Source organism: Rossellomorea sp. YZS02, assembly GCF_033963925.1.
Taxonomy (GTDB): domain Bacteria; phylum Bacillota; class Bacilli; order Bacillales; family Bacillaceae_B; genus Rossellomorea.
The window spans coordinates 283,233-326,113 of record NZ_JAXBLY010000002.1 but is presented as its reverse complement, the minus strand read 5'-3'; the positions used below and the strand labels follow the sequence as shown (position 1 = coordinate 326,113).

Sequence of the window (42,881 nt, the reverse complement as noted above, 5' to 3'; positions counted from 1 at the left end):
TTTTACTTTTTGTAAAATTTCACCGGCTTTTTCATTTCAGAGGAGGGTTTTGTCCCAGCCTCTTTATTTATAGAATCATCAACTTAACGTCTTCCATTGATGTTTTTTCATTTTGAAGGTCTTTGATTGTTCTCAGTCCATATTCAATATATGCAATCATATATTGATGTAACTCTTCATCATTCAGTGATCTTTCAGCTTCATTAATGATAAGGTGTTTAAACAAGATGAACTCTTTTTCTTTAATGATATTATCAGGAATCGTCCATTTATTGCCACCAGTTATTGCTTCTAGTGAAGGATTCGTACACGCTGCAATCCCTTTAGCTAAGGCAATCTTTATAGCATGAGGACGGTCAACCTCTAAATGGTTTACCACGTCATCTAGTATTTCTTTTCCTTCTTGAGATAAGGACATTCTTTTATTAGACATTTATTCATCACACCCTAACGAAATCGAAATAGCCATCTCTAATGACTGTATATTTTTTGCGCTCGTCGTAATCCAACATGTATTGTTTATACGAAGATTGCTCCATTAAGTTTACATACTCACTTGTAATCTCTGTATCAGTAGATAAGATGATCACTTGTTCACTTAAGTTTTTATAGTAATGATTAATTAAATGGTTCCTGTGATAACTATCCAGTCGTCCAAGTGGAGTGTCTATGACCATTGGTAGAGATAAGTCTGAGACTTTGGTTAACGCCCAAATGAGTGCAGAGGATATCATTTGCATTTCACCTGCAGAACGTTCTTGTATACTAATCTCTTGCATCCGATCGCTAAATAGTCGGACAGAGTAAGTGTTAATATCGAACTCGATCTTGCCAAATTCGTCTTGTTTTCTAAAGAGAACTTTTAACATACTTGAGAACTCATCTCTAATATGTTCTGCTTTCAACTTCGTTACTTCTGTTACATATTCTTTCATAGCGGCAATGGTATTCGTAACATTTTGAAGTCGTTCTTGAAGTTCTTCAGTGTTAGAGTCTTGATTGTTTAGACGAGTAAATTTATTCTTTAGTACCGTTCTCTGATCTAATAGATCTCGAAGCTTTTTGTTGATTAGTCTATGTTTAGAATCTAATTCTCCTACAATTTTAGTTAACCGATCAATTGTATCATTTTCTTCTTCTAGGTTTACCGCTTCTGGGGCATTTCTTATTTCTACCTCAAGCCCATTGTATTCCTGGGTTAATCTTTCAATATTATTAATATAATTGGTAACCTGGTTTTTATCTTTCATTGGTAATGAACTTAAGTAACTGAAGTCTTTATTAGATATATCATGTATTTCCTCAAAATCATCAGATACATCAATTCTGATATCATTTTCTTGTATCCAAATTTCTTTCCCTAATTCTTTTATTTGTTCAAGCTGAACTGGAGAAAGTGGAGGGTTTATGGATTGATTCAATAGTTTGTCCATAAAGTTCCGATAAGGATTAAGGGATGCGTTTTGCAAAATTCTATTTTGACTTATTTCTTTTTCTTTTTTAATTCTATTTTTTAATTTGCTAATTTTATTCCCTAAAATGATATATACCACATTATCTGAGTAATACGTGTTCAATTCTTTTTTAGCCATTTCTAACTGCGTTGCTACTCTGGTTTGTTTTTTTACGATCGTTTCACGAGACTTTGAGTTCTTACTCATTTTTTCATTTCGATCATTTTTAGCATCATCAACTGCAGCTTGCTGACTTCTTAATTTAATCCGGATTTTTTCTTTCTTAGCTTCAAAATTTGCGATAGAATCATCCAATGCAATTAGTTCAGTTTCTGCATTTTTTACTGAGGAATGACTAACAGAACGTGCTAGCTGTCTTTCAATTGATTGCTTAAGAGTGTGTAAATCCTCTAATAGCTGCTTGTAAGATTCCATCCCTGTAATTTTGTGAATAGCATCCTTCATTTCTTGACTATTTTGGCGAAGAATAATATCTTTAATCTCTTCTCCATCAAATATGAAAAATGGAGCTGCATGGTAAGGAATAATTTTATCGATGAATTTATTAAAAATATCAATATTATCTATTTGAACTGTACGTTTAAACTTCGAACCGGCACTTTTAACATCAAGAGATCTTTGTTCATGAGATAGGGTTTTATCACGATTAAAATACCATTTTATTTTTAGATTCCACTCTTCACCTTTATCCGTTTCCAGAGACAGTGAGACCTGGCACTCACGTCCACCTTCATCAAAAAAAGTGTTGTTAATAACGTTGGAGAACAATCTCTTATACTCGGTTTCTGTCATTCCACGTTTACCGAACAATATGTATAGAATCGCTTTCAAAATAGTTGTTTTTCCCGCACCATTTAACCCACCGAGTAGAATAATATTTTTGCCGTTCTCTTTTCTTTCATCTTCAGGGATATAAAGATCCACTTCTTGATGACCGTAATAGGTCTTATAATTAACAAATTCTAGTTTTTTCAATAGCATCTTCGTTCACCTCCATTGGTTAAGTCATTATTGATTTTCTTTAAAGTGAAAATCAATTAGAGATTGATATTCTTTAATCCTGGTCTGTTGACTATTATTTTCATAAGCTTCTCTTTCAGAAAGCTTTACTAGTAATCTTCCTAATTTAGGAGGGACATTGTTTCGTGTGCATACCTTAGACATTAATTCTGTTTCTCGTCTTTTCATATCTTTCATGAATTACCACCCAATACTATAATAGGATTGAAAAAGGGAATAGGTCCCTCTAATAATATTACTATAACATTACTCTTAGTTACATGTTTGTAATATAACAAATTATTCCTTATTGTAACTTGATACCTTAATGTTTTTTTGTGAGGGTATGAATTTAAAATAAGAGTATTACAATTATTTGAAGGAGATAATGATATGAAAAGTGTAGTAAATGTAATAGTGAAAGTGAAAATAGTTTAATAGAAACGGATGAATTTGGTGAATTAAAGGAAAGTGTATATTACTGTGAGAGTTGTTTTATTGAAAAGGTTAACGAAAGAGTTGGGAACTTTAAACCTGAGAAATGCACTCAGTGTAATGCTGAATTGAGTCCAAATAAGAAGGCATTTCCTCCTCAAGCTCCCCCTAACATAGAAAATGTTACCGTTCAAGGGGCAGACACTAATTTTTACAAAAAGTGAAACATCCACATATAGAAGAAAAAGACCGTCATTGAAACATTCACGACGGTCTTTTGTACCATCACTATGCGGAATACGTCACTTGTAAACCCAGTTGAAGCGTAGATTCAAACAGCGTACATCCTTAAAAAAAATTAATATTCGGGAAATTCTCTCGTTTTGTATGGTAAGGTATTATTTAGATATGAAAGGTTTGATCGATAATGCAGGTGTATGATGAATAGAGGATTAATTATCAGTGACAATGAGAAAAGAGTGAGATAATGCCTATACTATTAATCATATTATTTCTATTCCTTGTATGTTTTATCATTAGCTCCTCCTTAAATATTTTCCTGAAACTGACAGGAAAAAAGCATTGGGCCCTTTCATTTTTAATAAGTTTATTTTTTGCATTACTGATTACTGCCTTTATTTTTGCTATTTAATAGCGTTCTATTCAATAGGCTAAAAAAATAGGATATATTCATTCCATAGATATCATTCCAAATAACTAGTTTCCTAATAAGTATAAGAAAGGACCTCCGTTATATGAGAGGTCCTTTTGTGTTATTGATTTCATCTATTGAAGCGCGAGAACCGTCCCGGTGCTTCCGGAGAACCGTCCCCCTGTTTCCTCTCGGTCCACCTATAAAGAAGGGTTATGCCACTTTTCCGTGGAATACTAGATAGTAGAAAGCCTGACGAGCTTTACCTATTCACATCAAAACCTCTACATACTGCCTGAAACTGGAGCCCCTCCATATTGAACCAAGACCCAACCACATTCAACGTTTTTTATTACAAGGAGTTAGGGTATAAGATAAGTGCGGAAGATACAGACTTGATGTATTGGGAAAAAGCGCTGGCTCAAGGCCAGGCATACATTGAACGTGTCTTAGATAAACATACATACCCCAAACAAGATTTCCGAACAGGAGGAACGGAACCATTGAAAAAGAAAACAGTACTGATCATTGGAGGCGGGCTCGGCGGGGTGTCGGCGGCGATTACACTGGCCCAGGCGGGATACGATGTCTCTTTATATGAAAAAAACAATCACATTGGAGGAAAGTTGAACCGGCTCGAGCAAGACGGCTTTGGGTTTGATCTCGGTCCGTCCATTTTGACGATGCCGCAGATCTTTGAGAAATTGTTTGCGGCGAGCGGGAAATCGATGAAGGATTATGTCCAGATTGAGAGGCTGGATCATCAATGGCGTTCCTTCTTCCCTGATGGAAATGTCATAGACTTGTATGAAGATATGAACGACATGTTGGAGAAGAACGCCTCTCTCAGTGAAAAGGACATTCGTGAATATCAACGTCTGCTGGAGCATTCGAAGACCCATTACGATATGACGGATAAAACCTTATTTAAAGGTGCGGATACGGCAAGAGGAATCGTCAAGAAGGCGGGACTGTTCAGTGTCATGAAGAACATTGACCTGATGTCCACGGTGCATAAATCCCTAGATAAGCGGATCAGCCATGAGCAGTTTCGCGATATGCTCTCTTATTTTATCAAGTATGTCGGTTCGTCCCCTTACGATGCGCCGGCTGTGATGAATATGATGATCTACATGCAGCATGACCAGGGAGCATGGTACGTTCCCGGCGGATTGCACAAGCTCGCTGACGCCCTTGTGAAGCTGGCGGAAGAAGTGGGGGTGACCTTCCACCTTGGACGGCAGATCGTCAAGCTGGACAAGAAGGATGGCGATATTACCGGAGCCGTGTTGGATGACGGAACACGGGTGACGGCCGATCATTATGTGTCCAATATGGAAGTCATACCGGTGTACGAGCGATTGCTAGAGGAAGACAGCGATTATATTGAAAAATTAAAAATGAAATTCGAACCGGCGAGTTCCGGTCTTGTCATGCATCTCGGTGTGAAGAAGAGTTATCCGCAGCTTCGCCATCATAATTTCTTTTTCGCGGAAAATATGAAGGCACAAATGGAATCGATCTTTCACCGCCATGAACTGCCGGAGGATCCGGTCATTTATCTCGTCAATGTGAATAAGACCGATCCGACACAGGCCCCTCCAGGACATGAAAATATCAAGGTGCTCCCTCATATTCCGTTTATCCGGGATGAGAATCCGTATTCGCAAGAGGACTATGAACAATTCGCTGAGCGGGTCCTGATCAAGCTGGAGAAGATGGGTCTTGATGGCTTGCGTGAGAACATTGTCACGAGGGACATGTGGACGCCGGAAGATATCAGGCGTACATATGGTTCCGACCGCGGGGCGATTTATGGGACGGTGTCCGATAGTAAGAAGAATAAAGGGTTGAAGCATCCGAAGCAGAGTGAACGCTACGGTAACCTCTACTTTGTCGGTGGGACGGTGAACCCGGGAGGCGGAATGCCGATGGTGACGTTAAGCGGCCAGCTTGTTGGTGAGAAGATTCTGGAGAGGGATTCTGGATAACAAAGGGGTGGTGTCATGATTGTCTCACTGCCTGACCATTGGATCATCATCCTTGATGTGATTGCCTGGACGTTCTTTCATCTCGCCATTTCTGCCGTTTGCTTGAAACTTCCTTTGACGTGGTTTTTGGAAGACCGTTTCTGGTTTCGGACGTTCCCTTTTGAACAATCCGGGGCATTGTGGCAGCGTTTATTCCGGGTGAAAGCGTGGAAGGGTTTGATTCTGGATGGCACGATTTTTCTTAAAAAGGGATACAGTAAAAAGGGCTTGCATGGGACGAAGTCGAGGGATTTGAAGGTATTTGCCGCAGAAACAAAACGTGCGGAATTAACTCATTGGCTCTCCATTCTCCCTGCTCCGCTGTTCTTCATATGGAATCCTGTATGGGCAGGATGGTGGATGGTCCTGTATGCCCTTGTCTTCAACCTTCCGATTATCGTGGTTCAGCGGTACAATCGTGGGCGGATATCGGCGATTACGTCAGGTGTTGGGAAGAAATCAAGCAGACTACTGTAAGGAAATGCAGTTACATAAAGCACGATGGTGAGTTTTAGAGGAAGGAGGAGGGGTGCATGGCAGCTTCAGAAGTGATCAATCTCATCCTGGGTGTCCTTGGGGTGATTATTGGCATGATCGTGTTTTGGTCTTTACCGGTTCCGAGATTTACCTCCAGAAGTACGGCGGAGTTGCCGTTTGTGTCCATCATTATCCCTGCCAGGAATGAAGAGGGCAGGATCTCCCCGTTATTGAAGTCGTTGCAGGAGCAGCGATACAAGGGATTTGAGGTTCTGTTGGTGGATGACGATTCATCGGATCGAACCGTTGAGGTCGCAGAAAGCTACGGTGTCACGGTCCTGCAGAATAACGGGGCAGGGAAATCCTCTGCCTGCTGGCGGGGTGCCAAGGAGGCAAAAGGAGATTGGCTGCTGTTCCTGGATGCCGATACCCGATTCATGAATGTGGATGGATTACGTAATCTTCTGCATGTCTATCAGGGGAAAGGAGCGAGGGGAATCCTCGCCTTGCAGCCCTATCACACGGTGAAGCGTGTGTATGAGCATCTTTCCATTGTTTTTAATATCATCGTCGTGGTGGGGATGAATCTATTTACCATCTGGGGATCCCGGTTCAAAGCCGCAGGATCGTTCGGTCCATGTATTCTAAGTAATCGAGAAGATTATTTTTTATCCGGCGGGCATGAAAAGATTGAGGGGGCCATCATGGATGATCTGGCACTGGGAGAGGCCTTTTTGGATCAGAACCTTCCCGTTCGCTGCCTGGGTGGCAGGGGGATCATTTCGTTCCGCATGTATCCGGAAGGGGTGGGAAGCCTGATCGAAGGCTGGTGCAAAAGTTTTGCCGTCGGTTCAAAGTCCACTCATCCTGTTGTCATGCTGATGGTTATCTTATGGATTACGGGGAGTTTAACGAGCGCGTCTTCATTGATCTCTTCGATGATAGAGGGAAGTACTACAGCTATCCTCGTCTATGTGGTGTTGTATATCCTGTATGGCGTTCAAACAACACGGTTTGCCCGAAGAGTTGGGAATTTCAGGTGGGGGTATTTCCCTTTTTATCCTTTGTTCTTTTTATTCTTTGTGATGATTTTCCTTTATTCGTTTGTTCGGGTGAATGTGTTTCATTCGGTGCAGTGGAAGGGGCGGAAGATCAAGGTGTGAGAAGACCTCTTTTCTAGAGCGATAGACCGGGGGACCTTTCCCGTGGCCTTCCAGATAGTTGAATGAGTCGTGAAAAGAAAGTTGCCTGACCCCAGTAGGTCAGACATCTTTTTTGGTTTAGGATGGAATTGTCTACGAAAAGGTAAATCGAAGAAATGGAGTGTGGGTCATGGTGAGAGGGAACGAAGAGTAAACTTTTTTAGATAAATGACGATTACCTTTCAGCTCGATTCTCAAGGTTGAAAACCCGTTTATCAATATTGGTGATTCTTGTGTTCAGATAATGGAAGTCTGTTTCAGAACGTTGGTTTCCTACTTTTAACATAGCAATGACATCTTCTGTCTGCGACGTTTCAATTCGATTGACTGTTTCCTTTACTTCTTTCAAATCATTACCGAATTCCTTCAGATTACGATCGAACTCTTTCATGTTCTGTTGAATATCGGATAACATGTTCAGAATTTGCTTGTCCATTTTTTTCACCTCCTTTCTCCTATTATAGTGGAAATGCAGTGATGATTCTAGCCTGTTAGTGTGCGAACTGGTATGCCAAAGGGTCAGGTCCCTTGTTACTACATAAATAATTTAAGGTTCCCTTAAGCTTCCTTTAAGTTTCTTATTAGGTTGGTCATGTATCTTTCTTTTATGGACCCAATAGCGGATATCTTTTCATTGTTATTGAGGGATCTTACAAAGAGAGGAGAAGGGCTTGTGAAACGGATATGTGGAAACACAACAAACCCACTAACGAGAGAAGGATGATCATGATGGAGAAGCAAAAAGAAACCCTGACCTTCCTGGGATACTTTCTCATGTTCCCAATCCTGTTTATCGCGAGCTTTATCGTATGGGGAGCTGTGATTCAAGGCAATCGACTATGGTCCGTGTTAACAGACGCGTTGTCTATTATAGGAATCTATTACATCCTCACCAGTATGATGTTTGGTTTTATGATGAGGAAAAGGCCAGAAATGGATAGTCATAAAGGGGAATGAGCTGGTATTTTGGAGAGTTTGAAGGTGAATGGGGTGTTGGTAGAAAGATTGGGTAGGCTAATGAATGCTTCTGATAGATAAAAAAGAAGCACGAGAACCGTCCCTGTGCCTCAAACTAACTGTTGTTCATTTAAAAATGCTTCAAATAGCTCGGCGCCTTGTTCCACAGGTAAATCTTCGCTTTCGGTGGGATAAATGCCGATCAATAAACCGAAATTTTTGATAGCAGGATATCCTTCTTGGATATTGAGTTTATAATAATCATTATCAAAGAACATACACCAAATGTTTTGATCTTTGACTTTATAAAAAATGGCTTCTATGTCATTTTGATTTTTATAATACCCTACATGTAAATGATAACGATCATCGAAAATCAATTTGAAGATCAACTCCTGATAAATGTATAGACGCTACTCTTTTCTTTTATGTATGTAATTCGCTATTTGTTCAGTAGAATAAAAGATGATTAACCCCGCAGATAACATAACAGAAGAGCTGCTGATGAGCGGTTTGTTCGTTGTCGTCTCAAAGAGTGCATTGATAAGAAGGGCTACTCCCCAAAAGATGAATGTATTCTGAATGGCTGCATCTACACTTTTCTGATTAATCGATTCATCCTTTTTAAAAAACATCATTCAGTCCTCCATTGTCTACTTCGTCACTTATTCCTGTTTTAAATGAACCTTAAATTGTAAGGATTGATTAAATAGAGATGGTACCTACTAGTAGGACCGTCCCTGTCACATCCTGGAGGCTTCAAAGTATTCTTCTGTTATCGAGGTCCGTCCCTCTAATTCTTCCATCTTATTGATTTCTTGAATTCATTCAATGCGTGCTTGGTGTAATCATCTCCATAGGTGATGGTGATTTCGTTTATGTTTTTTTGTTCTTGGAGGAGGATCGGATGCACTTCTGTTGTATTGGCTTTTGTATAGACGGCATGAAGAAAGTCTATCACTTCTCCAATTAAGAAGGCATTTTGCAACGTTGTAAACGCTTTAACGACGACTGGTATATAGTGAAAAGCCTCCTCAGAAGTCATGTTCTCGGTGATCTCTTCAAAAGATCGACTGAAATACCATTCATCCTGATCCAGATTCTCCTGCCAGTTGATCAATATTTCATGTAGTGAATTCATGGAATTTCTCCTTTACTTATCTTTAAACCATAGGAGGGAATCCTCACTCAGCCCCACCACATAGATAAAACAAATAGGGACCAAGTGGAAGTTAGCAGCATGGAAACCACCATCATGAACAAGTACAGATAGGCTTTCTCTTTATCAATCTTGTTCTTTATGATCAATGTAATGATGAATAATAGTGAAAATAAATATAGGATAATGCTGAAAATTGTAAGGAAGGTTAGGTAGTGTACTGGGAGAGTACAAGGAAAATGGTTATGTAAGAAATAGGCTATATCCTGAGCGAATATGCCTAATGCTGTTGCTATTAAGAACATGACACTGATAAAAACATGACTTTTCTTCATCCAGATTCTCCTTGTGCAAATGTGTTCAAGCTCTTCATTAATAGAATCGTTAAATCATCAAAGCGCATAAGCACTCGCCGGAGCATGAGGCAGTCACGCTTTTAGTCGGAAAAATTCCGCTTAATTCCTCCTTGTTACTAAAAAAGAGCTGAAATAGACGGAAGAATTCCGGCTATTGACTTACAAAATACGATAACGGATGCTTTTTCTTTGCATAAGCGGAAAAACTCCGCTTATGCAAAGAAAAACAAGCTCCATTCTGAATGTAACCGGAAAATCTCCGGTTATTTTACTTTTGCGGGTTCATCTATTAGATTATGATGAACCCGCAAAAGTATAGTGAAGCAAGATTGGAAGAAAGGACCTCCGGATATGAGGTCCTTTCTCAATTTTCATTACATCCATGAAGCACCGGAACCGTCCCCATGCTTCACTCTCTTATCCTATAAAATAAATATGCATCCACAAACCCAATGATCGCGACAAGTGCATAACCCAGTGCGCTCTCTACATCACTGCTTTTCATTGCGGCATAAGCAAAGATCAGTCCGATCACGACGAGAATGGAAGAAATGATTTTACTTCTCACACTCATCATCGTGGTTTGTACCTCCTATTCAACACTTCTTTTGCCGCTCGATGATCAGGGTCCAAAGACAGGATCCTTTTCGCTGTCTCGTATGCTTCCTTTTCTTCCACGACAGAATCCGGTATGGTATGTAAAAACAATAGATTCGAAAGATAGCCGACCTCTTTCCGGTCCGTCAATTCCACGCACCGCCTGGCATGATAGAGGGCGGCATAGTACGCACCGTCCAGGTAGCTTAGTGGATTCACCATTAAGCGAAACGCCATATCATGCAGCTCAACGGTCTCTTTCTCGACGAGTAAACTCATGATGAATGAGTAGTTCGCTATGCTTGAATCGCTGAAGGCGATATTCATTAGTTCTTCGTCCAGTTCTCTCTGGGAGAGTTCTTTCGCTCTTTGTTTGGCTTCTTCAAATTGTCCTTTTAATATGAATTCATCCAGTTGTTTGGTCATGTTTTTCTCACCTGCTCGACTCGTTTCGTTGAATTGGCCTATCTGACCACAATGTATTCATTGTACACAATTTTCTTCATCCCAATCTTAACGCAACCTTAAATGTCGTTTGATTCTCAAAAAACATCGGGGCTTTCATGGTAAAATAGGATGATATTTTATAAGACTGGGAGTAACGCTATGGCAGAGTTAATTTATATTGCAGAAGATGATGTGGAAATTAATGAATTGGTGACCCTTCATTTGCGGAATGAGGGGTATCGTGTGGAGCAGGCCTATGATGGGGAAGAGGTGATCCTGAAGTGCAGGGAGAAGCGCCCGACCCTTCTGATCCTGGACCTGATGATGCCGAAAGTGGACGGGTTTCAGGTGATCCAGGAAGTCCGGAAATGCTGTAAGGTGCCGATCATGCTCTTGACGGCGCGGGCGGATGATGCTGATAAAGTATTGGGATTCGGGCTCGGAGCTGATGATTATGTCGTGAAGCCCTTCAGTATGGTGGAGCTCGTGTCGAGGGTGAATGCCCAGATCCGGCGGTATACGGATTACAGTGTGGGGGAAGGAAACCGTTTGATTCGAAACGGATCCCTCGAATATGACCCCGTCAAACAAACAGTGACGAAGGACGGGGAGCGTCTACTGTTGACCCCGAAGGAGACAAAGATGCTGTCGATTTTCATGAAGAATGTGAACCGGTTGTATACGAAGGCCCAGCTGTATGAGCTTGTATGGAACACGGATTACATCGGTGACAGTAATACGATCATGGTCCATATCAGCCGGATCAGGGAGCAGATTGAAAGGGATCCGCGCTATCCTGCCTACATCACGACCGTGAAGGGCCTCGGCTACCGGATGGAGAACCATGAAGACTAATCCGATCCTCCTTAAAAAATCAATTTCTATCACGAAACAATTCTTTATCAATTATTCGCTACTGTTCATCATCCTCCTTGTAGTAGGGACGTTCACCCTCTTGGCGAACTACGTGTATGTGGAGACCGTCTATGAGGACCTGGATCAGGATTTCCTCCAGGGAGTGTATGAAGATGCGAAGAAAGACGGGATGAAAGAGGCTTTCACAAAGAATGAACTGCCGGATCATGCGTACCTGGAATTGGTCAGCACCGGGTATGAGGTGACCGACCAATTCAATAGTCCTCATAAAATCGGATTTGCTTATGGACTAGAGGAATTTCTGAAGCATACCGACACGTACGAAACAGATTTATTCATACCGGAAAAAGGGGACGAGTATCTATTACTATACTTCCCCGCAGATGACTACTTCCAATTGGATGACGTGTTCTTCTTCACCATCATCTTCTTCATGGTGTGTTTGATCTCGATTCTGTATTGGTATGTGAAGAGGACATCGGTCCAGCTCATTCAGCCGATTCAAAAGCTCCTGAAAGGAATAGATTCCATTTCTGCAGGAAACTACGGGGAGAAAATCGAGTTCGAGGCCAATCAGGAATTGAACGAGTTAAAGCAGAAGATCAACCAAATGGCCGAGACGATCGGGACGGAAATCAGTTTGAAGGAAAGGTCCGAACAACTGAGGAAGCAGCTCATCCTGGACATTTCCCATGATCTGAAGACTCCCTTGACCAATATCCAGGGCTATGCTGAAACGTTGAACAGCTTTACCCATCTGAGTCGAGAAGATCAGCAGAAATATACCGACATCATCATATCCAACAGCCAACGGGCGAACCGGTTGATTCATGATCTGTTCGACCTGTCTCACATGGATGTGGACTGCGGTTCCGTCTGCCGGAAGGAACAGGATATGGCTGAATGGCTCCGGACCCTGTTGTCTTCTTATGTGGAAGAGTTTGAAGAAAAGGGGATGGAGTACGAATTTGATATCACTGAGGCACCTATGATCGTGAAATTTGATCCCTCCAAACTAGAGAGGGCCATGACGAATATCCTTCAAAACGCTATGGCGTACAGTGATGGATATTTGTCGGTTTCCTTCTGGGAGAAGCAGAACGAGGCTGTCATGATCATCGAGGACCTGGGAACAGGGATCCCTCCCGACTACCATGAAAAGATATTCGAACCATTTGTGCGGATGGACGCCTCAAGAAATGGGGAAACCGGGGGAACGGGACTTGGACTCGCCATTGCAAAGAAAATCATCGAGCAAAATGGTGGGACGATAGAGTTGGATGGAGAATATGAAAAGGGATGCCGGTTTGTGGTGAGGTTTAGGAAGCATGAGGACGGTTCTGTTGCTTCTTTTTGACAGGATCCGTCCACGCATTTTTTTGAAAAGCCACGGGGGCAGTGAACCGTGGCTTTCTTTTTTAGTTAGAGCCTCTGCTAAATGTTAATCTCAAGTTTTGGAAAGTATTTATCATCAGCGAATTGGAGTCATAATGAACGGTATGATAATAAAAGGGAATTTAATTCCAAGTGTCAAACCTATGATACACTTAGGATAAACTAGCTTTGAGTTGTTATCTTGAATTAGCAGGAACTATACTATTATGTGTTCGGAGGAATCGCTTGAGAAAAATCACCTTATCAAATGGAGAAACAGTAGAAGTGGAATGTCTTAGTTGTGCATTAACAAGTGGAATGATTGAACCAGACGGCGGTGTGGTCATTGAAACAGAGCACTTTCATGCTCATCAAGATGTCGCATATCCTATTAGAGGATTAATAATTTTAGCTTCTAAAAGACACATCAAATGTTTGGATGAATTGACCGAACCAGAGAGGTTAGATTACATAAACATTCTATCAAAGATTAGAAAAGCGCAAAGAGAAGCTTTAGGTATTGAATATGTCTACTATTTCTACAATGAGGACACTACTCATCATTTTCATATTTGGATGGTTCCTAGATATGATTGGATGTATGAATTTGGACGTTCAGTTGAGTCGGTTCGACCAGTATTACTACACGCTAGAGATGAATTGAATGACAAAAAAAATGTTAAAGAAGTAATGGAAGCCATCAACATCCTTACCGAAGAGTTAAATAAATAATCTAAAGGAACTTCCTTAAAACGGAAGTTCCTTTTTTCTACTTATCAACATTTAACTTTAACAGAGCCTAGTTAGAAGAAGAACAAGCCAAGGGACCTGTCCCCATGGCCCTTCATAAATTCCGGTCCAACAAACTCCCCATCTGACTTGCCACAACCTCTGCGGGTTCAGAGAGCCCCCCGGTAATCCACGCTTCTACGATTTCAACGATGGCGGCTCCAAAGAACTTCAGCACGAGTTCTTTGCTCATTCCTTGATTGATTCCTTCGGTAACATCGACATCCGCCTCTAATTCTTCGATGACAAAGGCGAGGAAGCTGGTGCGGAATGTTGGTGCGCCTTTACTGGACAGGATGGTCGTGAAGAAGGCTTCATTCTGCTGGAAATAGTCGAACCAGATCATATTGCCTTCCTCGTAGCTCAGGTCGGCTGCATCTTGACACAGTTTCCGTAGCTCGTGGATGTGCTCTTCGATGAGGCGGTCCAGGATATCGAATTTGTCGAGATAGTGATCGTAGATGGTTCGGCGGCCGACGTTGGCCCGGTCGGAGATGTCCTGGATGGTGATATGGTCAAAGCCTTTCTCCGACATCAATTGGATGAATGCCCCTTTGATGGCTTCTAGTGTTTTCTGTACCCTGCGGTCGATCTTGGTCATGGGCAACTCCTTTATTGTTTTCGTACAATATGGTCTTCGTTGTGCGATAACGCACAAATCAAGGTGTTTTGATCATTGAAGATGTCTCTATGTCGTTTTATATTATACACAGATGTGCGGTATCGTATCAATATACGATTTCGTTTTTATAAAAGAAGGGAGACGATGATATGTTCAATGAAAAAAGCAAATTATCAAACGGAGTCGAGATTCCGATGCTTGGTCTCGGGACTTGGCTCTTGGATGACGAGCAAACATCGAAGGCTGTGCAGGAGGCGATTGCCATTGGGTATCGTCACATTGATACGGCCCAGGCGTATGGAAACGAAGCAGGAGTCGGCGAAGGAATCCGCTTGAGTGGCGTGGCGAGGGAAGAAATCTTCGTCACATCGAAGGTAGCGGGAGAGGCGAAAACGTATGAAGCGGTGGCGGAATCGATTGATGCGTCCTTAGAGAAGCTTGGAATGGACTATATCGATCTGATGATCGTCCATAGCCCGCAGCCGTGGGCGGAGTTCCGTGAAGAGAACCGTTATTTTGAAGAGAACAGAAATGTATGGAAGGCGCTGGAGGATGCGTATGAAGCCGGGAAGGTGAAGGCGATCGGCCTGTCCAACTTCCTTCAGGATGATGTCGAGAACATCCTCGAGCACTCGAAAGTCAAGCCGATGGTCAACCAGATCCTCGCTCACGTAAGCCATACGCCGACGGAGCTCATCGAATTCTGTCAGGAGAGCGGCATCCTCGTGGAAGCTTACTCTCCGATTGGCCACGGTGCCGTTCTAGAACATGAAGAAGTAAAGGCCATGGCAGAACAATACGGGGTGAGCGTGGCCCAGCTTTGCCTGCGCTATGACATCCAGCTTGGACTTGTGGTCATTCCAAAAACAGCGAATCCTGATCATATGAAGAATAATGCCGAGCTTGATTTCATCATCAGCGATTCAGACATGGAAGCATTGAAGCAGGTGAAAAGTCTTGAAAGCCACGGGGAGCACGACTTCTTCCCAGTCTTCAGCAAAAAATAATAGAAGGGGGATTGCCTTATGGCAAAGCATGAAGAATTGAAAGACGGGGGCTTGTTCCCTGTTGGAGATAAGAATGAAGCATTTGCCCAGTATTTTGTTGGGCAGAGTTATCTGAAGGGTCTGGTATTTGATCCCAAGGTGAGTGTCGTGGTCGGGAACGTCACGTTCGAACCCGGGTGCCGGAATAACTGGCACGTCCATCGCGATGGCTATCAGGTGCTGTTGGTCACCGGGGGAGAAGGATGGTATCAGGAAGAAGGAAAAGAAGCTCAGTTCTTGAAAGCCGGCGATGTCATTGTTACCCATGACGGCATCAAGCACTGGCACGGTGCGACGAAGGACAGCTGGTTCTCGCATGTCGCCATCACTGCGGGAAAGCCTGAGTGGCTGGAGCCGGTTTCGGATGAGTGGTATGAGGAACTGTAAGGATGAATAGAGCTTGTTCTGATGAAGGATAGGTTAAATAAGGGACGGATTTCCTGAATGTTATTTTGGATGCAGGAGAACCGTCCCTGCGTTTGAGCTTCACCCCATGTTTGGGAGTGGGGCTTTTTTGTATCTACTATTTTGACGTATGATAGAGGGGGGATTCTACTAAAAAAGGAAGCAAAAGAATCGGCCCCAGGCTTCATTCAAACGAAAAAGGGGAATTTACAACGGATGAAAAAGAAACTCATATTTATCGGAACAGTCATTGTCATCATTTTCTTATTATTATTCGGTACGTTTAAATTGATGAACGCCAGAACGTTTCAATTGTTTGGTGGGCTAACTGATAAGGTGGAAACCAATCACAAAGTGGTTGCTCTAACATTTGATGACGGTCCAACCAAGAATGTGGATGACATCATCGCATTGTTGAAAAAGTATAATATCAAAGCAACGTTCTTTCTGATCGGGAATGATATAGAAGAACATCCTGAAGAAGCGAAGAAGCTGATAGAAGAAGGTCATCAGATCGGAAATCATACGTATTCCCATCACCGGATGATTTTGAAATCACCTTCGTTCATTAAGGAAGAGATTGAAAAAACAGACGATCTGATTCGAGAAGCCGGCTATTCGGGGGAAATTGACTTTCGCCCGCCAAACGGGAAAAAAATCGTGGGATTGCCTTATTATTTATCCAAGCATGATCGAGACACGGTAATGTGGAATATTGAACCGGATACGTTTTATACGGTTTCTGCCGATAAAATAGAATACGTGAATGACAATGTCACACCGGGCTCGATTATTTTACTGCATGCGATGTATGACAGGACTGGTGAGGAATTGAAGACTCTTGAAGGGGTCATACAATCATTGGCAGAAGAAGGATATGAATTTGTAACGGTGAATGAGCTTCAGGGATTGGAGAGGGAATAGTGTTGGTGAATTGTACCACGGGAAGCAAGAGAACCGTCCCCCTGCTTCCCGTGGTACAATAGTGAAAAATGAGCCAAGGTACCTGTCCAGGTGGCTCTTTAAACCATAAAAGAGGTGGCCAATTTCATGAGCTGGAAAGTAAAGAGCTTTACAGATCTATCAACCCACGAGCTATACGAACTATTACAAGTAAGGACTGAGGTTTTCGTCGTGGAGCAGGAATGCGCCTACCTTGAAGTTGATGGGAAGGATCTGCATTCCTATCATCTTTATAAGGAAGAAAATGGTGAGGTTGTTGCCTATGCTAGGCTCTTGCCTGCAGGGGTATCGTATGAGCAACCGTCCATTGGGAGAGTCCTTGTAAAGGAAGGTTATCGCGGGAAAGGGTTGGCAAGCGAGTTAGTGAAAAGAGGGTTGGCATTCATTCATGAGGAGTGGGGGCAACAACCGGTGAAGATTCAGGCTCAGGAATATCTACGGGAGTTCTATGGATCATTTGGATTTAGGGCGATCACGGAAACCTATCTGGATGATGGGATTCCGCATATTGATATGATTTTGGAGTAGGCTTTAGTTTAATACCGTTGCAAGGAAAGCCATGGGGACAGGTCCCATGGCTTTCTGTTTTTTATTTGGAAAACAGGCCAAGGTCTGTCCCCCGGCTCCTTCTTGGGAAATCAAAATGAGTGTATAGACCTGGTCTATTTATACTGCGTATTCACTTTAAATGGAAATGTTGGAGAGGGTCGAAACGTGGGCCAAATGGTATATCTTGTGAATCAGCCCGGTTTCCGTTCCTGCCGTTACATCCTTCTGCCGTTTTTAAATCTTGAACCCGAATCTATATACCTACATGGATTTCCCAATAGGTTACAGGTGTGACCAATGCTATATTCAAAGTGTTAGAAAATTAAGACAAAGAGGATGGGATACGTAAATGAAGAAGAATAAAAAAATGCTAGTGTATGCATTAGGTACAGGCCTTTTGCTCGGTTCCGGGAATATTCCGGCAATCAATGTCCTGGCAGAAAAACCAACATCCATTGAATCCGTACTTTCAAACATGTCGCAACAGCAGCTGGAAAACTATAAGCAGCTACAGTCAGTGGAGAAGCAAGGACTATATTTAGATAAAACGGTTAACCTCAAGAGTGACAGTTCGGTGAAAGTCATCGTACAGCTCGACCACCCTCCTGAAAAAGTCGCTCGGTTGAAAGCGAAACTGGAAGGAAAGAGCATAGACGCTCGTGAAGCAAAGGCACATGTAGAAAAGGATCAAAAAGATTTCAAAAATGAATTAGCCAAAATGTTCAAGGGGAAAAGCAATAACGGTTACAAGGTAGGTCAGGTGTTTAAAAACGCCATGAACGGTGTTTCCTTGGAACTTCCAGCTAATAGAATTGAAGAATTAATCAATCTGGATGTGGTAAGAGCGGTCTACAGCGACGTCGATGTTAAAATTGATCCACCAGTTCCATCAGAGGATACGTCTAACACATCAGCGGAAGAATATATGATGGAAAGCCTTCCTTACTTAGGAGTCGATAAGCTACATAATGAAGGGTTTACCGGCAAAGGAATCAAAGTGGGGGTCCTTGATACAGGGATCGATTATCACCACCCTGACTTGGATGGTGTCTATAAAGGCGGTTATGACTTCGTGGACAATGACAATGATCCTATGGAAGCAACGTATCAAGAATGGAAAGAGTCCGGTTTACCGGAATTTTCGAATGGGAATTCCTATTATACTGAACATGGGACTCATGTGGCCGGTACGGTTGCCGGTGAAGGAGATAATGAAAGCGAGTACAGTATAAAAGGGGTTGCACCTGAAGCGGATCTATATAGCTACCGTGTCCTCGGACCTTATGGAAGAGGGTCGAGTGAAGGGGTCATTGCAGGGATTGATCGTGCCGTTGCGGACGGAATGGATGTCATCAACCTTTCTCTTGGGGCAGGTGTCAATGATCCCCTGTATCCGACTTCTGTAGCGGTGAATAACGCTGTCCTCAGCGGTGTGACGGCTGTCGTTTCGGCTGGTAATAGCGGAAGTGAATCCTTTACATTAGGCTCACCTGGAACCGCGGCCCTTGCCTTAACGGTTGGTGCAAGTGATGTCCCGATCGATATTGCAACATTCAAAGGTCAATATGGAGCAGAAAGCGTCAACCTTCAGCTGATGGCCAGAAATTATAGTGATCATCTCACAGATTTAGAGGATAGTAGTATGCAACTAGTAGATGTGGGTCTTGCTGCCAGTAACAATGATTTTATCGGTAAGCCGGTAGCCGGGAATATCGCATTGATCAGCCGTGGTGAGATTTCGTTTGTGGATAAGATTAAAGCGGCAGCCTCGCATGGAGCGAAAGCCGTCATGATTTACAACAATAACGATGAAGAAGGGCATATCCCTCATTACCTTGGAGAGGGAGTCGATTTCGTTCCTACATTCTCCCTGACAAAGGCAGAAGGAGAGGCGTTGAAGGCCGGCATCCAGAAAGGAGAAACCTTTACCTTTAGCGATATGCAAGCCATCACAACAGAGGGTGACCGCCTTGCCGATTTCAGCTCAAGGGGACCATCGAAAATGAATTATGATATCAAACCTGAAATTGTTGCCCCTGGTGTGGGAGTGTTATCAACGGTTCCATCCTATATCAACGATAAAGAAAACGGAACGTATGACTACGCCTATGCGAGATTATCGGGAACTTCCATGGCATCCCCACATGTAGCTGGTATGGCGGCACTATTATTACAATCCAATAATGACTTGGAACCGGCAGATGTGAAATCCATTTTCATGAACACCGCGGATTCTATGAACGGCGATTATAGTGTCTATGAAGTCGGCGCAGGCAGGGTGGACCCTTATGAAGCCATTCATTCAGATATGAATTTTCAGGTCATTGATGAAACAACCACTCTCATGAATGGAGAAGAAATGAACATTGATGAGCAGACCGGGGGGATGAGCTTCGGATTTCAATATATTGATAAAGCACTAAAAGATCAGCGTACCATTATGATTGAGAATTCCGGAGAAGAAACAAAATCGTTTCATGCTAGTGTGGAATTTACCAATCAGTCGCTTGACGCATCCAAAAACGGAATCAATCTAACCTTTGATGAAAACATTAAGGTGAAGGCCGGGAAGACAAAGAAAACGAACGTATCCTTAACGATCCCTAAAACAGCTGAAGAGGGTTACTATGAAGGGTATATCCGTTATGTGAATGAGGAAAATCCTTCTGAAGAATATCAAATCCCATTTGGTATCCGAATTTCCGAAGAAGGAATTGAATCAGTCAGAGCGTTCAACTTCTCGACGAAAGAGAATAATCAATTCGGAACCTTGTTCAATTATACCCCAATGGATTTCACGTTGAAGTCACCTATGGAACAGATCAGCGTCGTGTTGGTGGATGGGAAGACGAATAAAGAAATGGGACTGGTCGGGGTCATGAATACTTCAGGAATCAATGAGGGACAGATGATCATTATTAACTCGGCCTTTGCAGGTTACTATTATCCGTATGAAGGTAACCGTATATCAGTCAACCCTGCATTGGCACCGGAAGGCCATTACAAGCTAAGATTAGTGGGGACGAACAGTGAAGGTAAAACGTTTACGAAAGAAACGGATACATTCATTGATAATACAGCTCCAGAGTTTTCAAGTACATTGCCGACGGGTGTGTATGAGTATAAAGAAGGAGAAGAAACGGTTCCATTCTCCATGTCCCTTTTTGATAAGACCATTGAAGATATGAAGAAAGCGGGACTCGAAGCATCCCAATCCAATAATTACATTGTCTATCATTATGGATCACCATTCCCAACAGGGGCATTAAATACAGATGGTGAGGGGAACCTTTCGGATGAAATCTTGATGAACCCGATCCTCAGCCGGTATCCTGTTGGATTCTTCGCACACGATTCCGTCGGAAACTTCGCACAGGGTGGACCGATTATCAACAGCTTTGTAAAAGAAGGTACACAATATGCCACGGCTTCCATGGATAAAAAAGAAGTCATGGCTGGCGATAAGCTGAAGATGACACTGTCGTCCCATAATGTGAAGCAACTGAAAGAAGGATCTTTCTCAGTAGATTACGACAGCAATCAACTTGAGTTGACGGACGTGAAGGTCCATCCGAATTTCCTTGAGTATGGTGACTCTGACATTACGTATGAGGACAAGGAAAAAAGTAGTTCTACAAGACACCTTGATGTTCATCTGAATGTGGAGAATCCGGAAGTTGAAGTAAATGGAGATATTCCAATGGCAGAAGTGACGTTTGAAGCGAAGGATGCTAAATTCTACAGAATGAACTATGTGACGGCACCGACCTTCTCAAGCAAGTATACAGACGTAAATGGTCAAACGACTAGTTTAAAAGGATATTTTGAAGGACAATATCCGGAACTGCTGCGCAGCTATTCAGAGATAAGAGGGGACATTAAGGCCCAAGGATTCTTTGGTACCGACGGAGTATATGACAATAATATAGACTATTCAAACGCTCCCGTTTCCATCAAGGTCACCGATTGGGAAGGCAACGTACATGACGGGGAAATGGTCAGAAACAATGACTTCATAGCGAAGCTCCCAGTGACCGATAAGCCTTTCGAGATGGAAGTGACGATTCCAGGACACTTCCCGGTCAAATCCACGTTCACGATCTTTGATGAACGTGAAGATAAGATTGTCGGCACGTGGCATGGCTTACCTCTGCGTACGCAGGATGCCGGGGACATCAACCAGGACAGCGTGATTGATATCATGGATGCGGTCGAGTTGAAAAACAGCTGGGGAACGGATGATCAACATGCGGACCTGAATTTCGACGGAACGGTTGATGCAAAGGACTTCGAATTAGTCGAATACAACTTCCTTGAAGCAGATCCTGGCGTGGATTCTGCACCGAAACCAAAAGAAAAATATAAAGGTTCGTCCTTGGAAGATATCAAGAATGAATTAGGTATTGAATAGAAAGAGTTTGAGACAAAGGCATGCACTGCCTTTGTCTTTTTATTATAGAAGCACGAGAACCGTCCCCGTGCTCTTGGCCTGTTACTTAATAGGGCTACAAAGAAGGGGGTCTGTTCCCGTTCCACGTCCCCCATTTCATCCATACTTCAAATGACGTAATTGATACAAATCCAATAAGCTGAACCCAACTTTTGAAAAGATGGGCAAGATGACGAATAACAATGTATCCCCTGACTGTCCGGTGATTTCGAGCCCTGAAGGTCCAAGGAGCCATGCAATAGGATAGCTAATCCAGAAGAAGGTCAGATACCCACACATAATGAGGTACACTTTATAAACGCTTTGGTCCTGTTTCTTAGACATTTTTCTCAATGGTACCCAAATGATCCAAAGGATGACCAGGAATGCTGTCACACCTGCGAGATACCAGGTATACACCATGACACCCGATGAAAGGTCAGCGATAAATCCGGTGCTAATCATGATGACATCTGCTACGATCAAGCTTGCAATGATGATTGGATCCTTCTTCTTTACTTGATGCATACCGGTCAACGCGAGAGCAGTAAGCAATAAAGGTGTCGTCACGACCCAGTCTAGATAACGGGCGAAATAAACAAGTTGTCCTTCTACGAGAACAGCTCCCTGTCCCATGGCCATGGACATATAAGCTAGACCCGACCAAACCGGAATAAGGAAAGCAATGAAATACTCTACCCTGGGAACTCCTTTTCTTCTCATGCTCCATATGGCAAAGACGGCTGCTCCTGTAAACATAACTCCCACGTAAATCCATAAGAGTGTCACTTCAATATCACTCATAAACGCATACAAATGCTTCACGACCTCCGTAAATCCTTTTTTTATTAGGTATTAACCTATTGCTTCGGGAATATACCCTTGGTGTGTGACGCAAGGGAGTCTTGAAATTGCTGTCAGTTTCCTATAGTGGAAAAGAAGCACCGTTGCTTCTTCTGGAAGGCATTAGATGTTTATGAGGGGGAATAGTAAAGGAATCAGAAAAAGGAAGCATGAGAACCGTCCCTATGCAGCCAGGGGGACAGGTACCTTGGCTGGAGAAACGAAATGCATGGGAACCTTCCCAATTCATAATGTCCCATCACAAAAAAAGAGCACAGGAACAATCCCTGTGCTTCTTACAAAAATTTCTCCAACGCTATATGAAGACTCGAGGTCACAGGGATTCTGGAACTATCGATCCCAAGGTGAGTCATGGTCTGGGCAATTTCTGGTCTGATTCCGGATAGGATGGTTTTGATTCCAATCAGGGATAGGGCATCGACTACTTTGAAAATGCGGTCTGCCACCATCGTATCGATAATCGGAACGCCGGATAGATCGATCACTAAGTATTCCAGGGATAATTCATTCCCTTTGGAGAGGGCTTTATCCATCAGTTCTTGCGCTCTTTCGGTGTCAATGTCACCGATTAAAGGAAGTATGCCGACTTGATTGGTGATTTTGATCACCGGGATGGATAACTCGAGCGCTGTTGCTTCTGCCGCATTGATTCGTGTAAAGAATCTTCTTGTATACGACATGCTCAGCCAATGTACGGCTCTGTCCACCACTGCATCAAAGTCTGAGAGTAAGTCATAAAATTGATCAAATGACAAGTTGTAAGCGGACGCTTCCTCTTTGATGATGTGTCCGATTAAATTTCGGTAATCTCTTACTTCGTCCAAAGCAATCTCCAACGGCAAATTGAAATTCACCAGTGTATCGACGGCTTCTGAACCCCACTCCTGTAATTGCTGGAAGGCCGGTTCTAAGCCACTTTCAATTGATTTCGCATAAATGTCAATGATATTCTCACGCCAGCTCTGCAGCTGTGATTCTATGTTTCGATATTGGCTTAATCTCAGATTGTCTTTTTGAACGATAAGCTCTTGTTTTTGACTCATTATTTTTTCACAAATGGCTTTCGTGTATGTTTGTTTACCTTGATCGATCATGTGCGCACTAACTCTCCTTTACCGTAGTTTCCAAATATATTTTAACACACTGAAGAGTGAGAGGTGGAGAAGAAAAGCTTGACTGAGCCAAGGGAAAAGGTCCCGTGGCAGTACCTATGGTTGTTAAAATACATATTGACAAGTAAATTGGTAATATATAGAATGTTCTAAAAGATATAGGTAAACACATGGATTAGGATTAGTAAGGATACGTTATTGTGTAGAGAGCTGTCGTTAGGTGAAAGACAGTCAATGACCTCCCCAACTCGCCTAGGAGTGGATAGACTGACAGGTAGGTCTATACGGGTAACCTCCGTCATCGGGTCCTTGAGATGTTTTATTTCGATTGGAATGGAAACAAGAAGAGTGGTACCGCGATAGAGATCCTATCGTCTCTTTATGAGACGGTGGGATTTTTTGTTTTTACAATGGTAAAAGGGGGAAGGGCAATGGGGAAGGATTGCTTTATATGTGATAAGCACGCCGGGGATATTGAGACATCCGGGGTATGTATTTACGAAGATGACTATGTGTACGTGGGGCACATCGACCGAAACGGTAAACCCAATTATTTAGGTCATATCATGATTGATCTAAAGAGGCATGCTCCGTCCCTTGCGGATATGACGGAAGAGGAAGCGAAGAGGTTTGGGATCACGATGGCGAAAGTCAGTAAGGCTCTCAAGGAGTCGGAGCAGGCTGAGCATATCTATTCGCTTGTGTCGGGCAATTCCGTTCCACATCTTCATATGCATTTGGTCGCTCGATATCCGGGAACACCGGAGGAATTCTGGGGTCCCATGGAGGTGTACGACTGGGAAAGTGCTCCGATGGGGGGCAGCGAGGAAGTGGTACAGCTGTGCACCCGTTTGAAGGCCTATATGGAGAAAAACGCCCTATGACACGTTCCGTTTGTGAGTTCAGCTGGGTCGGAAGTCAAGACGGTTATGTCGATCAGATCATCATTGATCACATTAGCCACCTAACTCTGGGACGATTTGGCGGGAATTCAACGGCAGGACAATATAAAAATGAGGATGGATGCTTAATATGGGCGGATGAGACAGGGAGCTGGGAATTTGTTGTGATGCTCGATGCCCACTATTCCGCGGAAAGTGCTGAATTGGTGCTCCGCCAGTTTGCAAACTTTAAGGAAGAGATTTATGTCCTTTTAACCAAGCCGTTTGCTCAAGCTTTTAAAGGAATAGAAGAAACCATACTGGAAATGTTTCAGGAAAAGGAGTTTTTGTCTGAATGTCGGCGGGTCAAAGGGGAGACAGCTTGTATCATTCTTTTAAGGAAAAATAAGTACCTGTGGTGGTTCTCGATAGGGGATTGCCTTTCATACCTGTTTCATCCGGACCTCGCCCGACTGGGTCGGTCACGTCAACACCTTTGATCTAGACGTTCCCTGCTATAGCAGTGGAATACGGGAACTGAGAAAAGGCGTGAATTGGATTCTGGTGACGACAGATGGATTAGTGGAATGCCCCGGTGAACCTTACTCCGACCCTAAAGAGATCTACAACATCCTTCTTCAGCATCCAGGAGGAAGCGAAGGCATCATGGCTCTTCTCAACACCATTCGGGAATATCATGTGCGGGATAGTACCACCGTCGTTTTATGGGAGGTGGTAGTCTCAGAGGATGTACAGATGCCAAGTGATGGATAGAATCTGCGCGTGACAAATTGTCGCGTTCCTGGAAAAGGAATCCATGACTAACTTGTCCTTTCGTCCAAGCACTCCTGAGAAAACATACTATGACAGTAATAATGGTTTTTAGGGGTGATAATAGCCATTGGAACTTCTTTCGAAAGATTTGGTGAGTCTGACAGATGTGTCCGTTATGTGCGATGGTAAAATCGTGAATAAACCGATCAGCTTTAACCTGGAACAAGGAGATCGCGTCATCCTTGATGGGAAGAATGGAAGTGGGAAAAGTAGTGTTTTGAAACTGATCATAGGGGAGCCCCTTCAGTATAGAGGGACAATGAAGGTAGGTTCGGGTCTTGTTATTTCGTATGTCTCATTTATATCTGACTTTATTGACGAGCGCCTGATTGATGAGACGTTGTTTAAATCCATTCTACGGAAGATGAACTTTGACCGGATTCAGTTTGAAAAGGATATTTCCCATTATCTGGTGGACAAAAAAATTGCTTATAGCGAAAAGCTTATGTGAGAAAGCCCATTTGTACATTTGGGATGAGCCACTAAACTTTATTGATATTTATTCACGCATGCAGATTGAAGAGCTTATCCATAGCTTCAACCCAACCATGCTTATGGTGGAGCATGATCAGGCATTTCAACAAAATGTTGCTACGAAAAAAATATCCATGGAGTGAGGTACATTAGAAAAATAGATTTGGTTCTATATAAGTACGATGAAAAGCGGTGACCGGATTTCCCGGTCACCGTTTTTTGTGTGGAAGGAAGCAACAGAACCGTCCCCGTGCTTCCTGAATAAAATATCCATGATATGGATAAGTTGTTTTTAATGATGTATTTAGAGGAGCTTCCCTTATATGGATTCTATTTTAAAGGAAATCAAGGATGTGCTTGGTGGTAACGATGACTTTTTCATGCTGGAGCAAATCATTGATCATAAACACATTGTATTGCTTGGTCTGGATAGCCTCATCGATATGCCCAAAACGATACAAGCTCTCGAGAAACATTTTCATCTGAGTGGTGAAGGGGAGTTTTTACATCAAATTGAAGAGAAGAAAGAGCAAAGCGATCTTATTCAAACAATAGTAGAAGGCAAACTGCTTATTTATATAAAGAGTCAAAGTGCTCTGATTCCTTTTGTTGACACGGTTGGCAGGGAATTGAGCCGTGGAATCGAGCCACCTACGAATGACAATATGCTACAAGGCCCTTTACTTTCTTTCACTGAGGACCTGAATACAAATATCGGCGTAATCCGCAAAGAGATCAATTCCGTCAACTTGAATGTGACGGCCTATTCATTTGGGGAGGAGCAAAAGAAGAGCGTTTCGCTCCTATTTCGTACGGATAAAGTCAACGCGAAGCTGAAGGATGAAATCATTTCCAGAATGGAAAGGAATAAGCACTTAGAGCTAAACAACCTACAAGATATCTCGAATATGCTGGGATTTCCAAAAAGAAATGTGATCTCGAGTTTTAAAACGACTGAAATTCCTTTAGAGGTTTATAGAAGCCTGGAAAGAGGGAAGATTGTATTATTTTTAGACAGATTCCCATTCGCTCTAATCCTTCCCAATGTATTTTCAGATCTGTTTTTTCTGGAGAATGACCGAAATTATTCATATCCGATCATGTTCGCCATAAGACTGCTTAGAATAACGGGAGCTCTTATTGCCGTGATTCTTCCAGGATTATATGTAGCATTGGTTTCAGTGAATCCGGAAATGCTCAGGATCGAATTAGCATTATCTGTAGCGCAGTCTCGAGACGGGGTCCCGTATCCTGCATTTGTTGAGACGATGTTAATGCTCCTTATTCTTGAGTTAATATTGGAGGCGAGTGTAAGGCTTCCAAAAAGCGTTGGCCCGACGATTACCATGGTAGGAGGGATCATCTTGGGACAGGCGGTTGTAGAGGCAAGGTTAGTCAGTAATTTGCTCATCATTATTTTAGCTGCGACAACGATCGCCAATTCGACCATCATTGGTTTCGCCAATTCCCTATTTATTCGAATCTTTAAGTACATCCTATTAATCCTTTCCGCCATATTTGGTGTATTTGGATTATTTGCAGGTCTATTTTTTGTTTCTGCCTATCTAGCCGGTTTTAACACGTTAGGGATGCCTTATATTACGATGAAAGGAGAAAATAATAGTGGATAGAAGCCTGTATGTCAGTATACTGTACCTATTAACTCATGTGGGACTCATCCTTTTCTTGTATCCGGCCAATATAATAATGAGTACAACTCAAGGACACTGGATTCCGATTATGATTGGAGTCTCTATCCATTTCATCTTACTCTCTTTATTGTTGAAGGGGATCAGTCGTTTTCCTGACAAAGACATCATTACCATTTACAAGACCAAAGGGAAGGTTCTCACATTTATTTTTCTTGCGCCAACCTTTATTTACTTTCTAATGGCAAACATCATTTTTGTGCGAGCCTATTCCGAGATTGTTTCCATTGTATTCCTTTCAAAGACACCTTTATGGGCCATTATGGCACTTATCATGACGGTTGCATGCTACTTAGCACTGAAGGGGATAGAAGGGATAATCAGAACCAGCTACTTAATTTTCCTGCTATTGTTTCCTATCCTTTGTTTTATTATGATTGCCTCTTTTCAAAATGTGGATTGGCGCTATATCTATCCCCTATTTCCCCATGATTTCTCCTTCTTAACCAAAGCTTCTTATTTAAAAAGCTACTTTGCCATTGGTGGCTCTTTTCTGTTTCTGGGCTTTATTCACCCATTGGTTCCGTTCAAAGGAAGAAAGATTTTGTGGACAGGAATTGTTCTTATACCAATCTTTCTGTTATCTGTTTATGTACCTGTTCTTACTTTCGGACAAGCAACGACTTCCCATTTTATTTTTCCCTTTGTCATGACGGTAGACGCTATTCATTTGACCTGGATTATGTTTGATCGGTTAACGGTGTTCTTCTTACTTAGCATTGTCATTTTCACCCTCCTGTACATTTCATTAGTATTATGGATGCTTGAAAGAATCATTCGCATGTGTCTATGGCCAAGTGCCAAGTCGTCATTGCTTATTATTGGACTATCTATATTTATCTATTTGGTGTGCTTATGGATTGATAATTGGGAGGGTGTGGAGATGCTGTTCAAATGGAATACGACCATACGATTCATCGTCATACTAGGTGTCCCAATCTCAATCTATTTCCTTGGTGTGAAAGAAAGAAAGGGGGAGAATGTGTGAGCAAGAAGAACATAAAGAAGGGGATTGTACTTTTGTTATCCGTTGTATTATTAAGCGGATGCTGGGATAACAGGGATATTAACCATCGGGTCATGCCAGTTGTGCTGGGAGTTTCGAAAGAGATGGAAAAATATAAAGTCTACTTGCAAATCCCAGAACCTCAAAATGGCACGATTATTACCCGGGTGGTGATCGGGTATGGTGAAACAATCAATGAAGCAGTGGAGAAGATCAGTACCAATATAGAACAAGATGTTGATTTATTACATGTAAAGGTGATTGTATTGGAGAGAAGGTTAGCGGAAGAAGGGGTGGAAGATCTGATTTCTGGAATTATGAGATCAAGAGATATCTCTGCAAAAGCACTCGTTGCCATATGTGATGACAATATAGGGGACTTCTTTGCCAGCATGGAAAAGGATACTCCTCCCAGTGGCACCAATCTCTTCGGTTTTTTTGAGAAAAATGCTGGGTGGGATCCGGAAATTGCATTAACAAGGGTGTGGCAAATCTACAGGAGTATCCATTCCTATACAAGAGATGTTGCCGTACCTCTTCTTCGACGTGGAGAGACTACCCTGGTAGAGTACAAAGGGGCTGGGGTAATCAAAAACGGAAGAATGGTAGAAGAAATCAGTCCTGATGAAACGCTATTATATAATGCATTTAATGGGGAAAGTACTCAAGGGAAAGTAGAAGTAACCAATTTAGGAAGTGTATTAATTCTTGATGACTCGATGTCTCACAAGAGTACCTTCAGTCAAGATCGGCCATCTTTAGTAACCAACATGAACTTTGTTATCATGGTATTGGAAACAAAAGGAGAGCCTTCAGAAAAAGCAATAAAAGAGGATTTCGAAAAAATTGTGACGAACAGATTTGAACAGATGGTCACCAAACTACAAAAATCGGAAGCCGATATTTGGGGACTGGGTCAACTGTTTCGAAAAGAAATACCCCGACAAAACTTAAAAGACTGGCGTTCAAAGTATTATCCTGAATTAAATGCATCATTTATCATCAATGTAGAAATTCAAAACACAGGGAATTTGAAACTGACCAATAAATAGGGAAACATGGGGACGTTTCTTCTGCTTCGTTTTTGACCACTTGGAATGCCCTTGATAAAATAATGATGTTCTAATAATTGGAAGCAGGGGGATGGGGATGGACACATTCTTGGTTGGAAAATCTGTGTCTTTGCGTACTTTTCAAAAAGAGGATTATGCCTTGATTTTGAAAGCTTTGAGCAATCCGGAAATCAGAAAGATGACGGGTGCACAAAAAATGTTAACACCAGCGAAAATCGAAAAGGCTTACGATGCCTTTGCGCTGGATGATCATCGAATTGACCTGATCATCACGAAGAACGAAACGGAAGAACCTATTGGAGATCTTGCCTTAAACGAGATTGATTATTTGAATCGCCATGCGAATGTGCGAATTGCCCTCCATGATCCGAAGTATTTCGGGAAGGGTTTCGGTACGGAAGCATTGCGTCTGATCATGGAGTATGGATTCCAGCACCTCCATTTAAATCGCATCGCCTTATGTGTATATTCATATAATGCGAGGGGAATCAAAGCATACGGTAAGCTTGGGTTTAAGCAAGAGGGTGTGATCCGCAGTGAGCTATTCTACGATGGGGAATTCCATGACAACATTATCATGGGCGTGTTGCGGGACGAATTTTTTGAAGCTTTATCGGAACTGGATGGGGAACGAAAGAAAACTGTTTCATCTAGCCGGGAAGCATAGGAACGGTTCTGCTGCTTCTTTTTGATTTCAAGAAAGCAACAGAACCGTCCCCGCGCTTCACCTTGACATTCAACGCGAATTTTATTATCGTTATAACAAACCAAATAGGATTTCACATTCGTATAACTCCAATAATATGGTTTGGAGGTCTCTACCAGGAACCAAAAAATCCTGATTACGAAGAAGGTACTGTACTTTGTATTTTCTTCGTAATCAGGATTTTTTTTTATAGAAAAATTGAGGAGGTCCAACATGAACTATTCGACAATGCCTAAAATTGAACTTCACTGCCATCTGGATGGGAGTGTCAGACCCGAAACAATTATTGATTTAGCGAAGAAAGACGGAATTCAGCTTCCTTCTTTTGATCAAGATAAGATAAAAGAAGAGCTGATTGCCCCGTTAGACTGCGAATCATTGGATGAATATCTGGAGAAGTTCTCGATTCCGAATGACGTGATGCAGTCGAGAGAAAACCTAAAGAGAATCACCTTCGAACTGTATGAAGATGCGGCAGAGGAAAACGTGAAATATATGGAGGTTCGATTTGCCCCGCTCTTACACACGCGAAATGGACTGTCGGTGGAAGAAATCATCGAAAGTGTCATTGATGGGATGAAAGAAGCGGAAGAGCGATTTGATATCAAAGGGAATATCATTTTGTGCTGTATGAGAACGATGTCTCCGGAAAGCGCCTTTGAAGTGGTGGAAAAGGGGAAGGGGTTCCTTGGCAAAGGAGTCGTCGCCATCGATTTATGTGCGTCCGAAGAGGCGGGGTTCTGCGCGAAATTCGTTGAACCGATTGCTCTTGCGAGAGAGTATGGCTACAGAGTCACGATCCATGCCGGTGAAACAGGCGTCGGGAGAAATGTTCTCGAGGCCGTTGAATGGCTGGGGGCAGAGAGAATCGGGCACGGTGTTTATATTACAGATTGTCCGGAAGCGTATCAGGTGGTAAAGGATAAGGGGATCGTGCTTGAAATCTGTCCGACGAGCAATGTTCAGACAAAAGCCGTTCGGGAATTCCGAGATCACCCGCTTTACGAATTTCACAGAGACGGTATCAAGATCACCATCAATACAGACAACCGAACGGTCTCGGATACGACGATGACGAAGGAATGTGAATTGGTGTGGGGTGAATTTGCCATGAGTGAAGAGGATTATCGGGAGATCTATCTGAACAGTGTGGACGCGGCTTTTGCGAGTGATGAGGTGAAGGAAGAGTTGAAGCAGTATTTGTAGAGGAGCCAAGGAACGGAAAAGGAAGCGCAGGGAATTGCCCCGCGCTTCCTGGTTGTTACCAATTCTTTTTAAACGATTCCTTCGCATTTCCAACCTTCTCTTGCATCTTTCCTTTATCCTTGTCGCGTTCACCTTCTGCAATCATCGAATGGTCGTTTGTCAGTTTGCCTAGCCCTTTCTTCACTTCTCCCTTTGCCTGATTTGTCTTTCCTTTTACTTGATCATGATTTTCCCGCATGTTCTCACTACCTCATTTCTATGGTATGATTTCTTATTATTCAATATCCGATTCTAAAAAAAAATAAACAAAAGGAAGGCGGGAAATAGTGGGAATTTTTTAATCAGGTAAATGTGGGGAGGCCCGCTCCTCAAACCGCTTGAATCATTTCGACCCGATTTCCGAAGGGATCTCTGAACTCAAACCGTTCGAATCCGGGTATCGGTAATCCTTCAAGGATTTGAATGTTTTGCTTCTCCAATAGGTTTCTCCAAGTTGAAATATTATCGACCTGGTAAGCCAGATGGGCTTTCGTTTTGGAACGGTCGAACCCATCTTCCGTGCCTATGTGAACATCTCTGTCCCCAACCTTTAACCAGAATCCTCCGCGGCCTTTCAATGAGTCGGGTTTCTGGATTTCAGGTAACCCCAGAAGATCACAGTAAAATTCTTTTCCCTCTTTTTCAGTGCCTTTCGGAATGGTGATCTGGACGTGATGTAAACCGAGTATCATCTAAACTCATTCCTCCTCTATTGGGAATAAATTCTAACCTTAGTTTAATAGTATCTCGAGTATTTTAATAAGTAAATGATAATGATTTTATGATATGGTATAAGATTTACTTATTTTGGAGAGAAGGTTGCGATCTTAGAAACCTTTATATTGGAAGAAAGCTCCACTATAATAGCGGGTGAAGGAGCCGCTTTCCCTTTGCTTCTCGAAACTCATTAAAGGTTGTGTTCGAAATGGAAGAAATGATTGAACGAAAGATTAAGTATAATTTAGATACTGTGGATTATAAATGTAAGGTATTGGAACGGGAGGATCGAAGTATAACGTTATTTCATGTCATTGAAACTCCTTTTACCATAACGACTCCAGATGATGACATAACGATCCCACGAGGGAGTTATACCGTCGCATATTATTGGGAGGACAGACCGTATAATCTGTATTTTTGGAGAAGTCGGAATGGTGACTATTTGGGTGCGTATTTTAACATAGTGAAAAATACAAGAATTGTCCCCGGTATGGTATCGTTTGAAGATTTAATTGTGGACGTACTTGTATTTCCTGATGGAAGATATACCGTTTTAGATGAAGATGAATTGCCCATTTCTCTTGAGCTTTTTGAAGGAGGGGCAGTGAAGGAGTCGTTACAAGCATTGATTTCTGAAATAGACGTCATCATGGAAGAAGTGAAACGAGAAGCGTCTGGGGTCTATCGTCATGAGGCGTTTTCACCTTATTTGGTATAAAGTGTTGGAAACCGGAAAACCCAGAGCCAAGAAGAATCTGGGTTTTTACCGTTCTCTTTGAGGAACTAAATATGATCTGTTTCAATCCTTGGGGCCACAGGTTCAAGTGCTGCCGCTGCTTTGGCATTTTGATTGTGGCGATCCTGCTGATATTTATTGGCTGAGTCTCCGTCTTTGGATGGTTTCTTTTTGTCCGTCACACTACCACCTCCTATGGATAGTGTGCTCTATTTTCATGATTGTAGTGAACATGCTTGGGCGTCGACTTCATAAAAAAAGGAAGCATGAGAACCGTCCCTCTGCTTCCACAGGAAGAGCCAAGGGACCTGTCCCCTTGGCTCTTTCCCTTGGCTCTTTTGAAGAAAAAGTTAGAGAGAATGAAGGAGTATAGGATTCTCTGGAGAATACTACTATCGGTTACTTTTTTTAGAACGCAACAGATTCAGGCCATCACATCTTCACAATATGTACATTCAACCTATTGAGGAGGAACTGAAATGTCCAACAGCCATATGCTTTCGAGAGTGGAAGACAACCGGGTACTTATCTTGGAAAGGACCTTTGATGCCCCGCGTGATATTGTGTTCAAGATGTTTAAAGAGCCCGAGTATCTCAAACGCTGGTGGGGGCCAAGAGGTTGGGAGCTGCCTGTATGCCAAATGGATTTCCAGCCGGGAGGTGTCTGGCATTACTGTATGAAATGCGTGGATCAAGGCCAGGGGCCATTCTACGGAATGGAATCATGGGGAAAAGGGACGTATAGAGAAATCTGCGAACCGGAGAAAATCGTTTACGTCGATGTCTTCTCGGATGCGGAAGGCCATACGAATGAAGACATGCCGGCAACGGATGTGACGTTGGAATTCGTTGACATGGGAAGTAAGACGAAGGTCATCAACCGTTCTGTCTACACGTCAGCGGAGGCCCTCAAGACCGTGTTGGATATGGGAATGGAACAGGGAATTTCGGAAACGTGGGATCGCTTGGAAGAAGCACTTCAATCGCTGAAATAACATGTTAGAGGAGTGGGATAAACGTTGATCAATAAAGTCGGTCAAATTATGGTATATGTGGATAATCAGGATGCAGCAGTCCAGTTTTGGACGGAAAAAGTAGGGTTCACCGTGAAGGCTGAGGAAGATAACGGTCAAGGGATGAGATGGATTGAAGTGGCGCCGACGAAGGACGTCGAGACAAGCATTATTCTTCATAACAAAGAATTCGTGGCAAAGATGTCACCTGGACTCAATCTGGGTACGCCATCCTTGATGTTTTTCACCGATCGATTGGATGAATTTTATACGGATTTATCCAATAAGAACGTCACCGTTGGGGAAATCGTCGAGTTGCCAGGGGGCAGGGTGTTTAACTTTGCGGATGGTGAAGAGAATTATTTTGCCGTGATGGAGATGAAGTAAGATGGTGAGCCAAGGGGAGCCAAGGGGACAGGTCCTTTGGCTCTTTTTTTATGAAACGGGACCGGGGGACCTGTCCCCTTGGTTTTTTTATGGCCGTTCCAACACAGCTGCCAGCATGTTATGCACTACCTCATGATCCCGCACGTCGTGTAAGCGATAGGCATCCCCGGGAAGGGAATACCACTCTTCTGCCCCGACGTATGTGATCGATAGCGTTAGGGTACCATCCTCTTCACAAGTTGTCACGAGTTCGAGCTCCCCGCTGATCACCCCGACTTCAGCCGTCATGACCCCGTGGGTCGCAGTGAAAATAGTCGATTTCTTCTCCATATGTATGCCTCCAATTCTATGTTTGAATTTCAAAAAGGAAGCACGAGAACCGTCCCCGTGCTTCCCTGGAATCAATAGACGCAGCTGTTCAGCATGCCTTGAAGGGCGGTTTTTTCTGAAGATTGCAGGCTCAAGCCCCATTTATATTTTGTGCTGATCCACCATTTGGAGTAACCGCAGGCGGCACCCGAACGCGGTGGCTGCCATGTGGATGGGTCCTGGTCGCCTTTGGAACGGTTAGAGCTTGCGCTGACGGCGATCAGCTGGGGACCGCTCAAGTCATTGGCGAAGTCTTCACGCTTCTGTGTCGTCCAGCTGCTGGCACCGGAGCGCCATGCTTCTGCGAGGGGGACGACATGATCAATGTCAAGGTCGGACGGATCGGTGAACGTGATTCCGTCGTAATAACTGTACCATGAACCGGACGTTACGGGGCAGCTGCCGCTGTAGCTGTCGGCATCACGCTGGAGTACGAGCTGGCGGGTGTCACAGCCATTTCCCTGGCCGATCCAGTGGGGGAACTTATCCCGGGAATAGCCGGTCATGGTGCTTTCAGATTTCACAGTCAGGGCGTTCAGCTGAGATTGGGCAGTTGACTTGGACGGTGTGCCGGGCGGGAAAGCGAATGCGGACGGCAGGAATAAAGCGAACGAGAGAAGCAGGGCAACGACAAACAACAATGATTTCTTTAGCATGGGAATGCCTCCTGTATGTATTTTTTTATATCAACATGTCATTCCCTGAGAGAATGGCATGTTAATAGTAAAACAACGTAGTCAGGCAGTGAGAAATGAAATTTTCTTGAGGAATTGGCATCAGTTGTGTTCGCTTCTACTTGAAATGATAGGGGATGGAATAAGCTTCTAACAAGTTAATATTTTGTAAATCAGGGGTTACTTAGAAAGATGAATCTTTATGCCTGTACCTTCAGAATCATATGGTTATCAGGAGAGGGAGATTTGTGTGACGTAATGACTAGAGGGAGTCTGAAATAATTCGATAGTGGTACGGAAAGTTCAGCTTTTATTCAGTAGATATAGTTGGAGGTTGGATCATGATACGTATTTTGAAAGCAAACGAGAGTCATGTAAAAGGCATTAAGAAAGTCTGTTCAGAGGGGTATTGGGCAACGTATAAAGAGATTTATGCAAAAGAATATATTGAAAGAGTGATAGAAGAGTTTTATAACGAAGAGCGGATCCTGCAAGAAGTGACCACATCGGACCGGGATTGGGGAGGTTATTATGTTGCGGTTGAAAATGGTGAAGTTCTTGGTGCCGGTGGGGGCGGGATGATCGGGAAGACTGAGGGAGAGCTGTTTGTCTTGTACCTGGATCCTTCGAGGCGCAATGAAGGGATCGGGACACTCTTGTTAGAGGCCATCACCCAACAGCAGAAAGAAGAATTCCATGCGGGGAAGCAGTGGGTGTCTGTGCAAAAAGGGAATCAGAAGGGGATTCCTTTTTATGAAGCGAGAGGGTTCCTGTATGAAAGTGAGCAGCCTGTTTATGGGAATGAGGAGGGGGAGTATCGGTCGTTGAGGTATTCACGAACTATATAAGGGGAAGCATGGGGGCGGTTCTGTTGCAGCTTCTTGGATGAAAGAAAAAGCACGGGAACCGTCCCCGTGCTTCTACCCTTTACAATCGTCGAAGGTATTCCCTCGTCGTTATCACAGTGGCAAATTTATCGTGCACGGTGGCAAGAGAAACGGTATGGACGGTCTCGGCATCTATGAATGACCCTTTATAGTGGATTCCGAATGCAGCCGTTGCATCCTCGATTAGATACGTGGTGAATCCCAGATTTCCGCTCATCCTGGCGGTGGTGGAGACACAGTGGGGAGTCGTTAACCCTGTGATCACCACTTCTTTGATGCCTCTTTCGTGTAAGTGGCTTTCAAGTGAGGTGCCGATAAAAGCGCTATTTACGTCCTTTGTGATAACCGTTTCTGTTTCGAGAGGTTTCACGATTTCTTTAATCGCTGAACCTTCATGGTTTGGATGAAAGCCGGAGAGAGGATTCGTTGAAACATGTTTGATAAAGATGATTTCTTCCTCCTTTTTCCGAAATTCATCTAATAATTCCTTGATATTGTCCTCTGCAAACGGGTTATTCCTCTTTCCCCATTGAGGATGGGTGAACGTCTCTTGTACATCTATGATGACAAGTGCACGTTTCATGACCGGCCTCCTATTGGACAAGACGCAGCATGTTTCGGTCGTCTCACCAGTTCTCCATGACAATTTGGGCAAATGTTGGCCATTTCATTTGTACAAGAGGAACAAAACGTACATTCATGAACACAAATGTAAGCCTCCCCATGAACATCGTCTCCACATTTTTCGCATATTGACTTCATTTCTAATCCCATAACCAAACCCCTTTTCTCATTGATATACCATTATCTTATTGAAAAAAAGAATTTGTTTACATGCTATTTCTTAGGGGTTTTTACTGCTATTCTTAAATTATTAAGGAAATGATTGGTGTTTACATTACATTTGAAGGTGGAGAATCGTGGATACTATAAACCGGCATATATTGGACGTATTGCAAGTGAACGGCAGGATTTCGATGACTGAATTGGGAAAGGAAATCTCCCTTTCCGTTCCTGCCGTCACAGAGAGGGTTAGAAAGCTTGAGGAGCAGGGAGTCATAGAGGGGTACAAAGCTATTATTAATCCGGAAAAGGTGAATAAACCGGTTAAAGCATTTGTATTGATGAAAACCCATCGGTGTAAAGCCTTCAGAGCCTTTTGCAAGGAACATCCCCACGTTGTAGAATGTCACCGGCTTACTGGGGAATACAGTTATCTAGTGAAGGTTGTGACCGGAAACAATCAATTGTTGGAAGCATTTATTGATGCGTCTATGGAGTATGGAGAACCGTATACGATGATGAATCTTTCTTCACCGGTGAGCGGGAAGATTATTTGAACATGAAAAGGCAATGGCTGGATGTTGGCCCATTGCCCCTTTTAAAGGGTAAGCTCCGTTGTTCATGAAGTTATGGTGTGACGATGGGCACCCATAATTCATGGCGTGGCTTATGTCCCGGTCCATAATAACATTCAATACACGGTAAATTGGCCAGTTCATATCCTGAGGTAGGGACCCATTCAGTATATAACCGTTTCCAGGCTTCCCTGACATTCGGGAAGACGGCCCACGTACTCGGCGGAATCACCACAGTTTCCATTCCCTCGCGCGGCTCTCCGTCATAGCGGACTCCCATGAAATAGGTGAATTCTTCCTCCATGATGGCCGCTTCTTTTCCACAAACCCCTAATACGCCTTCCAATGTGCATTTCGGATTTTTCCACGACATATCAATTAATTCCTGCATGAAGCCGTTTTTCTTCCCTTTGCTCCAAAGAGTGGGAATGATTTTAAAGGCCCGGTTGGTGCTGACTGTTTCTCCTTTTCCTGCCAATGTGATTTCAAACTCCACATGCTCGATTCGATATTCCATTTCCGTGTCTCCCTTTATCGTCAATTGAAAGGATATTTTCGGAAAAGCTTTCAACGGCACCCCTTCATGACGGCATTCAGATGGTTTGATTCCATGCATTTTTTTAAAAGCCCGGGAAAACGAATCAGCAGACTCATACCCATACGTGTTCGCCACTTCTAAAATCCGGATATCGGTTCTCTGTAAATCGAAGGCCGCCCGGGTCAGTCTTCTGCGCCTGATATATTCTGATAATGAAATCCCCGATAGAGAGGCAAACATCCGGGAAAAGTGGAAATCCGAGCAGTATGCGATTTTCGCTAATTCTTTATAGTCTATCTCTTGATCAAGATGTTCTTCAATGTAATCCAACACCTGATTCATTCTCGTAAGCCAGTCCATCGAATCCTCCCTTTCATCATCCATTTTAATCAAAATCAGAGACGCCCTGCCCGACATTTTTTGCCTAAAAAAGCAGGATGCCTTTTCATCAAAAAAGGAAGCACGGAAACCGTCCCTATGCTTCCGTGCTTCATCCCTTAAATGTAAACAATTCTTCCGACCGCACAACCCGTTCTTTGGGTTTCTCCTCTGCTTTCACCTTTTGTTTCACCGGCAGATCACTGTCGATCAATGCTCTCTTTAGCGTGGAGCTGATGGAATTGATGGAAAGAATCAGGATCGAGAACAGAATCAACGGTACAACCACAAGTAACGGAGTCGAGAATACCTGCTGAATGTTCATACTGATCGTCGCAGCCCATTCATTCGTTTCTGAAAAATAGACAGGGTTACTCGGTTCAAAGGGACCGATGGCGAATTCCGCCACTTTCATTCCTCCAAGGGCCATCAGGATGATGCCGAGCTGAATGAGCAGGGAAAGGGCCTGTGATACCTGTTCGGAAAATAATACAATCGAGTGACGCAGGAATTGTGGCACCAGATGTTTCTTCACTAAATGAAAGCGGCTTGCCCCCATGCTCTTCGACACATCGACGAATTCCTGCTTCATAAAGAGCTTCATCTCTTCTCCCAGGTAAATGCCGAGAGAAGGGATGGTGATGGCGGCAATACCCACCAGCTGGATAAAGAAGTAGCGGCCGGATGGGAGGGCATCTCCCTGAAAAGCTCCCTCGAGCGGGGCCAAGAGTCCAAACACGACAATGGCAAGGGGGAGGTATTGGAACGCTTCTCCCAGTCCCTTTAATATACGGGTGAATGATCCCGGCAGAAAGGTGTAGAGAAGGGCGAACCCGAAGCCGAAGATCATCCTGAGTGCAGCGATGAAAAGGGCCGCAAAAATCGTAAATTTTGCTCCGGCTATCAGGAGCAAGAGAAAGTTCCGGCCGAGCCGGTCACTCCCCAAGAGCGGCATTTCTTCAGGCGTGAATGGCGGTGCAGCCGTCACCTTATTGTTTTCATCCATCATGTATTGCGTGATTTTATCATAGTCAGGATTCACCACTGGAATCAGGAAGCTTGTCGCAAGGAGGCCGACGATGATCAAGACAGGAAAAGTCATTCGTTTGATGAGCGATCTAGACATGGTATTCTCCTCCTTTCAGCCATTTCTTCAATAGTAGGGAACCGATCGTAAACACGATGTAGAATGGGACGAATATCAGAAGCATCCCAATAAAAAAGGCTGGTGATGACGACGTTGCCGTTCTGAGCAGGACTGTCATAAAGCCTTTGATATTGAATAAAATCTCGATGACAAGCAGATTCGAGAGCATGAGCAGAAAGATCGGCTTCAAATGCAGGAAGAAATGGATCCATACATTTCGGAACACATGGAACCAGATCGTATAACTCTTCTTGAACCCTTTTGAAAAGGAAAACTCTACATAGGGCTTACTTTCTTCTTCTTTGAGCTGGAATAAAAATTGTTTTACTAAAAACACCACGGGCAGAAACGAGAGGCAAATGACGGGCAGCATATAGATCTGTTCTTCCCCGGTCGTATAGATATCAAATAAGAGGAAGTCCGTTTTTTTGAACAGCCAGATGATGAACAGCTGGAATAACACGACGAGGAAGACATCGGGAATTCCGTCGAGAATGTTGACGACTTTTTCTGAAGCCCGGAATAGCTTTCTCGGCATAAGCATCATCAGGTAACTTACGACAACTGAAATCAGAATGGCGACCAAAAAGGAGATGAACAAAATGGTGAACGAATATGGGTAGGTAGTGAGAAATATGTCGAACATCCCGTATTGTTTATCTTCTGCGCCCCACAGGACGATGATGGAAGAAGGTGAGGCGAGTTCAAGCATCGTCTGCCACAGCCTGAGGCCATATGCTCCTACATTGATGACAAGCTCTGTATCATAATCCAATAAAGCGCTGATGCCGCTGAGTAGAAACAAACCGATGAACACAATGACAAAATGAAAGGGTGTGCGTACTGCTTTATTCATAAAAAAACTCCCCTGCCTAACTTTAGGAAAAATTACAAATTTTACAATATTCATGCTACAATAACGACATGCATTAGTAAACACAATTCAGAAAATAATGTCGAAGGTGATATGTAAATGTGTCGAAAGATAGTTCTACTTATTGTACTCCTTTCATCCTGTCTGTTCCTCTCAGCCTGTCGCGTGGTATTTAATCCATTCGCGCAGAACGCAGAGCAGAAGGAAGTCCAAAAAGAGTATCGGCAAACAGCGGATGTGCAGGAGCAGGAGGAAGTCGTGGAGGAGGAGCTTGAGGAACCTGCGTTTAAAATTGATGCGACTCTTACATTGGATGGGGAGAATATGGTGATATCAGGGGATACGGATCTTCCGCCTGACACAATTCTGGAAATTAAGTTAAAACCATATAAAGGAAATGCTACACCCGAAGAAATTGAAGAAGAAACTGCCGGGACCCTTAATGAAGTGCCTGCCAACACGGTAGGGATCGGCACTTCGGTGGAAGAAGATGGATCCATCCGGGAGAAGACTTACTTCAGACCGGATTTGTCGACCCGCTATCGATTTGAATTGACCTTCGAGCCGGAAGGGCAGGAAGAAGAAATCAAGCAACAATTAATCAATCAAGCTGGAAATCTGGATGAATTGGCCGGACTACAGGTGTTGAAGGAGGCTGATTCGTCGAATTCAATGACTCATGGGGATGAAGCAGTGAAGGGATATATTCAAACCGTCAACATCATGAAAGCCGATGAGAAGAATGGGGACGGCGTGACGTTGGAGTTTGAGCGAGCGCTTAGGTAACGGAGGAACGAAGATGATAGACCTGTACGATAGACTGGCCGCCCGTCATATGAGGGTCAAGGAAATGCCCGAATGGAGCAACTACCTGTTGAAGAAGTGGGAAGACGCGTTTGTGTCCCACTTAAGCGACGAAGAAAAGGAATCGATCTTTCTTCACAGTGACCGGTACTCCTGCGGATTTCTATGGCATGTGTTTAGTTGGGAGAAGACGGATCGTTTGGTTGGCAAGAAGGCGAAAGAGCTTTTTCAAAAGCAGCGAAAAAGAGAATGCTTTGTGTTTTATCAACTAAAAGAAGATGTTCTCCTCGTACAGAATGCCTCTAGGCTCGGAGTGGAGGACTTGCGGGATGAAGAAGATGTGTACATCGTCGATAAAAACTTCACCTGGACGTATGTCCAGACACATGATAATGAGGAATTCGGTCCTTATTTCACCTATAAGTCATGAACAAAAAAGGAATGCTATTCTTTCTCAGCATTCCTTTTTAGTTTCTCCGGTTTCTGGATCATGGCATACGCCACGTACCCGATCATCCCGATGAACACACCGTTCCCACCGAATATATAGATCATCGTGAAGATCTTGCCGAAAGGCGTTTGAGGTTCGAAGGTGGGATGCCCGATCGTGCTTAACGTGACCACGCAAAAATAAAGGGCGTCGATCACGGCCAGGCCTTCCTGCTTCACATAGAAAAATGTGCCTGAGAATAACATGACCAGGACCATGGTGAAAAGAACCTGGAAGTTTTTTAGCTTAAAAGCCTGCCAGAGGGCTTTGAGCAGTCGTTTTAGGGTGAGGAAGAATGAGATCATGGTGACTCCTTTGATAGATTTGAGATGTTGATAGCATAACAGATGGCGTGAGAGGTTGAGAAGAGCCAAGGGGACAGGTCCCTTGGTCCCCGTCCCCTGACTGTTATTTTAATGCTTGAAGGATGTCTTCGCATAATGCCATCGTCCCAACGTTTTCTCTCGCGTTGGAAAGTGGTGTCTTCTTTCCTTCGCAGCATGCGAGGAAGTGTGCCATTTCTCCTGTAAATCCTCTAAGATACAGGTCCCTCATGGTTCCTGACATAGGAGAGGCGGATGGTGTGAAGACTGTATCTCTTTCCTTTAATCCTTTCCAGGGAAGGTCTTCGAAGGTTTGGGAGGCGTGAATGCGCAGGGTTTCGATTTCCACAGCTTCTACAAAGCCGTGATCGAAGGTGACCTGCAGCCTTTCACTTTCTCGGGACCAGGCCGACATTCCGCTTAAAAAGACCGTTCCGACC

Annotated in this window: 52 protein-coding genes, 2 pseudogenes, 1 riboswitch and 1 other annotated feature (1 of these 56 only partly in view); of the genes and pseudogenes, 29 read left to right on the top strand and 25 right to left on the bottom strand. The window is 43.3% G+C overall.

The genetic code is table 11. From position 1 onward, the window contains the following. Window positions 1-67: 67 nt before the first annotated feature. From SLH55_RS04075 to SLH55_RS04065, 3 genes are read right to left on the bottom strand one after another with little or no spacing between them, the layout of a single operon-like run. Window positions 68-433 carry a hypothetical protein gene (locus SLH55_RS04075; RefSeq protein WP_320322737.1) on the bottom strand — a complete coding sequence of 122 codons (366 nt, stop codon included), beginning with the start codon at window positions 431-433 and terminating at the stop codon, window positions 68-70. Between the two features lie 7 nt (window positions 434-440). Next, the gene (gene dndD / locus SLH55_RS04070; RefSeq protein WP_320322736.1) at window positions 441-2,456 is read right to left on the bottom strand and encodes a DNA sulfur modification protein DndD; all 2,016 of its coding nucleotides are present in this window, start codon (window positions 2,454-2,456) and stop codon (window positions 441-443) included. 27 nt (window positions 2,457-2,483) lie between these two features. Further along, the gene (locus SLH55_RS04065) at window positions 2,484-2,672 is read right to left on the bottom strand and encodes a DNA modification system-associated small protein (RefSeq protein WP_060674971.1); all 189 of its coding nucleotides are present in this window, start codon (window positions 2,670-2,672) and stop codon (window positions 2,484-2,486) included. 1,392 nt (window positions 2,673-4,064) lie between these two features. On the opposite strand from SLH55_RS04065, the gene SLH55_RS04060 reads away from it, so the two are divergent. From SLH55_RS04060 to SLH55_RS04050, 3 genes are read left to right on the top strand one after another with little or no spacing between them, the layout of a single operon-like run. Then, a complete protein-coding gene (locus tag SLH55_RS04060; RefSeq protein WP_320322735.1) occupies window positions 4,065-5,552 on the top strand; it encodes a phytoene desaturase family protein in 1,488 nt (495 codons plus the stop codon). Between the two features lie 15 nt (window positions 5,553-5,567). Next, window positions 5,568-6,068: a glycosyl-4,4'-diaponeurosporenoate acyltransferase gene (locus SLH55_RS04055; protein ID WP_320322734.1), complete on the top strand. Its 501-nt coding sequence runs from the start codon at window positions 5,568-5,570 to the stop codon at window positions 6,066-6,068. A 56-nt stretch (window positions 6,069-6,124) separates the two neighbouring features. Then, on the top strand, window positions 6,125-7,231 hold the full coding sequence (locus tag SLH55_RS04050; protein ID WP_320322733.1) for a glycosyltransferase: 1,107 nt from the start codon (window positions 6,125-6,127) through the stop codon (window positions 7,229-7,231). Between the two features lie 214 nt (window positions 7,232-7,445). Here the strand turns inward: SLH55_RS04050 and SLH55_RS04045 are convergent, their stop codons facing one another. Continuing rightward, the gene (locus tag SLH55_RS04045) at window positions 7,446-7,706 is read right to left on the bottom strand and encodes a hypothetical protein (protein ID WP_219167433.1); all 261 of its coding nucleotides are present in this window, start codon (window positions 7,704-7,706) and stop codon (window positions 7,446-7,448) included. 290 nt (window positions 7,707-7,996) lie between these two features. On the opposite strand from SLH55_RS04045, the gene SLH55_RS04040 reads away from it, so the two are divergent. Then, a complete protein-coding gene (locus tag SLH55_RS04040) occupies window positions 7,997-8,227 on the top strand; it encodes a hypothetical protein (RefSeq protein ID WP_320322732.1) in 231 nt (76 codons plus the stop codon). 110 nt (window positions 8,228-8,337) lie between these two features. Here SLH55_RS04040 and SLH55_RS04035 read toward each other — a convergent pair whose 3' ends face one another. From SLH55_RS04035 to SLH55_RS04010, 6 genes are all read right to left on the bottom strand, one after another. Then, the gene (locus tag SLH55_RS04035) at window positions 8,338-8,607 is read right to left on the bottom strand and encodes a DUF3986 family protein (RefSeq protein WP_320322731.1); all 270 of its coding nucleotides are present in this window, start codon (window positions 8,605-8,607) and stop codon (window positions 8,338-8,340) included. A gap of 33 nt (window positions 8,608-8,640) precedes the next feature. Beyond that, window positions 8,641-8,862: a hypothetical protein gene (locus SLH55_RS04030; protein ID WP_320322730.1), complete on the bottom strand. Its 222-nt coding sequence runs from the start codon at window positions 8,860-8,862 to the stop codon at window positions 8,641-8,643. Window positions 8,863-9,020: 158 nt separating this feature from the next. Then, window positions 9,021-9,368, bottom strand: coding sequence for an ABC transporter (locus SLH55_RS04025; RefSeq protein WP_320322729.1), 348 nt, complete (start codon window positions 9,366-9,368; stop codon window positions 9,021-9,023). Window positions 9,369-9,415: 47 nt separating this feature from the next. After that, window positions 9,416-9,721: a hypothetical protein gene (locus SLH55_RS04020; protein ID WP_320322728.1), complete on the bottom strand. Its 306-nt coding sequence runs from the start codon at window positions 9,719-9,721 to the stop codon at window positions 9,416-9,418. A 430-nt stretch (window positions 9,722-10,151) separates the two neighbouring features. Next, window positions 10,152-10,319, bottom strand: coding sequence for a hypothetical protein (locus SLH55_RS04015; protein ID WP_320322727.1), 168 nt, complete (start codon window positions 10,317-10,319; stop codon window positions 10,152-10,154). Continuing rightward, complete coding sequence (locus SLH55_RS04010) at window positions 10,316-10,765, bottom strand: hypothetical protein (RefSeq protein ID WP_320322726.1); 450 nt, start codon at window positions 10,763-10,765, stop codon at window positions 10,316-10,318. The genes SLH55_RS04015 and SLH55_RS04010 overlap by 4 nt, the downstream gene beginning before the upstream one ends. A 180-nt stretch (window positions 10,766-10,945) precedes the next feature. Between SLH55_RS04010 and SLH55_RS04005 the strand changes: the two genes are divergently transcribed. The 4 genes and pseudogenes from SLH55_RS04005 (at window position 10,946) to SLH55_RS03990 (ending at window position 13,768) form a co-directional block, all read left to right on the top strand. Beyond that, the gene (locus SLH55_RS04005) at window positions 10,946-11,641 is read left to right on the top strand and encodes a response regulator transcription factor (protein ID WP_219167425.1); all 696 of its coding nucleotides are present in this window, start codon (window positions 10,946-10,948) and stop codon (window positions 11,639-11,641) included. After that, on the top strand, window positions 11,631-13,019 hold the full coding sequence (locus tag SLH55_RS04000) for a HAMP domain-containing sensor histidine kinase (protein ID WP_320322725.1): 1,389 nt from the start codon (window positions 11,631-11,633) through the stop codon (window positions 13,017-13,019). The genes SLH55_RS04005 and SLH55_RS04000 overlap by 11 nt, the downstream gene beginning before the upstream one ends. A 91-nt stretch (window positions 13,020-13,110) precedes the next feature. Further along, window positions 13,111-13,223, top strand: a pseudogene (locus tag SLH55_RS03995) (IS1595 family transposase); the annotation flags it as partial. A gap of 59 nt (window positions 13,224-13,282) precedes the next feature. Next, on the top strand, window positions 13,283-13,768 hold the full coding sequence (locus tag SLH55_RS03990; protein ID WP_320322724.1) for a diadenosine tetraphosphate hydrolase: 486 nt from the start codon (window positions 13,283-13,285) through the stop codon (window positions 13,766-13,768). 112 nt (window positions 13,769-13,880) lie between these two features. Here SLH55_RS03990 and SLH55_RS03985 read toward each other — a convergent pair whose 3' ends face one another. Beyond that, window positions 13,881-14,426, bottom strand: a complete 546-nt coding sequence (locus tag SLH55_RS03985) for a TetR/AcrR family transcriptional regulator (protein WP_320322746.1) — start codon at window positions 14,424-14,426, stop codon at window positions 13,881-13,883. Between the two features lie 170 nt (window positions 14,427-14,596). Between SLH55_RS03985 and SLH55_RS03980 the strand changes: the two genes are divergently transcribed. The 5 genes from SLH55_RS03980 to SLH55_RS03960 all read left to right on the top strand — a co-directional run bounded on the left by SLH55_RS03980 (window position 14,597) and on the right by SLH55_RS03960 (window position 21,821). Continuing rightward, entirely contained in the window at window positions 14,597-15,454 is an 858-nt protein-coding gene (locus SLH55_RS03980; protein ID WP_320322723.1) for an aldo/keto reductase, read from the top strand. A gap of 18 nt (window positions 15,455-15,472) precedes the next feature. Further along, complete coding sequence (locus SLH55_RS03975) at window positions 15,473-15,880, top strand: cupin domain-containing protein (protein ID WP_320322722.1); 408 nt, start codon at window positions 15,473-15,475, stop codon at window positions 15,878-15,880. Window positions 15,881-16,114: 234 nt separating this feature from the next. Then, a complete protein-coding gene (locus SLH55_RS03970) occupies window positions 16,115-16,822 on the top strand; it encodes a polysaccharide deacetylase family protein (protein WP_320322721.1) in 708 nt (235 codons plus the stop codon). A 126-nt stretch (window positions 16,823-16,948) separates the two neighbouring features. Further along, entirely contained in the window at window positions 16,949-17,389 is a 441-nt protein-coding gene (locus SLH55_RS03965) for a GNAT family N-acetyltransferase (RefSeq protein WP_320322720.1), read from the top strand. 370 nt (window positions 17,390-17,759) lie between these two features. Next, on the top strand, window positions 17,760-21,821 hold the full coding sequence (locus SLH55_RS03960; RefSeq protein WP_320322719.1) for a S8 family serine peptidase: 4,062 nt from the start codon (window positions 17,760-17,762) through the stop codon (window positions 21,819-21,821). Between the two features lie 135 nt (window positions 21,822-21,956). On the opposite strand, the gene SLH55_RS03955 is transcribed toward SLH55_RS03960, so the two are convergent. Beyond that, window positions 21,957-22,664, bottom strand: a complete 708-nt coding sequence (locus SLH55_RS03955) for a bacteriorhodopsin (RefSeq protein WP_320322718.1) — start codon at window positions 22,662-22,664, stop codon at window positions 21,957-21,959. A 314-nt stretch (window positions 22,665-22,978) separates the two neighbouring features. Next, window positions 22,979-23,797 carry an STAS domain-containing protein gene (locus SLH55_RS03950; protein ID WP_320322717.1) on the bottom strand — a complete coding sequence of 273 codons (819 nt, stop codon included), beginning with the start codon at window positions 23,795-23,797 and terminating at the stop codon, window positions 22,979-22,981. A gap of 180 nt (window positions 23,798-23,977) precedes the next feature. After that, window positions 23,978-24,197: a binding site (T-box leader), on the top strand. A 49-nt stretch (window positions 24,198-24,246) separates the two neighbouring features. Here SLH55_RS03950 and SLH55_RS03945 point away from each other — a divergent pair. From SLH55_RS03945 to add, 9 genes and pseudogenes are all read left to right on the top strand, one after another. Continuing rightward, entirely contained in the window at window positions 24,247-24,699 is a 453-nt protein-coding gene (locus SLH55_RS03945) for an HIT family protein (protein ID WP_219167414.1), read from the top strand. Then, window positions 24,696-25,196 (top strand): protein phosphatase 2C domain-containing protein, encoded by a 501-nt coding sequence (locus SLH55_RS03940; protein ID WP_320322716.1) that lies wholly within the window; start codon window positions 24,696-24,698, stop codon window positions 25,194-25,196. Before SLH55_RS03945 ends, SLH55_RS03940 begins: the two co-directional genes overlap by 4 nt. Before the next feature lie 49 nt (window positions 25,197-25,245). Continuing rightward, window positions 25,246-25,470: a hypothetical protein gene (locus tag SLH55_RS03935; protein ID WP_320322715.1), complete on the top strand. Its 225-nt coding sequence runs from the start codon at window positions 25,246-25,248 to the stop codon at window positions 25,468-25,470. A gap of 124 nt (window positions 25,471-25,594) precedes the next feature. Then, window positions 25,595-26,147 (top strand): annotated as a pseudogene (locus tag SLH55_RS03930) (ATP-binding cassette domain-containing protein); the annotation flags it as partial. Between the two features lie 180 nt (window positions 26,148-26,327). Beyond that, complete coding sequence (locus tag SLH55_RS03925; RefSeq protein ID WP_320322714.1) at window positions 26,328-27,635, top strand: spore germination protein; 1,308 nt, start codon at window positions 26,328-26,330, stop codon at window positions 27,633-27,635. Next, entirely contained in the window at window positions 27,628-28,701 is a 1,074-nt protein-coding gene (locus tag SLH55_RS03920; RefSeq protein WP_320322713.1) for a GerAB/ArcD/ProY family transporter, read from the top strand. Before SLH55_RS03925 ends, SLH55_RS03920 begins: the two co-directional genes overlap by 8 nt. Next, window positions 28,698-29,771 carry a Ger(x)C family spore germination protein gene (locus SLH55_RS03915; RefSeq protein WP_320322712.1) on the top strand — a complete coding sequence of 358 codons (1,074 nt, stop codon included), beginning with the start codon at window positions 28,698-28,700 and terminating at the stop codon, window positions 29,769-29,771. The genes SLH55_RS03920 and SLH55_RS03915 overlap by 4 nt, the downstream gene beginning before the upstream one ends. 97 nt (window positions 29,772-29,868) lie before the next feature. Beyond that, window positions 29,869-30,459, top strand: coding sequence for a GNAT family protein (locus SLH55_RS03910; protein ID WP_320322711.1), 591 nt, complete (start codon window positions 29,869-29,871; stop codon window positions 30,457-30,459). A gap of 98 nt (window positions 30,460-30,557) precedes the next feature. Further along, a riboswitch (purine riboswitch) is annotated at window positions 30,558-30,657 on the top strand. A gap of 54 nt (window positions 30,658-30,711) precedes the next feature. Beyond that, window positions 30,712-31,704: an adenosine deaminase gene (gene add / locus SLH55_RS03905; protein WP_320322710.1), complete on the top strand. Its 993-nt coding sequence runs from the start codon at window positions 30,712-30,714 to the stop codon at window positions 31,702-31,704. A gap of 55 nt (window positions 31,705-31,759) precedes the next feature. Here the strand turns inward: add and SLH55_RS03900 are convergent, their stop codons facing one another. Beyond that, window positions 31,760-31,942, bottom strand: a complete 183-nt coding sequence (locus SLH55_RS03900; RefSeq protein WP_219167410.1) for a CsbD family protein — start codon at window positions 31,940-31,942, stop codon at window positions 31,760-31,762. Between the two features lie 130 nt (window positions 31,943-32,072). After that, window positions 32,073-32,435 carry a VOC family protein gene (locus tag SLH55_RS03895; protein WP_320322709.1) on the bottom strand — a complete coding sequence of 121 codons (363 nt, stop codon included), beginning with the start codon at window positions 32,433-32,435 and terminating at the stop codon, window positions 32,073-32,075. Between the two features lie 233 nt (window positions 32,436-32,668). On the opposite strand from SLH55_RS03895, the gene SLH55_RS03890 reads away from it, so the two are divergent. Further along, window positions 32,669-33,181 (top strand): DUF402 domain-containing protein, encoded by a 513-nt coding sequence (locus SLH55_RS03890; RefSeq protein WP_320322708.1) that lies wholly within the window; start codon window positions 32,669-32,671, stop codon window positions 33,179-33,181. Window positions 33,182-33,246: 65 nt separating this feature from the next. Here SLH55_RS03890 and SLH55_RS03885 read toward each other — a convergent pair whose 3' ends face one another. Next, the gene (locus SLH55_RS03885; protein ID WP_320322707.1) at window positions 33,247-33,381 is read right to left on the bottom strand and encodes a hypothetical protein; all 135 of its coding nucleotides are present in this window, start codon (window positions 33,379-33,381) and stop codon (window positions 33,247-33,249) included. 297 nt (window positions 33,382-33,678) lie between these two features. Between SLH55_RS03885 and SLH55_RS03880 the strand changes: the two genes are divergently transcribed. Together SLH55_RS03880 and SLH55_RS03875 are read left to right on the top strand one after the other, a co-directional pair. After that, window positions 33,679-34,194 carry an SRPBCC domain-containing protein gene (locus SLH55_RS03880; RefSeq protein WP_320322706.1) on the top strand — a complete coding sequence of 172 codons (516 nt, stop codon included), beginning with the start codon at window positions 33,679-33,681 and terminating at the stop codon, window positions 34,192-34,194. A 24-nt stretch (window positions 34,195-34,218) separates the two neighbouring features. Continuing rightward, the gene (locus SLH55_RS03875; protein WP_320322705.1) at window positions 34,219-34,599 is read left to right on the top strand and encodes a VOC family protein; all 381 of its coding nucleotides are present in this window, start codon (window positions 34,219-34,221) and stop codon (window positions 34,597-34,599) included. Window positions 34,600-34,686: 87 nt separating this feature from the next. Here SLH55_RS03875 and SLH55_RS03870 read toward each other — a convergent pair whose 3' ends face one another. After that, complete coding sequence (locus SLH55_RS03870) at window positions 34,687-34,929, bottom strand: hypothetical protein (RefSeq protein ID WP_219167405.1); 243 nt, start codon at window positions 34,927-34,929, stop codon at window positions 34,687-34,689. Window positions 34,930-35,000: 71 nt separating this feature from the next. Further along, entirely contained in the window at window positions 35,001-35,624 is a 624-nt protein-coding gene (locus SLH55_RS03865) for an HNH endonuclease family protein (protein ID WP_219167404.1), read from the bottom strand. A 359-nt stretch (window positions 35,625-35,983) separates the two neighbouring features. Between SLH55_RS03865 and SLH55_RS03860 the strand changes: the two genes are divergently transcribed. Continuing rightward, a complete protein-coding gene (locus tag SLH55_RS03860; RefSeq protein ID WP_320322704.1) occupies window positions 35,984-36,490 on the top strand; it encodes a GNAT family N-acetyltransferase in 507 nt (168 codons plus the stop codon). A 79-nt stretch (window positions 36,491-36,569) separates the two neighbouring features. Here the strand turns inward: SLH55_RS03860 and SLH55_RS03855 are convergent, their stop codons facing one another. Next, window positions 36,570-37,112: a cysteine hydrolase family protein gene (locus SLH55_RS03855; protein WP_320322703.1), complete on the bottom strand. Its 543-nt coding sequence runs from the start codon at window positions 37,110-37,112 to the stop codon at window positions 36,570-36,572. Then, a complete protein-coding gene (locus tag SLH55_RS03850; RefSeq protein WP_219167401.1) occupies window positions 37,109-37,303 on the bottom strand; it encodes a DUF1272 domain-containing protein in 195 nt (64 codons plus the stop codon). The genes SLH55_RS03855 and SLH55_RS03850 overlap by 4 nt, the downstream gene beginning before the upstream one ends. 146 nt (window positions 37,304-37,449) lie before the next feature. Here SLH55_RS03850 and SLH55_RS03845 point away from each other — a divergent pair, with 146 nt between their 5' ends. After that, a complete protein-coding gene (locus SLH55_RS03845; protein WP_320322702.1) occupies window positions 37,450-37,869 on the top strand; it encodes an Lrp/AsnC family transcriptional regulator in 420 nt (139 codons plus the stop codon). 70 nt (window positions 37,870-37,939) lie between these two features. Here SLH55_RS03845 and SLH55_RS03840 read toward each other — a convergent pair whose 3' ends face one another. From SLH55_RS03840 to SLH55_RS03830, 3 genes are all read right to left on the bottom strand, one after another. Then, window positions 37,940-38,785, bottom strand: coding sequence for an AraC family transcriptional regulator (locus tag SLH55_RS03840; protein WP_320322701.1), 846 nt, complete (start codon window positions 38,783-38,785; stop codon window positions 37,940-37,942). A 130-nt stretch (window positions 38,786-38,915) separates the two neighbouring features. Beyond that, window positions 38,916-39,929, bottom strand: a complete 1,014-nt coding sequence (locus SLH55_RS03835; protein WP_320322700.1) for a hypothetical protein — start codon at window positions 39,927-39,929, stop codon at window positions 38,916-38,918. Then, window positions 39,922-40,806, bottom strand: a complete 885-nt coding sequence (locus SLH55_RS03830; RefSeq protein WP_320322699.1) for an ABC transporter permease subunit — start codon at window positions 40,804-40,806, stop codon at window positions 39,922-39,924. The genes SLH55_RS03835 and SLH55_RS03830 overlap by 8 nt, the downstream gene beginning before the upstream one ends. A gap of 117 nt (window positions 40,807-40,923) precedes the next feature. Between SLH55_RS03830 and SLH55_RS03825 the strand changes: the two genes are divergently transcribed. Both SLH55_RS03825 and SLH55_RS03820 read left to right on the top strand, forming a co-directional pair. Beyond that, window positions 40,924-41,610 carry a hypothetical protein gene (locus tag SLH55_RS03825; RefSeq protein ID WP_320322698.1) on the top strand — a complete coding sequence of 229 codons (687 nt, stop codon included), beginning with the start codon at window positions 40,924-40,926 and terminating at the stop codon, window positions 41,608-41,610. Between the two features lie 16 nt (window positions 41,611-41,626). Next, a complete protein-coding gene (locus tag SLH55_RS03820) occupies window positions 41,627-42,058 on the top strand; it encodes a DUF4275 family protein (protein ID WP_413787079.1) in 432 nt (143 codons plus the stop codon). Between the two features lie 14 nt (window positions 42,059-42,072). Here the strand turns inward: SLH55_RS03820 and SLH55_RS03815 are convergent, their stop codons facing one another. After that, on the bottom strand, window positions 42,073-42,423 hold the full coding sequence (locus tag SLH55_RS03815) for a potassium channel family protein (protein ID WP_219167394.1): 351 nt from the start codon (window positions 42,421-42,423) through the stop codon (window positions 42,073-42,075). A gap of 103 nt (window positions 42,424-42,526) precedes the next feature. After that, window positions 42,527-42,881, bottom strand: partial view of a Gfo/Idh/MocA family oxidoreductase gene (locus SLH55_RS03810; protein ID WP_320322696.1) — the 3' end only. 638 nt of this gene lie beyond the right edge of the window; only the last 355 of its 993 coding nucleotides appear in the window; its start codon lies beyond the right edge, outside the window — the gene reads right to left on this strand; the stop codon is at window positions 42,527-42,529.

Bases quoted from the DNA above. Each gene is read 5' to 3' on its own strand.
- SLH55_RS04075 (WP_320322737.1), bottom strand. From the start codon at position 433: ATGTCTAATAAAAGAATGTCCTTATCTCAAGAAGGAAAAGAAATACTA.
- dndD (WP_320322736.1), bottom strand. From the start codon at position 2,456: ATGCTATTGAAAAAACTAGAATTTGTTAATTATAAGACCTATTACGGT.
- SLH55_RS04065 (WP_060674971.1), bottom strand. From the start codon at position 2,672: ATGAAAGATATGAAAAGACGAGAAACAGAATTAATGTCTAAGGTATGC.
- SLH55_RS04055 (WP_320322734.1), top strand. From the start codon at position 5,568: ATGATTGTCTCACTGCCTGACCATTGGATCATCATCCTTGATGTGATT.
- SLH55_RS04050 (WP_320322733.1), top strand. From the start codon at position 6,125: ATGGCAGCTTCAGAAGTGATCAATCTCATCCTGGGTGTCCTTGGGGTG.
- SLH55_RS04045 (WP_219167433.1), bottom strand. From the start codon at position 7,706: ATGGACAAGCAAATTCTGAACATGTTATCCGATATTCAACAGAACATG.
- SLH55_RS04040 (WP_320322732.1), top strand. From the start codon at position 7,997: ATGATGGAGAAGCAAAAAGAAACCCTGACCTTCCTGGGATACTTTCTC.
- SLH55_RS04030 (WP_320322730.1), bottom strand. From the start codon at position 8,862: ATGTTTTTTAAAAAGGATGAATCGATTAATCAGAAAAGTGTAGATGCA.
- SLH55_RS04025 (WP_320322729.1), bottom strand. From the start codon at position 9,368: ATGAATTCACTACATGAAATATTGATCAACTGGCAGGAGAATCTGGAT.
- SLH55_RS04020 (WP_320322728.1), bottom strand. From the start codon at position 9,721: ATGAAGAAAAGTCATGTTTTTATCAGTGTCATGTTCTTAATAGCAACA.
- SLH55_RS04015 (WP_320322727.1), bottom strand. From the start codon at position 10,319: ATGATGAGTGTGAGAAGTAAAATCATTTCTTCCATTCTCGTCGTGATC.
- SLH55_RS04010 (WP_320322726.1), bottom strand. From the start codon at position 10,765: ATGACCAAACAACTGGATGAATTCATATTAAAAGGACAATTTGAAGAA.
- SLH55_RS04005 (WP_219167425.1), top strand. From the start codon at position 10,946: ATGGCAGAGTTAATTTATATTGCAGAAGATGATGTGGAAATTAATGAA.
- SLH55_RS04000 (WP_320322725.1), top strand. From the start codon at position 11,631: ATGAAGACTAATCCGATCCTCCTTAAAAAATCAATTTCTATCACGAAA.
- SLH55_RS03985 (WP_320322746.1), bottom strand. From the start codon at position 14,426: ATGACCAAGATCGACCGCAGGGTACAGAAAACACTAGAAGCCATCAAA.
- SLH55_RS03980 (WP_320322723.1), top strand. From the start codon at position 14,597: ATGTTCAATGAAAAAAGCAAATTATCAAACGGAGTCGAGATTCCGATG.
- SLH55_RS03975 (WP_320322722.1), top strand. From the start codon at position 15,473: ATGGCAAAGCATGAAGAATTGAAAGACGGGGGCTTGTTCCCTGTTGGA.
- SLH55_RS03970 (WP_320322721.1), top strand. From the start codon at position 16,115: ATGAAAAAGAAACTCATATTTATCGGAACAGTCATTGTCATCATTTTC.
- SLH55_RS03965 (WP_320322720.1), top strand. From the start codon at position 16,949: ATGAGCTGGAAAGTAAAGAGCTTTACAGATCTATCAACCCACGAGCTA.
- SLH55_RS03960 (WP_320322719.1), top strand. From the start codon at position 17,760: ATGAAGAAGAATAAAAAAATGCTAGTGTATGCATTAGGTACAGGCCTT.
- SLH55_RS03950 (WP_320322717.1), bottom strand. From the start codon at position 23,797: ATGATCGATCAAGGTAAACAAACATACACGAAAGCCATTTGTGAAAAA.
- SLH55_RS03945 (WP_219167414.1), top strand. From the start codon at position 24,247: ATGGGGAAGGATTGCTTTATATGTGATAAGCACGCCGGGGATATTGAG.
- SLH55_RS03940 (WP_320322716.1), top strand. From the start codon at position 24,696: ATGACACGTTCCGTTTGTGAGTTCAGCTGGGTCGGAAGTCAAGACGGT.
- SLH55_RS03925 (WP_320322714.1), top strand. From the start codon at position 26,328: ATGGATTCTATTTTAAAGGAAATCAAGGATGTGCTTGGTGGTAACGAT.
- SLH55_RS03910 (WP_320322711.1), top strand. From the start codon at position 29,869: ATGGACACATTCTTGGTTGGAAAATCTGTGTCTTTGCGTACTTTTCAA.
- add (WP_320322710.1), top strand. From the start codon at position 30,712: ATGAACTATTCGACAATGCCTAAAATTGAACTTCACTGCCATCTGGAT.
- SLH55_RS03900 (WP_219167410.1), bottom strand. From the start codon at position 31,942: ATGCGGGAAAATCATGATCAAGTAAAAGGAAAGACAAATCAGGCAAAG.
- SLH55_RS03895 (WP_320322709.1), bottom strand. From the start codon at position 32,435: ATGATACTCGGTTTACATCACGTCCAGATCACCATTCCGAAAGGCACT.
- SLH55_RS03890 (WP_320322708.1), top strand. From the start codon at position 32,669: ATGGAAGAAATGATTGAACGAAAGATTAAGTATAATTTAGATACTGTG.
- SLH55_RS03880 (WP_320322706.1), top strand. From the start codon at position 33,679: ATGTCCAACAGCCATATGCTTTCGAGAGTGGAAGACAACCGGGTACTT.
- SLH55_RS03870 (WP_219167405.1), bottom strand. From the start codon at position 34,929: ATGGAGAAGAAATCGACTATTTTCACTGCGACCCACGGGGTCATGACG.
- SLH55_RS03865 (WP_219167404.1), bottom strand. From the start codon at position 35,624: ATGCTAAAGAAATCATTGTTGTTTGTCGTTGCCCTGCTTCTCTCGTTC.
- SLH55_RS03860 (WP_320322704.1), top strand. From the start codon at position 35,984: ATGATACGTATTTTGAAAGCAAACGAGAGTCATGTAAAAGGCATTAAG.
- SLH55_RS03855 (WP_320322703.1), bottom strand. From the start codon at position 37,112: ATGAAACGTGCACTTGTCATCATAGATGTACAAGAGACGTTCACCCAT.
- SLH55_RS03850 (WP_219167401.1), bottom strand. From the start codon at position 37,303: ATGGGATTAGAAATGAAGTCAATATGCGAAAAATGTGGAGACGATGTT.
- SLH55_RS03840 (WP_320322701.1), bottom strand. From the start codon at position 38,785: ATGGACTGGCTTACGAGAATGAATCAGGTGTTGGATTACATTGAAGAA.
- SLH55_RS03835 (WP_320322700.1), bottom strand. From the start codon at position 39,929: ATGTCTAGATCGCTCATCAAACGAATGACTTTTCCTGTCTTGATCATC.
- SLH55_RS03830 (WP_320322699.1), bottom strand. From the start codon at position 40,806: ATGAATAAAGCAGTACGCACACCCTTTCATTTTGTCATTGTGTTCATC.
- SLH55_RS03825 (WP_320322698.1), top strand. From the start codon at position 40,924: ATGTGTCGAAAGATAGTTCTACTTATTGTACTCCTTTCATCCTGTCTG.
- SLH55_RS03815 (WP_219167394.1), bottom strand. From the start codon at position 42,423: ATGATCTCATTCTTCCTCACCCTAAAACGACTGCTCAAAGCCCTCTGG.